49 protein-coding genes and 2 riboswitches (1 of these 51 running past the window's edge) are annotated in these 57,671 nt (G+C 44.3%); of the genes, 5 read left to right on the forward strand and 44 right to left on the reverse strand.

Going from position 1 to position 57,671, the window contains the following annotated elements:
- Nucleotides 1-731: 731 nt before the first annotated feature.
- The 9 genes from B0H99_RS02305 to B0H99_RS02345 form a co-directional block, all read right to left on the reverse strand.
- On the reverse strand, nt 732-2,069 hold the full coding sequence (locus B0H99_RS02305) for an NCS2 family permease (RefSeq protein ID WP_106532023.1): 1,338 nt from the start codon (nt 2,067-2,069) through the stop codon (nt 732-734).
- A gap of 120 nt (nt 2,070-2,189) precedes the next feature.
- A riboswitch (purine riboswitch) is annotated at nt 2,190-2,291 on the reverse strand.
- A 173-nt stretch (nt 2,292-2,464) separates the two neighbouring features.
- Nucleotides 2,465-4,018: a glutamine-hydrolyzing GMP synthase gene (gene guaA, locus B0H99_RS02310; RefSeq protein WP_106532024.1), complete on the reverse strand. Its 1,554-nt coding sequence runs from the start codon at nt 4,016-4,018 to the stop codon at nt 2,465-2,467.
- A gap of 111 nt (nt 4,019-4,129) precedes the next feature.
- A riboswitch (purine riboswitch) is annotated at nt 4,130-4,231 on the reverse strand.
- Nucleotides 4,232-4,263: 32 nt separating this feature from the next.
- Nucleotides 4,264-6,450 carry a transglutaminase TgpA family protein gene (locus tag B0H99_RS02315; RefSeq protein WP_106532025.1) on the reverse strand — a complete coding sequence of 729 codons (2,187 nt, stop codon included), beginning with the start codon at nt 6,448-6,450 and terminating at the stop codon, nt 4,264-4,266.
- The gene (locus B0H99_RS02320; protein WP_106532026.1) at nt 6,447-7,661 is read right to left on the reverse strand and encodes a DUF58 domain-containing protein; all 1,215 of its coding nucleotides are present in this window, start codon (nt 7,659-7,661) and stop codon (nt 6,447-6,449) included. Before B0H99_RS02320 ends, B0H99_RS02315 begins: the two co-directional genes overlap by 4 nt.
- Nucleotides 7,658-8,608: an AAA family ATPase gene (locus B0H99_RS02325; protein ID WP_106532027.1), complete on the reverse strand. Its 951-nt coding sequence runs from the start codon at nt 8,606-8,608 to the stop codon at nt 7,658-7,660. Before B0H99_RS02325 ends, B0H99_RS02320 begins: the two co-directional genes overlap by 4 nt.
- A gap of 160 nt (nt 8,609-8,768) precedes the next feature.
- Complete coding sequence (gene nadE / locus B0H99_RS02330; protein WP_106532028.1) at nt 8,769-9,596, reverse strand: ammonia-dependent NAD(+) synthetase; 828 nt, start codon at nt 9,594-9,596, stop codon at nt 8,769-8,771.
- Between the two features lie 14 nt (nt 9,597-9,610).
- On the reverse strand, nt 9,611-11,080 hold the full coding sequence (locus tag B0H99_RS02335) for a nicotinate phosphoribosyltransferase (protein ID WP_106532029.1): 1,470 nt from the start codon (nt 11,078-11,080) through the stop codon (nt 9,611-9,613).
- A 466-nt stretch (nt 11,081-11,546) separates the two neighbouring features.
- Nucleotides 11,547-13,229: a dihydroxy-acid dehydratase gene (gene ilvD, locus B0H99_RS02340; protein WP_106532030.1), complete on the reverse strand. Its 1,683-nt coding sequence runs from the start codon at nt 13,227-13,229 to the stop codon at nt 11,547-11,549.
- 151 nt (nt 13,230-13,380) lie between these two features.
- Nucleotides 13,381-14,271: an acetamidase/formamidase family protein gene (locus tag B0H99_RS02345; RefSeq protein WP_106532031.1), complete on the reverse strand. Its 891-nt coding sequence runs from the start codon at nt 14,269-14,271 to the stop codon at nt 13,381-13,383.
- A 96-nt stretch (nt 14,272-14,367) separates the two neighbouring features.
- Here B0H99_RS02345 and B0H99_RS02350 point away from each other — a divergent pair, with 96 nt between their 5' ends.
- Nucleotides 14,368-14,901 carry a GNAT family N-acetyltransferase gene (locus B0H99_RS02350; protein ID WP_245894353.1) on the forward strand — a complete coding sequence of 178 codons (534 nt, stop codon included), beginning with the start codon at nt 14,368-14,370 and terminating at the stop codon, nt 14,899-14,901.
- Between the two features lie 41 nt (nt 14,902-14,942).
- Here the strand turns inward: B0H99_RS02350 and B0H99_RS02355 are convergent, their stop codons facing one another.
- From B0H99_RS02355 to B0H99_RS02435, 18 genes are all read right to left on the reverse strand, one after another.
- On the reverse strand, nt 14,943-15,611 hold the full coding sequence (locus B0H99_RS02355; RefSeq protein ID WP_106532032.1) for a GNAT family N-acetyltransferase: 669 nt from the start codon (nt 15,609-15,611) through the stop codon (nt 14,943-14,945).
- Between the two features lie 203 nt (nt 15,612-15,814).
- The gene (locus tag B0H99_RS17730) at nt 15,815-15,979 is read right to left on the reverse strand and encodes a hypothetical protein (RefSeq protein WP_181313548.1); all 165 of its coding nucleotides are present in this window, start codon (nt 15,977-15,979) and stop codon (nt 15,815-15,817) included.
- On the reverse strand, nt 15,976-17,214 hold the full coding sequence (locus B0H99_RS02360) for a helix-turn-helix domain-containing protein (protein WP_245894355.1): 1,239 nt from the start codon (nt 17,212-17,214) through the stop codon (nt 15,976-15,978). Before B0H99_RS02360 ends, B0H99_RS17730 begins: the two co-directional genes overlap by 4 nt.
- An 82-nt stretch (nt 17,215-17,296) precedes the next feature.
- Nucleotides 17,297-18,568: a S8 family peptidase gene (locus B0H99_RS02365; protein WP_106532034.1), complete on the reverse strand. Its 1,272-nt coding sequence runs from the start codon at nt 18,566-18,568 to the stop codon at nt 17,297-17,299.
- A gap of 309 nt (nt 18,569-18,877) precedes the next feature.
- Nucleotides 18,878-20,608 carry a M28 family metallopeptidase gene (locus B0H99_RS02370; protein WP_106532035.1) on the reverse strand — a complete coding sequence of 577 codons (1,731 nt, stop codon included), beginning with the start codon at nt 20,606-20,608 and terminating at the stop codon, nt 18,878-18,880.
- Between the two features lie 54 nt (nt 20,609-20,662).
- Nucleotides 20,663-21,931: a hypothetical protein gene (locus B0H99_RS02375; protein WP_106532036.1), complete on the reverse strand. Its 1,269-nt coding sequence runs from the start codon at nt 21,929-21,931 to the stop codon at nt 20,663-20,665.
- A 4-nt stretch (nt 21,932-21,935) separates the two neighbouring features.
- Nucleotides 21,936-22,661 (reverse strand): creatininase family protein, encoded by a 726-nt coding sequence (locus B0H99_RS02380; protein WP_106532037.1) that lies wholly within the window; start codon nt 22,659-22,661, stop codon nt 21,936-21,938.
- A gap of 23 nt (nt 22,662-22,684) precedes the next feature.
- Complete coding sequence (locus B0H99_RS02385; protein ID WP_181313549.1) at nt 22,685-24,082, reverse strand: amidase; 1,398 nt, start codon at nt 24,080-24,082, stop codon at nt 22,685-22,687.
- 4 nt (nt 24,083-24,086) lie between these two features.
- Nucleotides 24,087-25,037: a M14 family metallopeptidase gene (locus tag B0H99_RS02390; protein ID WP_106532039.1), complete on the reverse strand. Its 951-nt coding sequence runs from the start codon at nt 25,035-25,037 to the stop codon at nt 24,087-24,089.
- A gap of 115 nt (nt 25,038-25,152) precedes the next feature.
- Nucleotides 25,153-26,778, reverse strand: a complete 1,626-nt coding sequence (locus B0H99_RS02395) for an ABC transporter substrate-binding protein (protein WP_106532040.1) — start codon at nt 26,776-26,778, stop codon at nt 25,153-25,155.
- Nucleotides 26,779-26,867: 89 nt separating this feature from the next.
- Nucleotides 26,868-27,695 carry a nickel transporter permease gene (nikC, locus tag B0H99_RS02400; RefSeq protein WP_245894356.1) on the reverse strand — a complete coding sequence of 276 codons (828 nt, stop codon included), beginning with the start codon at nt 27,693-27,695 and terminating at the stop codon, nt 26,868-26,870.
- A gap of 4 nt (nt 27,696-27,699) precedes the next feature.
- Complete coding sequence (locus B0H99_RS02405; protein ID WP_106532042.1) at nt 27,700-28,713, reverse strand: ABC transporter permease; 1,014 nt, start codon at nt 28,711-28,713, stop codon at nt 27,700-27,702.
- Nucleotides 28,714-28,740: 27 nt separating this feature from the next.
- Complete coding sequence (locus B0H99_RS02410; protein WP_106532043.1) at nt 28,741-29,697, reverse strand: ABC transporter ATP-binding protein; 957 nt, start codon at nt 29,695-29,697, stop codon at nt 28,741-28,743.
- Entirely contained in the window at nt 29,651-30,667 is a 1,017-nt protein-coding gene (locus B0H99_RS02415; RefSeq protein ID WP_342750484.1) for an ABC transporter ATP-binding protein, read from the reverse strand. Before B0H99_RS02415 ends, B0H99_RS02410 begins: the two co-directional genes overlap by 47 nt.
- A 19-nt stretch (nt 30,668-30,686) precedes the next feature.
- On the reverse strand, nt 30,687-31,337 hold the full coding sequence (locus tag B0H99_RS02420; RefSeq protein WP_181313550.1) for a GntR family transcriptional regulator: 651 nt from the start codon (nt 31,335-31,337) through the stop codon (nt 30,687-30,689).
- 19 nt (nt 31,338-31,356) lie between these two features.
- The gene (locus B0H99_RS02425; RefSeq protein ID WP_106532046.1) at nt 31,357-32,403 is read right to left on the reverse strand and encodes a ketopantoate reductase family protein; all 1,047 of its coding nucleotides are present in this window, start codon (nt 32,401-32,403) and stop codon (nt 31,357-31,359) included.
- 11 nt (nt 32,404-32,414) lie between these two features.
- Nucleotides 32,415-33,230, reverse strand: coding sequence for an SDR family NAD(P)-dependent oxidoreductase (locus B0H99_RS02430; protein WP_106532047.1), 816 nt, complete (start codon nt 33,228-33,230; stop codon nt 32,415-32,417).
- Between the two features lie 171 nt (nt 33,231-33,401).
- Entirely contained in the window at nt 33,402-34,280 is an 879-nt protein-coding gene (locus tag B0H99_RS02435) for an ROK family protein (protein ID WP_106532048.1), read from the reverse strand.
- 312 nt (nt 34,281-34,592) lie between these two features.
- Here B0H99_RS02435 and B0H99_RS02440 point away from each other — a divergent pair, with 312 nt between their 5' ends.
- A complete protein-coding gene (locus tag B0H99_RS02440) occupies nt 34,593-35,309 on the forward strand; it encodes an NAD-dependent deacylase (protein ID WP_106532049.1) in 717 nt (238 codons plus the stop codon).
- 200 nt (nt 35,310-35,509) lie between these two features.
- Here the strand turns inward: B0H99_RS02440 and B0H99_RS02445 are convergent, their stop codons facing one another.
- From B0H99_RS02445 to B0H99_RS02455, 3 genes are all read right to left on the reverse strand, one after another.
- On the reverse strand, nt 35,510-36,337 hold the full coding sequence (locus B0H99_RS02445; protein WP_106532050.1) for an undecaprenyl-diphosphate phosphatase: 828 nt from the start codon (nt 36,335-36,337) through the stop codon (nt 35,510-35,512).
- A 696-nt stretch (nt 36,338-37,033) separates the two neighbouring features.
- On the reverse strand, nt 37,034-39,043 hold the full coding sequence (locus B0H99_RS02450) for a penicillin-binding transpeptidase domain-containing protein (protein WP_106532051.1): 2,010 nt from the start codon (nt 39,041-39,043) through the stop codon (nt 37,034-37,036).
- Between the two features lie 132 nt (nt 39,044-39,175).
- Nucleotides 39,176-41,542 (reverse strand): M14 family zinc carboxypeptidase, encoded by a 2,367-nt coding sequence (locus B0H99_RS02455; RefSeq protein ID WP_106532052.1) that lies wholly within the window; start codon nt 41,540-41,542, stop codon nt 39,176-39,178.
- Between the two features lie 312 nt (nt 41,543-41,854).
- Between B0H99_RS02455 and B0H99_RS02460 the strand changes: the two genes are divergently transcribed.
- Nucleotides 41,855-42,436, forward strand: a complete 582-nt coding sequence (locus B0H99_RS02460; RefSeq protein WP_106532053.1) for a biotin transporter BioY — start codon at nt 41,855-41,857, stop codon at nt 42,434-42,436.
- Nucleotides 42,437-42,549: 113 nt separating this feature from the next.
- A complete protein-coding gene (locus B0H99_RS02465) occupies nt 42,550-43,482 on the forward strand; it encodes a PhzF family phenazine biosynthesis protein (protein WP_106532054.1) in 933 nt (310 codons plus the stop codon).
- 54 nt (nt 43,483-43,536) lie between these two features.
- Here B0H99_RS02465 and B0H99_RS02470 read toward each other — a convergent pair whose 3' ends face one another.
- The 13 genes from B0H99_RS02470 to B0H99_RS02535 all read right to left on the reverse strand — a co-directional run bounded on the left by B0H99_RS02470 (nt 43,537) and on the right by B0H99_RS02535 (nt 55,978).
- Entirely contained in the window at nt 43,537-43,980 is a 444-nt protein-coding gene (locus B0H99_RS02470; protein WP_106532055.1) for a HEAT repeat domain-containing protein, read from the reverse strand.
- Between the two features lie 229 nt (nt 43,981-44,209).
- Entirely contained in the window at nt 44,210-44,440 is a 231-nt protein-coding gene (locus tag B0H99_RS02475; protein ID WP_106532056.1) for a hypothetical protein, read from the reverse strand.
- A gap of 9 nt (nt 44,441-44,449) precedes the next feature.
- Nucleotides 44,450-45,682: a cysteine desulfurase-like protein gene (locus B0H99_RS02480; protein ID WP_106532057.1), complete on the reverse strand. Its 1,233-nt coding sequence runs from the start codon at nt 45,680-45,682 to the stop codon at nt 44,450-44,452.
- Between the two features lie 129 nt (nt 45,683-45,811).
- A complete protein-coding gene (locus tag B0H99_RS02490; RefSeq protein WP_106532059.1) occupies nt 45,812-46,573 on the reverse strand; it encodes a gamma-glutamyl-gamma-aminobutyrate hydrolase family protein in 762 nt (253 codons plus the stop codon).
- 89 nt (nt 46,574-46,662) lie between these two features.
- On the reverse strand, nt 46,663-48,450 hold the full coding sequence (locus B0H99_RS02495) for an alpha/beta fold hydrolase (RefSeq protein WP_106532060.1): 1,788 nt from the start codon (nt 48,448-48,450) through the stop codon (nt 46,663-46,665).
- Between the two features lie 48 nt (nt 48,451-48,498).
- Nucleotides 48,499-48,876, reverse strand: coding sequence for a DUF3899 domain-containing protein (locus tag B0H99_RS02500; protein ID WP_106532061.1), 378 nt, complete (start codon nt 48,874-48,876; stop codon nt 48,499-48,501).
- Between the two features lie 115 nt (nt 48,877-48,991).
- Nucleotides 48,992-50,626: a peptide ABC transporter substrate-binding protein gene (locus B0H99_RS02505; RefSeq protein WP_106532062.1), complete on the reverse strand. Its 1,635-nt coding sequence runs from the start codon at nt 50,624-50,626 to the stop codon at nt 48,992-48,994.
- A 25-nt stretch (nt 50,627-50,651) separates the two neighbouring features.
- Nucleotides 50,652-51,638 (reverse strand): ABC transporter ATP-binding protein, encoded by a 987-nt coding sequence (locus tag B0H99_RS02510; RefSeq protein WP_106532063.1) that lies wholly within the window; start codon nt 51,636-51,638, stop codon nt 50,652-50,654.
- Nucleotides 51,638-52,678, reverse strand: a complete 1,041-nt coding sequence (locus B0H99_RS02515; RefSeq protein WP_106532064.1) for an ABC transporter ATP-binding protein — start codon at nt 52,676-52,678, stop codon at nt 51,638-51,640. The genes B0H99_RS02510 and B0H99_RS02515 overlap by 1 nt, the downstream gene beginning before the upstream one ends.
- A gap of 12 nt (nt 52,679-52,690) precedes the next feature.
- A complete protein-coding gene (locus B0H99_RS02520; protein WP_106532065.1) occupies nt 52,691-53,632 on the reverse strand; it encodes an ABC transporter permease in 942 nt (313 codons plus the stop codon).
- A 3-nt stretch (nt 53,633-53,635) separates the two neighbouring features.
- Nucleotides 53,636-54,562, reverse strand: coding sequence for an ABC transporter permease (locus B0H99_RS02525; protein ID WP_106532066.1), 927 nt, complete (start codon nt 54,560-54,562; stop codon nt 53,636-53,638).
- Between the two features lie 34 nt (nt 54,563-54,596).
- Nucleotides 54,597-55,445 (reverse strand): M55 family metallopeptidase, encoded by an 849-nt coding sequence (locus tag B0H99_RS02530; protein WP_106532067.1) that lies wholly within the window; start codon nt 55,443-55,445, stop codon nt 54,597-54,599.
- Nucleotides 55,446-55,528: 83 nt separating this feature from the next.
- Nucleotides 55,529-55,978 (reverse strand): Lrp/AsnC family transcriptional regulator, encoded by a 450-nt coding sequence (locus B0H99_RS02535; protein WP_106532068.1) that lies wholly within the window; start codon nt 55,976-55,978, stop codon nt 55,529-55,531.
- A 184-nt stretch (nt 55,979-56,162) separates the two neighbouring features.
- Here B0H99_RS02535 and B0H99_RS02540 point away from each other — a divergent pair, with 184 nt between their 5' ends.
- A complete protein-coding gene (locus tag B0H99_RS02540; RefSeq protein WP_106532069.1) occupies nt 56,163-57,287 on the forward strand; it encodes an amidohydrolase in 1,125 nt (374 codons plus the stop codon).
- Nucleotides 57,288-57,424: 137 nt separating this feature from the next.
- Here B0H99_RS02540 and B0H99_RS02545 read toward each other — a convergent pair whose 3' ends face one another.
- Nucleotides 57,425-57,671 carry the 3' end of a Type 1 glutamine amidotransferase-like domain-containing protein gene (locus B0H99_RS02545; protein WP_106532070.1) on the reverse strand. Its footprint extends 431 nt past the window's final position, so the window shows 247 of its 678 coding nt (coding positions 432-678); its start codon lies off the right edge, out of view; its stop codon occupies nt 57,425-57,427.

Raw genomic sequence — 57,671 nt, forward strand, 5'->3', positions numbered from 1 at the left:
ATCAAACTCTCCATTATAGAAGCTTGATTGCTCATGCTGGCGCTCGCCGCCCCGAAGGACGCGCGAATCGCTTGATCTGCCGAAGCTGATCAGTAGGTTTTGCTCCGACCGCTTGCGCGGCCATCGCAGAAATTTGTTTCGGCGTTCGGAACGCCTCAACAATGTTTGTTGACGTTTTGCTGTTCAGTTTTCAAGGTTCAAGTCTTCCTGTCTAAGCGACAGTTACAATACTATATCATTAATAAATTATAGTGTCAACAATAATTTTAATATGAAAAATCATAATTATTGTCCGCCTATCGACAGCTTTATTAGAATATCTTATCCCAAATAAAAAGTCAATAAAAAATACGTAAATTAAAATTATTTTATTTGGGGACACTTTCTAATATACCAGACTCAATAATAGTTGTCAATTATTTATTAAAAAATAAATAATAAAACATATAATTAATAAATCGTTTACAAAATAAATTATAACAGAAAATTTTGATAAATAAACAACAAAAATATTACAAATTTGAAAGGGAAATTTTTCTTTTCATAAACCCCTTGTCTTTATCAACAAATGTATCATTTTAACTTTAAATCTTAATCGGTCACCTGTATCCGAGTAATTCATATCTGAAGATATAGCTGTAATCTAAAGTTAAGAAGTTATGAATGTTCCTTCTATATATAGGAGATTTCTTACCATATAAAAACCCGCCATAAATTGGCGGGTTGGATTATTACACTAAAAAGATGAAATATAGAACAAAAATAAGGAACAAACCGTACATGATAGGATGAACCTGCTTCCCTTTCCCAGCAGCTATCATTGTAATTGGGTAAAAGATAAAGCCGATAGCGATTCCAGTTGCAATGCTATAGCCAAGCGGCATAGCGATCATCGTTAAGAAAGCCGGAACTGCAATTTCAAACTTCGTCCAATCAATTCTCCCAATAGCAGAAACCATAAGAACACCAACAATGATCAAAGCTGGAGCAGTTACCGCACTAGTAATGACCTCTAACAGTGGATAGAACAAAATAGATACTAAGAACAAAATACCTGTAACAACGGCAGCGAATCCAGAGCGGGCCCCAGCTGCTACACCGGCAGTCGATTCGATATAAGATGTAGTAGTCGACGTACCAAAGATCGCTCCGCTTACCGTTGCAACTGCATCAGCCATCAATGCTTTGCCAGCTCTCGGTAATTTGTCATCTTTCATCAAGCGCGCTTGGTTCGCTACTGCCACTAAAGTTCCAGCAGTATCAAAGAAATCAACAAACAGGAAAGTCAATACGATTACCAGAAATTCAATTGTTATTAATGAACCTGGATCATGCAGGATTGGATCTAAAGCAACGCCAAAAGTTGGAGCCATGCTTGGAACATTAAAGTCAATAATTGCACTTGGTAAGTTAACAATGCCAAAAATCATTCCGGCAACAGCAGCAAGAATCATTCCGAAGAAGATTCCTCCTTTGATTCGGCGAACCATTAAAATGACCGTTACAATTAATCCGAAGATAGCCAATAATGTTGAACCGTTCGATAAGTTTCCTAAGCCTACCATTGTTGCAGGGTCAGCAACAATAATTCCCGCATTTTGAAAACCAATAAATGTGATATATAATCCAATACCCGCTCCAACAGCTAATTTTAAATCGGTTGGAATAGCGTTGATAATAGTTTCACGAATCCCTGATAAAGAAAGCACGATAAATATAAGTCCAGAAAAGAGAACACCGGTCAGTGCAGTTTGCCATGGAATGCCGTATGTCAAAATAACTGTATAGGCAAAAAATGCATTTAAACCCATTCCAGGAGCCAAAGCAATCGGGTACTTCGCCAAAATTCCCATAATCAAACATCCGATAGCAGCAGCTAATGCAGTAGCCATGAATACAGCGCCATAATCCATTCGCAACGACGCATCAAGATCCGGCACTGAATCCAGCGTTAAGGTCAGTGGGTTAACCACTAAGATATAAGCCATTGCCAGGAACGTTGTTAATCCGCCGATGATTTCACGGCGATAGTTCGTTCCCAGTTCTTCAAACAAAAAATACTTCTTCATGTTCTTCCTCCGTGTGTTGTCGCACACATGTTAAAAACGAAAAAACGCACACAGCGGTTTGCCGTATGCGTTCGATTTCCCCCTTCATCATCTTCAATATGAAAGGTACCCAACTCTATGAAAAGAGCGGATGAAAATCGTAGTCGAGTCATTTACGGTAACTCGGTAGAAACTTTCGGGCCATATTCCCGACATTATACGACAACGTTATTTAATTTCTTTTGTAGAATAACATCTTTTAATCCAATAAACAACACAAAAACACGAACAATATAAAAAAATTCACGTGCAAAGTTCGTGAATTTTCAATAAATATCGAAGCCGTCAATTTAAAATAGAAAAATCCCCTTCCAGAGGTGCAAAGATGCATTTTGGAAGGGGATTTCCCTAATTTTCTATTCCCACTCAATAGTTGCTGGTGGCTTGCTCGTAATATCGTAAAGAACACGGTTGATATGTTCAACTTCGTTAACAAGGCGGACACTAATTTTTTCTAAAACATCCCAAGGAATGCGCGCCCAATCAGAAGTCATGCCATCAATAGAAGTGACTGCACGGATGCCGATTGCATAATCGTAAGTACGGGCATCGCCCATTACACCAACGCTGCGGATGTCAGGCAGTACAGTGAAGTATTGCCAGATGTCACGGTCTAATCCAGCTTTTTTGATTTCATCCCGTAAAATCCAGTCTGACTCACGGACAATGTTCAACTTCTCTTCAGTGACTGCACCCATGATGCGGATACCAAGGCCCGGTCCTGGGAACGGCTGGCGCCAAACGATTTCATCCGGCATGCCCAGTTCAGTTCCAAGGGCACGGACTTCATCTTTGAATAACGTATTTAATGGCTCAATTAACTTGAACTGCATGTCTTCCGGCAATCCGCCCACATTGTGATGGGATTTTATCGTCTGGGCAGTTGTTGTGCCACTTTCGATAATATCTGTATACAAAGTTCCTTGCGCCAAGAAGTCCATGCCTTCTAGTTTAGATGCTTCATCATCAAATACATAAATAAATTCGTTTCCGATGATTTTGCGTTTTGTTTCTGGATCGGATACTCCCTCCAGCTTTTTCATAAAGCGTTCACGTGCGTCGATTTTGATGACGTTCATATGGAAGCCGTCAGCAAAAGTTTTCATAACGCTCTCTGCTTCACCTTTCCGCAAAAGTCCATGGTCGACAAACATACATGTTAATTGATCGCCGATCGCTCTATGAATCAGGACAGCAACTACCGAAGAGTCTACGCCGCCACTCAATGCACAAAGAACTTTCTTGTCCCCTACTTCTTCACGGATTTTTTCAATTTCAAGTTCGATGAAGTTTTCCATAGACCAATCAGCGGCCATGCCGCAAACATCGAAGACGAACTGGCGCAGCAATTCATTTCCGTAAATCGAATGGCGCACTTCCGGATGGAATTGAACACCATAAAAGCCGCGGCTTTCGTTTGCCATCGAAGCAATCGGACAACCTGCACTTGTACCGATTACATCAAATCCCGGGGGAGCTGCCGTCACCAAATCTCCATGACTCATCCAAACGATTTGCTCTTCAGGCAACCCTTTGAACAACTTCGTTTCTTGTGTCAATTTAAGTTCTGCTTTGCCGTATTCACGGTTTTGCGCTTTTTCAACTTTGCCGTCCAGGTGCAGCGCCATTAATTGCATGCCATAGCAAATACCTAAAATCGGAAGACCCATTTCAAAGATGGCATCATCAACTGAAAATGCATTTTCATCATAAACAGAGTTTGGTCCACCAGAGAAAATAATGCCTGTAGCGTTCATTTCTTTGATTTCTTCCGCTGTTACAGTATGTGGATGCAACTCGCTATAAACACCGATTTCACGAATACGTCGCGTGATCAATTGGTTATACTGGCTGCCGAAATCTAAGACGACGATTTTCTTTTGCTCTTTTAACATTGGACTAACTGGCATTCTTCTACACCTCTTCTATTAAATTAAGCTCCCAAAATAACAAAAGAACGCGAAAATAGTTCTCGCGTTCTCCTGCTCTACATTAAAAAAGTGAATGCGCATACCAAAAAGGCATGCGGCATCCACCTTCATAGTCAAGTCATTTCCGGGGACTTGGTAGAGACATCCGAACCATATTATCGGACATATACGAGGGCACTTGTAATTTATAATTTTCTCAATTGTACAAGCTAGTCCGCTCAAAATCAACCGCTTGTGCGATTGATTAAATTTTCCCAACTTTCCTTCAGTTCATGCCACTCAACTGAATTGCTGTTTCCACCATAAACCGACTGCTCATAAGCAGACGTTAAACGTGACATTTCATGCGTACCAAAAAACGAATCGATGTATGCAGCGTAAGAACGCAACGTCTGGCCGTCTCGCCGTTTGATGCCATAAAGATCAAGTTGTTTCAGTAACCTTAAATAAGCTTTTTCAAACGTTTGGGCACTGCCATTGCGTGACCGGTAATACGGAATCAAAACTTTCGGCATCCATTTGCTGCGCATTTTATATAATAGCGCCCCTAATAAAGCCGACCCGATAATGGTCCATACGATTTTCGCTTTGTTTTCAGTAAAGAACTGATTCAAGCGTGCCCGAATTGTCGGCCCGGCAATTTCTGCCGCTGCTGCATCCACTTCCGGCTCTTCTGGCTGGAGCGGATCCGGACGATCCGGCATTTCCACATCTTCCGGAGTTGTTTCCCCCGTTTCCAGATCAAAATTCACATCTGCCGCACCGGTAAAACCGATAGTCGGCTCAAAAAGCATCCACCCTACACCCGGCATATAGGCCTCTACCCAAGAGTGAGCATTATTGTTTGTAATTTCGTAAATATCGGGACCATCAGATGCCCGGATCAGTTCCCCTTCATTGAACCCCTTCACCCACCGTGCCGGAATATCCAGCGATCGCAGAAGGACGACCATCGAAGTGGAGAAGTTGTCACAATACCCGCGTTTTGTTTCAAATAAAAATTGGTCTACGTAATCTTGGCCTTCTTCCGGAACCGGAATATCTTGCTGGCTATATTCAAAGTTATTGTTGCTGAAATAACGTTCAATCGCTCGTGTTTTATCGTAAACGTTATCAGATCCTTCAGTTATTTCCACCGCTAAATCTCTAACCCGCTGCGGCAACTCCTCCGGTAATTGGACAAAGCGGTCAAACTCTGAAGGCAGTTCTTCCAAGTCTTCAACCGATGTTTCTCGCAAAGCAGTCAAACTGAACGAAGGCTCAGAAAATTTCACTTCGTAAAGTTCCGGTTCAAAAACATCGCCTTCAAAAAAGGTATCAAATCGCTGATCAGCAGTATCATACTCATAATCCGGCGTTTCATGCATCAAAAACGATTTAGTGCCATACGGATAAAGGACAAACGGAAAATCTTGCTCCATCGATAAAAGAGCGGTCGCTTCTTGCTCCGGATCTCCTGGAGTAAAGTCTGTATCGACTTGTTCCTCATTGTTATAAACAAACTTGTCGCCGACATTTCTCGTTACCCGCCATCCTTTAGTCGTATAGAAATCTTTCGATTCCACTTTCCAATATTGCCCGTCTTCCACTTCTGCCCGGAACACGGGAGTATCGTCACCAATAAATGAGCCGCCGAGCTGTGAATCGTCAACACCATAACCGATTCTGCCAATTGTTCCCGGGCCACTGCCTGCTTCTCCTGAAAAAGAAGTAATATAAGGTACTGGATCTGGCCAGATCGGACCCGATTTGGGCAAATACAACGCTATGGCAGTTGAAGCAGCCACCATAAGAAACAATGGAATAACGTATGCCGCAATTTTATCGATTTTGGCCGGAATACGATGTGTTTCTATCCATCTCGCTAAGTGCAAAAGCCCGGCAAGCATCAAGCCGATGACCATAATCCGTATAATGGCGGTGTCCCCTGTGTAAGGGCTAAACGTATCTAAAACCGCAATGAATACTACAGTCAGCAAGTAAAACAAAAAGATGCTCAACCTGAAACTTACCCAGTAATGAATCAAATAGACAGCCATCCACAACAAGGCGAAAAACAGAACGGTTCTAAATACATCCGTCGTTTCTGCCCAGTTCTGTGAAGTCAGTGCGATAAAATTTGCTGTAAAGTCTGACCATAGAAAAACAATCGAACTGTTCGAAAAGAACGCCTGTCCGGTATAGACGTAAACGATAAACCATAGAACATATAGCACCTTGACCGGACCTGAAATCCACCATGGAACTTTCGCCAATGCCATTACTAAACCAAGTCCGATGAATATAAGAAAAAGTGATTTATGGGCTGTATCCGTCAAAGACATTACCGGAGTTAGCCATTCGGCTAACAGCAAGAACACCAGCACATACAAAACCGCCATAAACACTTTGTTTTTTCGAATGTTTATCAATTTCGGCTCACCTCCGTAAACACCGATGAAAAATTCTCTGGGCCAACTTTTTTGACAACAATGCCTTTAGACCGGGCGAATTGATGTATCACTTCATCTTCTGGAGAGATTCTTTCGCCCTTGGTTGCTACTACTAAGCACATACATGTATTCAAGTGCTTTACGTTCCGTTGGATACTGGAAACCATATCCATCGTCAACCGGCTTGTAACATACAATAAACTGGAAGCTTTCACCTGCATCAAATCTTGGGTGGCCACTTCTTCGACCGGCTTTTCCAAATCGGCTTGCACTTTCGTTAAATAGTACATTGCCCGCTGCAGATGTTCTTCTGTTTGAATGACTGGAAAATAATCATGCGTTTTGCCTATAGATAAATAAGCAACGTTCGAATGGGAGCGGACAATCGCTTGAAGAATCGAAGCCACTAACTCAACCTGAGTTTCAAATCGCTCGGAAGGTAAACGATCATCAAGCAAAAAGAGATCCTGGGATTGCCGGTCTTCGAACTCTTTTGTCCGCATAGTTTGTGTACGGGCAAACGACTTCCAGTGAATCCACGATACCCGGTCACCGGGATGGTAATCTCTTATGCCGGCAGAGGTGGTCGTATCTTTGATAAGTGTAAAAGGCGCAGCCATTGCCCCTTGGTCATAACGGGACTCCATCGGGCGGTACGCTAATTCCACAGTATTTGGATATACAAGGACAGTTTGCCTCAACGGCAATACCCTCTTTTTTTTAACCCAGCCGAAAAAATCCCCGATCTCTATTTGAACGCCTTCTAAAACATGTTCACCGCGCGGCATATTATCAATTTCATAAGTCCAAGAGTAGGATTTCCGGAATCCAGGCACCAACATGTTTTTCTTTTCATCTTCTATGCGTTCTTTCAAAAGAGTTGAATGTGTTTTTTCGCTAAGGACGGTATACAGCAAAGGGAAAGGAAAAGAGCGTCGAATGTCAATCGTAGCAGAAAAGTTGCTGCCTTTTCGTATTTGGGCAGTGTGAATTTTACGAGATATCCGGATATCCTGCAGTGGATAAAAGGTCAGCAATAAGGAGTAAAGTGCAAAAGGAAGAGCCATATAAAAAATAAACCAGCTGACAAAGCCGCCTTGGAACATGGCAAACGAAAAAGTGAGTATAAGGATGACCAGTACAAAGACCAGCCTCCCCCACAAATCAAAAAAGTTTTTCAATTGATTCATTGCCCCACATACCTTTGAACCGGTACACGCGTCTTCGCTAAAATCCGGTCTACAATTTCTTCTGCAGTCACGCCGTCATAGCGCGCTTCAGAGCGCAGCATGATTCGATGGCTGAAAACAAATTTCGCTAAATGCTGTACATCATCCGGCGTTACATAATCGCGGCCTTTCAACATAGCATACGCTTGAGACGATTTCATCAAAGCGATCGATCCTCGGGGGCTGACCCCCAAGTAAACATAAGGCTCTGTCCGTGTATGGCGTGACAGTTCCACAATATATGCGCGTATCGTATCATCAACTTTAATCAATTTCACTTCTTCTTGGAGCTTGATCAATTCTTCAAGTGTGATGACCGATTGCAGATTTTCGATAGGAGCAGAAATTTGGGAGCGGCTCAACACTTCCATTTCTTCTTTCGAAGAAGGATACCCCATTTTTATCTTTAAAAGAAAACGGTCAAGCTGGGCTTCCGGAAGCGGATAAGTTCCTTCGTATTCAATCGGATTCTGGGTGGCCATAACAAAGAAAGGTTTTGGTATTTGCATCGTTACGCCATCAATCGTTACAGATGCTTCTTCCATCGCTTCAAGAAGAGAGGACTGCGTTTTTGGAGAGGTCCGGTTGATCTCGTCAGCTAAAACGATATTCCCCATAATCGGTCCAGGGCGGAAGTGAAATTCCATATCTTTCGGATTATATATAGAAACGCCGATAACATCGGAAGGCAGGAGATCCGGCGTGAATTGAATGCGCTTAAAATCCGCACCCACTGATTTTGCCAGAGCCCTCACTAACATTGTTTTTCCGACTCCCGGTACATCTTCAAGCAGAACATGGCCGTGTGACAACATCGCTACGATGCTCAATTCGGCAATATTCCGTTTTCCGATTATCACCTTTTCTATGTTATCAATCACTTGCTCTAACCGTTCTTGTGCCTTCATCCTAGATTCCCCCAATGAGTAGCTATAGCTGTTTGAATATTGTCACATTATTATCATCTAGCATACCGAATTCCGGGATAGAACTCAACTGTCGCAACCTCAACACGCGTTTTTCCAAAATAAAAACAGAGCTCTGCAAAAGCAGCTCTGTTTCATCTGTTTATTTCCAGAAATCATCAAAAACCGTAATCGGCAAATGACGTTTATGCTGGGTTTTCAAATAATAGCCTTCCAGCTTTTCCCGTGCATCTTCTGGTATTTTTTTGCCTTCTAAATAGTCATCGATCATCTCATACGTCAAACCTAAAGCCACTTCATCCGGAATTGCCGGTTTATCTTCTTCTAAATCCGCTGTTGGAATCTTCATATATAAATGTTCAGGACTGCCCAGTTCTTTCAATATAGAACGTCCTTGCCGTTTGTTTAAGCGGAATAGCGGTGTTAAATCTGCTGCTCCGTCGCCAAACTTCGTGTAAAATCCGGTAATCGCTTCCGCAGCATGATCAGTGCCGAGTACAACCGCACTATGATAAGCTGCAATTGAAAATTGAGCCTTCATCCGTTCACGGGCTTTTTCGTTGCCTTTAGCAAAATCACTCAAATCTATTCCAGCTGCATTCAACGCACGGTCGCTGGCATCCACCGCTTCTTTAATATTGACGGTATAGACTTTTGTCGGCTGGATGAACTCAATTGCATCTTGCGCATCGTGTTCATCAAACTGTTCACCATAAGGCAAACGGACTGCGTAGAATCCGTATTTTTCTTCTCCCGCTTCTTCATTCAATTCATTGACGGCAAGCTGAGCTAGTTTCCCCATCAAAGTCGAATCCTGCCCTCCCGAAATGCCAAGCACAAATCCTTTTATAAAAGAATGTTTTTGAGCATAGCTTTTCAGAAACGAAATCGTCCGTTCTATTTCTTCTTTCGGATTGATGGAAGGTTGTACTTTCAGTTCTTCAATAATTTGCTGCTGCAATGTCGGCATTGGTATTCCCCCTTCTATTTTCTCGAATAGTGTTGGATCACATCTCTGACTTCTTGAATATTGCGCATCTTGTTGTCCCAGCACTTCTGGCTTAAATCGACCGGGTACTCCTCCGGATTCAGAGAGCGTTTGTATTCATCCCATAGAAGACTTAAGCTGTTTCGCGCATGCTCCTGCATTTCTTCCAACGGTGGATTTTCATAGACAACTTCTCCGTCTTTAACTACTTGCTGATGAATATCGACCGCTTCAAAATTCGTTACAAATTTCGATACATAGGTATGGACAGGATGGAACATCTTCAAGCGTTTTTCCGATGCCGGATCTTCATCATGCATCGCAATATAATCGCCTTCTGATTTTCCGTTTTCCCTATCTATAATACGATAAACTTTTTTTAATCCAGGCGTTGTGACCTTTTCTGCATTGCCGGAAATTTTGATGGTATCTTCCATTTCGCCATGGTCATTTTCAATTGCCACCAATTTATAGACCGCCCCAAGTGCTGGCTGATCATAAGCTGTAATCAACTTTGTGCCAATTCCCCAGGAATCCACACGTGCTCCTTGCGCTTTCAAGTTCAGGATCGTGTATTCATCCAAATCGTTGGACACTACGATTTTAGTATTTGGGAATCCCGCTTCATCCAACATCTTACGCGCTTCTTTCGAAAGGAAGGCAATATCTCCACTGTCCAAACGAATTCCTTCAAAGTTGATTTTGTCCCCTAACTCTTTGGCCACTTGGATGGCAATCGGCAGACCCGATTTTAACGTGTCATATGTATCCACTAAAAACACACAATTTTTATGGCGTTTCGCATAGGAATGGAATGCTTCGTATTCGTTTTTATAGGCTTGAACAAGTGAATGGGCGTGTGTGCCAGCAACAGGAATGCCAAATTTCTTTCCGGCGCGGACATTGCTTGTCGCTTCAAGTCCTCCGATAAAAGCGGCTCTTGTGCCCCAGACTGCAGCATCCATTTCTTGCGCGCGTCTCGTCCCGAATTCCATTACGCGTTCATCTTTGACAATTTGCTTGATCCGGCTAGCTTTTGTTGCAATCAGCGTCTGGTAATTCACAATATTGAGAAGCGCCGTTTCAATCAATTGACCCTCCACCAAAGGTGCCTCTATGCGAAGGAGCGGTTCATTCTGAAAAACCACTTCACCTTCAACAACCGAATACACATTACCGGTAAACCGGACAGTCTTCAAATACTCGATGTAATCTTCCCGGTACCCAACCTCTTCCCGCAAATACTCCAGGTCGCTATCGGAAAAGCAAAAATTCCTCAAATAATCCAGCACCCGTTCAAGCCCGGCAAAAATCGCATAGCCATTTCCAAACGGCAATTTCCGGAAAAACAGTTCAAACACCGCTTTTCTTTCATGCATGCCGTCTGCCCAGTAGGCTTCCGCCATGTTGATTTGATACAAATCGGTATGTAAAACTAAACTATCATCCGCATAATGTTTTTGCATAAAACTCTCACCTTCCAGCTTCAGTAATAAAGCCAATTATACACTAGTAGAGGCATTTCAATAAACGAAAGTCCTATACTCCTCTTTAATCAGCTTATCTCCTTAATACCCAATATTGCTCTTTGACATTCCATTTAATACATGGTATATTTATTTAGTTAACATCGAGGTAGCAAACAGATACTTTTGATATTCTGGCATTCTACGTAAAGTTTTTGAGAATACTTATTCACACTGGCGCGATTTGAGGATCGCAAGGACGTAAAAGAAGGTAGGGTTTACGTTGCTTAAGTTAGAAAGCCACCAGTGGAAAAATGACCGCGGCACTGAAAGATAAATCTTTCTATGGAAATTATCCCCGTTAAAATGGGTTGAAAAATTGAGTCAAAACTATTTTATGTTACCTTCTAAATCAAAGGGCTATCCTCATATCGAGGATAGCCCTTTTCCAATTTCGTTTTATTGATCAGCGGTTCAAGTAGTCGGTAACTGCGCCTCTTGAAGAACAAGAAACGTTGTGTGCATATTTTCCAAGGACGCCTTTTCGGTGAAGCGGCGGAGCCACCCACTGCTTTCGGCGTTCCTCCAGTTCTTCTTCTGAAACCTCCATGGAGATTTCCTGAAGATCGGAGTCGATAGTAACCATATCGCCTTCTTTCAACAAAGCGATTGGGCCTCCTGATTGGGCTTCAGGCGCGATGTGTCCGACGACCAACCCATGAGTTCCGCCGGAGAAGCGGCCATCCGTCAATAAAGCCACGCTTTCACCCATGCCTTTGCCGACGAGAATAGCTGAAATCGACAGCATTTCAGGCATTCCCGGACCGCCTTTTGGACCGACATAACGAATCACCAGTACATCGCCTTCGTTTATTTCATTGGCCATAACGGCTGCCGTTGCAGCTGGTTCGTTATCAAAGACACGGGCCGGGCCCGTGTGGCGTTTGACTTTAACGCCGGACACTTTTGCTACCGCGCCGTTTGGCGACAAATTGCCTTTTAGGACGATTAACGGACCGTCTTTCCGCTTCGGATTGTCGAACGGCATAATTACTTGCTGCCCTTCAGCAAGACTAGGTGCATCTTGCAGGTTTTCTGCTACTGTTTTTCCAGTGACCGTCATGCAATCTCCGTGAATATACCCTGCTTCAAGCAACATCTTCATAACAGCCTGAACTCCGCCGACACGGTGAAGGTCCTGCATAACATATTTGCCGCTCGGTTTTAAATCTGCTAGATGCGGAACTGTTTTTTGCAAGCGATTGAAATCGTCAATTGTCACATCCACTTCTGCCGCATGCGCAATCGCCAACAGATGCAAAACAGCATTAGTTGATCCGCCTAGGGCCATAACTACAGTGATGGCATTTTCAAAAGCTTCTTTTGTCATAATGTCTTTCGGATAAACGCCAAGTTCAAGCAAATTATGGACAGCCGCCCCTGCTTTTTCACAGTCTGCCAGCTTTTCTTGAGATACTGCCGGATTGGAAGAACTGCCCGGCAAGCTCATGCCCATCGCTTCTGCAGCAGAAGCCATCGTGTTCGCTGTATACATGCCTCCGCAAGCCCCGGCTCCCGGACAAGCTCCACATTCGACTTTACGCAAAGTCTCGTCGTTGATGTCGCCATTGTTATGTTGCCCGACTCCTTCAAAAACAGAAACGATGTCAATGTCCTGGCCGTTATGCCGCCCAGGTGCAATTGTCCCCCCGTAAACAAAAACAGCTGGCACTTCCGAATTTGCTATCGCGATCAAACACCCAGGAATATTTTTGTCGCAGCCGCCAATTGCCACTAGTCCATCCAAACTTTCAGCTCCAACAACCGTTTCAATAGAATCCGCAATCACATCCCGGCTCGAAAGCGAATACTTCATGCCTTCGGTTCCCATTGAAATACCGTCTGATACGGTAATAGTATTAAAAATAAATGGCACGCCGCCTGCTTCTTTTGCACCGTTCTTAGCGCTGGCTGCCAAATCGTCGATATGTATATTACACGGCGTCACTTCACTCCACGTACTTGCAATGCCGATCATCGGCTTTTTAAAATCCTCATCCGTCAATCCTACTGCCCGCAACATTGCCCGGTTCGGCGCTTTCATCGCTCCATCAAATACTTTACTGTTGATCCGCAAATCTTTTGTCATGCTGCATCTATCCTTTCTTTTTTATTATTATAGAGAAGTTCTTACACAATTCAATGAATTTTTAATTTTTTCAACTTTTTAAATTATTGCAAGCGCTTTTAAAATGCGTAAAATTCTCTCCCATTGCCTCAGACTCTTTTCACTCTGATTTTTAGATGGTAGTCACTCCAACTAAAATTGTTTTGGGGACTCTTACTCTCACCGTTAGCAGTTTGTTGACAATTTGGCTAATTTTCAAATCACAGGCAAGGCTTAATAAACGATGGCAGTCTTCAAAAGATAAGCCACTTTGCTGTTGAAGGCAGCTGACCGCATCCCTTAAAGCGGTATCGACCGCTTCTTCGTATGTACTTGCGGAAGCGAGAAAGTAAAACGCCTCACTGTCTTCTACTACCGGATTTTGAAGCCGGGACTTGAATTTCGAGAACTTCAGCTTAACTTCACCGCTTGTTTCAACTCCAGTGCCGCTCAATTCTCCATCCCCCATGGCTGCATGTAAATCCCCTAATGCAACGAGCGCTCCATCAACTGAGACAGGCAAATAAATTTTATTGCCGGGTTTCACGTCTTTTGTATCCAAATTTCCTCCATGGCTGCCGGGAACTGCTGTTTGTATCTCTCCATTACTTGGTGCTACACCAATTACTCCGATCATTGGCGCGAAAGGAACGGCTATGCTTTCATTGAATTTAACCTGCCCATTTTTGATTTCCAGAATTCGGGTGGAAGGTGCTGCAATATCACTGCCAAGTATCCCGATTCCTGGAGAAGCCACCATAAATCCGTAATCAGCAGTCTGGATATCGATGACGTCAATACATAACGTATCTCCACTTTTTACAGCCTCTATATAGATGGGTCCAGTCGCCAAGTTCACTTTGGTAATATCTATTTGAGGGCGCAAGTCGTTTTCGGTTACGATTTGGCCGGCATAGCAATCATAAGTTTCAACAATGACTGTCTCGCCTAATTCCACCCTGTATTTCGGTTCATTTATCGCCGAAAAAAATTTGATGGTATGTTCTTTGGACAATCGTTTCATATTTGCATTCTCCTCCATTTCGTGCCTTTTGTTAGATATACTATAAGCGAAAAGCTGCACTCTGTAACTTATAGTTAAGAAAAGGCCCATCCAATCTTGTATAATGAATTTAAAAAGGAGGCGATCCCTCTGTTAATTAGAAAAGTCGAATCTACTGAATATGAAACAGTCCGCCAACAACGGCTCACTTCTTATGAGCAATATAAAAACCGCATCCCTTTAAAGCATTGGGAGGTATTGCAAGGAACGTTATCGAAACAAAGCGATAAACATCCAGGTGTCAATTTGTTCGTTGCTGAAATAGGCGGCCAGATTGCCGGGAGCGTCGTGTTGTTTCCTTCAAAAGCTAAAGCATATGAATGGGATTCTGAAACTTTGGAGCATCCCGAAATCCGTATGCTTGCTGTGGATGCTAACTATAGAGGATTAGGTGTTGGAAAAGCACTCGTCCAACACTGCATCAAAGTTTCGAAAGAACTGGGAGAAAACCAGATTGGGCTCCATACCGGCAGTTTTATGGAAGGTGCCAAGAAGTTGTATGAAAACCTCGGCTTTAAACGAATGCCTCTGTCTGATTTCGAACCGTTAGATGATGGCATCGTCGTTCAAGCTTACCAACTTACAATTTAAAGAAAAAAAGAAGGCCCTCTAGTAATTTTGGGGCCTTCTTTTTAATCTTGCCAAAAAGGATTTTTCCATTCCATCAGTAGTGCGTAATTATGGGATTCTTTATCTTCCAAATAATTCGGCACTAGACAGACAGGCATTCGGCCGCAACGCAGCAGAAAGGTGACGACAGGATCACGCAATTCGCCTTCTACTACTTTTTGAGTATATTGTTCGGGCGATAATTTGTCTGAGTGCCGATGATACCCCGGTATCCTCCCCCCGCCGAGCACCCGATCCAATTTATCCTGGACCACTAGCTCATACGCAGATTGCATAAGCAACTTTCCCAAGTCCAATTGGCGAAATGATGGCTTAACGCAGATATCAACTATATATAAAGTTTTGCCATCAGGATTATGCGAACTGATAGAGCCGTCTGCCGTCACTTCTTCCCAATTATGCTCGGGACGGTGAGGGTCGAAATCTGTTAACAGCGCCGTCATGGAACCGACAATTTCACCGTTTACTTCTACACAGAATGCGCCTTTTGGATAATGGTTAATATGGCTCATCAATTGCTCTGTTTTCCACCACAAATCAGACGGGAACGGTGGAGGAAAACTTTCCTGCTGAACCGCTATCAGCGCTTCAAAGTCCTCTTCCCCGTAATTTCTGACCTTTGCTAGGATTGGCTTATCTTGCTGGAAAACAAAGCACTCTTTTTGATACACATTAATCACTCCTTTTCCACAGGATTGACTTCTTTCTTTAGACTATACCGTTTCAATCTTTCTTTTGCACAGCATATTGCCAGAGAATAATAAAAACCCTTCTACCAGTAAACTGCACCAAACCGTTAGACGTTAATCCAACAGCAGAGGCCTAGTTCACTAGGAAGGGTTTAAAAAGTTAATATTATAGATTCATTAAATTGTTAAAATGGCGGTAAAACATGCGGACCTCTTTCAGGAGGTGAAATTGCTTGAATTTCCACTGCCGCAGCCAAAGTTGCTGTTTGAAGAGCTGGCGAAGTAACAAGCAATGCTCCAATAAACCCGGTATAAAGTGCCACGGTCCAAATTGTTTTTTTCAGCGTCATGTGAATTCACCACCATTCTGTTCTTGGTAAGCACTATAAAAATGCGCTTTTTCCCATTCTCTCTTTTGCTGATAGTAAAGAGCAAGCTGGGTAGAAACTTTTTTCGCTTCCTTTATATAACCATTTTTTCTGAAAAATGGGAACATTTTTTCTTCATAATAGTTCAAAAGGTCCTCTTGGGAAAAAAATCGTTTTTCGAAATAAGTAGCGTGAATTTCAAAGTATTCGTTGTTCTTTCCGCTATTTGCTTGTTTAAGTTCGTTAATAAATTCCTCTGTTTGCTGTCCTGTTTCACTTGCTGCTTCCAGCAGGCTAACAAGAACTGCCTTATAAAAATATGAATCCTTAGGAAGTTTATCTTTTATTTCCAGAAGCTGCTCAACCGCTTGCCGGTTCTCCGCTTTTTCTTTAAGGAGCTCTGCATAATTGTATATCGTTTGGTGATATAGATCGGTCTGACCGGTGATTTGTGAATTGCGTTTTAGTACTCCGTACAGCTCGACCGCTTGCACAAACAAGTTTCTTCTTGTGTAATTGATGGCCAGCAGCATCTGCGCATGGAGCAGGCGTATGTAATTGTAGTGCAGCTGATAGTGCCGGACAGCCAATTCCGCGTAATAAGCTGAACGTTCATAGCGGTCTTGGAGAATCAACAGCCGGGCTTTTTGATAGTAATATTCTCCTTCAAATTTTTGAGGAATGCTTCGAATTCCTTCTTCCAGATTTTCCAATAACTTCAGCGAAAGTTCTATTTGTCCGATCATGGTGTAATATATTGAAAGGAAAAATTGGTAAAGCCACTTTTCAGGTGCAGAAAAAGAACCTTTAAGGCGTTCAAGCAAATTTTTTTGTTTTTCAGCCCGTTGGTGGTCATTATTGAACGTATAAAAACGGAATTTATAAAGTTCATACTGATTTACAAGTTCTGTTGATTGAATATACTCATTTTCCTTTTCCAGAATTTTGTATTGATGACGCATACTTTCGAGATCAAAATAAATCGAGCAATCGATGAACTCCACCAGCTCATGCTCTAGCCGTTTTTGCTTGTCCACCTCTTTTTTCCACTGTACCCCCATTTTTGCGAGCAGCGCTTGCGTAGTGGTTTCATGAGGTATATAAGAATTCGATTCGATCTTGCTTAAATGCGATATTGAACAAATGCCATCTGCTAATTGCTGTTGTGTAAGCCCGTGCTTTGAACGGTAATATTTGATGACAGAACCAACGTTCATAGCCTCACCCTTTTTGTCTGAATACTGAAATAATACCATAAAAAAACAGTTCCAGCATAACGCTGGAACTGTTTAGCTTATCTTATTGCACACGTGCAAATCCAAAACCAGATGCATAGTCGTCCCCTACTCCAGCTCCAGAGCCAGAACGAATGTCATATAATTTTGCACGTCTTTGCAATTCGCCGCGGATTGCTGTGTGGGAAGCAGTCGGGTTTGCCGCCCATACTTTTGCAGCCAGTCCAGCAGCGTGTGGCGATGCCATTGACGTACCGCTGATTGTAGCATAACCACCATTATACCAAGTTGAGTAAACAGCTGCTCCAGGAGCTGAAATTTCAACATCACCCTTTTGGATAACAAAATCTCCTGCTGTTCTTCTATAGCCGCGGGAAGAGAAGTCAGCAACGCGGTGAGATCCGTTTTGGATTACGTTCTCAAGAGCTGCTACAGCCACTGCGTTTTGTAAAGCTCCGGGATAGCCGATTGATCCTTCATAAGGGCCCGAGTTTCCTGCAGCCGCGATAATCAATACGCCTTTAGAATATGCATAGTTGACGGCATTCGTAATTAAGCTGCTTTCAACCGAAGAGCCAAGTGACATATTGATGACCACTTTCGTGTTTAAAGCAGTAGCTTGGTCAGCTACATGGCGAATTGCGTATGCGATATCATCTGAAGCGCCAGAACCGTTATCGCCTAATACTTTATATGCCCATAGATCCGAGGCAGGTGCTACTCCGTAAACTCCTGTGCCTGTTGATCCGCCATTAGCCAAAGCCGATCCAGCTACATGTGTTCCATGCCCTTGGCGGTCGACACATGAACCATTCACAATACTGGATACGGTGGTGAAATCTTTGCACTGCTCAACATTATTCGCTAAATCCGGGTGAGCAGTATTAACTCCGGTATCAAGCACCGCGATATTAATGCCCGCTCCTCCTGATGTTGTTGTCAACGTACTATTATTGTAGATGGCTTTGATGCCCCACGGAGTCGACTGGGCAGCAGCCATAGTACTAAAAGCCGCTTCCGGTTTTGAAGAAGTTTCTTCTATTGTATATTCAGGCACTTTTTCCACAGTCAAATTTTTGTTTTTCTGCAAAGCTTTAAACTGGTTTTCATTCATCTCAGTTGTAAAACCCTCTTCAGCGAAATCCCATCTGACCCCATAACGCCCTTTTAACGTATCTTTTTCTTTTTTGCTATTCGCGTCGATCAGTACACGGAACTTCTCGTTGCCGTTTGTTTGTGAAGCTGTTCCTTCTCCGTTTGCGCTAGCGGCCATTCCTGGCACTAGCAGACTTGCTGTCAAAATGGCTGTAGTCAAAAATTTTCCCGATCTCTTCATCGTTCAATCTCCTTTTCCATTTCTGATTTTGGCGAAAAAGCGAAGCCCGGCGTCCCGTGTTTGCTTTCCCCACTTTTTATATCGAAGGGGGCCACAACTAAAAGTTACCAGAAAAAACACTAACATGTAATTGGGAAAATTTTGTTGTAGTTTTATAGAAATGGATGATTTAGTAAATTAAACTTATGCCTATGGGCCTATCTTCTACTATTCATGCCATTCTAAAAACCATCCTCTTTATAAAAGGATGGTTTTTGGGTTCCTTGAGATGGTTAACCTCTAACTTGAGTAATATCCGAATAAAGATTTTTAATACCGGATTAACGTTTCAGTTGTCCGGATAGCTTGCAGCAACTGGTATTCCACTTTATTTAGACGCCGCTTTAAATGGGTTTGCCATTCTTTTTCTTCGTCACTTCCAGGAGGGGCGGCCGCAAGTGCTGAAATTTCTTTTAATAACGGCAGAGGTGGTTGATTCATCGCTAGATCATGGTCATGGATGTCTCCATTCACATAATTTAATGGAATCAAATAATGGGACAATTCAAGCAAACGACTATTAATTTCTTTCGCCTGCGGTTCTGTCCATTCTTGTTCCACTATAATTTTCTCGACCTTGTCGGCCATCTCTTCCAGCCGATTGATTCGTTCGAGAGCCACGTTTAAATCCAACCGATCCCCTGCAAGTTCTGCATATCCCGTTAAGGCCTGTTTTAATTCTCTAATCCCAGCTGTTTGGTTCAGCGGCAAAATTTTTCTTGTGCAGGCATCGTATAGCACAGCTGCGTAAATTTGGCAGTCCCGTTTCAAGTTGTCCTTATCCAGTTTATCCAGTGTATCCTCTGTAGTATGCCACCACCAGCCAAAGCCGCCCGATTTGATCCCGCCAAATAATTTCACTAAGGTTTTAGAAGCTAAACTATCATCAAGGGGCTGTTCAGACAACCCCATGAAAAGCGCTGGCACTCCGGGTCCCCAAAAAGACTGGTCTCCTCCCCGTCCAAATCTTTTGCCAATAAATTTTTCGCCCGTCAACGCCTCGACAAACGAGCCGCCGAAGTCTTTTGTTTCAGCCATGCAATTGCTTTCGCCTAGTATTGTGGCCCCTTTGCCTCCAACCGAGTCGATATAAACGTGAAGCGTGCAATTTTCGTGCAAGTCTTCCCAATGAGTATCACAATAATAAGTGGAACCCGCATAACGTCCGTGCGAGTGCCCGGACCAGAAAGCGATGCGCAAGCTTCTGCTTAAAGGGATTTCCTGTTCTTGGATAACTCGTGCAACTTCGAGCATAGTGGCATTTGCTCCTCCATTGTCCATCGCCCCGTAATGCCAGGAGTCAATATGGCCGCTGAACAAGACAAACTTTTCGGGTTCATTTAAGCCTTTTATTTCAGCGACTAATGTGGGGATTTTTCGCCAGCCGGTATCCACTATTGTCTTAAGCCAGACAAAAAGGCTGTCACTTTGTTCAAGCCTCTCCTTAATCAGGCCTCCTTCTTTTTGTGCAATTGATAAAACCGGGATAAAGGGAAATTGTTTTTTCTTCTCAGGTGTCGGATTTCCCCACACCCGCGATACCGTCATTTCGTGTGTTAAAGCTCCGTTGATAAAAATCGCACCGATCGCTCCGGCATTTTCCATCTGTTGCACCGCACTCGGCGTCGCAATGCCTTCAGTCAAGACGATTTTCCCATTCACATCCAATGGCCCATCCAGCTCTTTTATGTAAACCAGTTGTCCTTCTACTCCCGCCTCCCCGGTAGAAACCGACATGGAATGCGTAATACAGGAAAAGCGTTCTCCAGCTATTTCCAAGTCCGCTTCCACCGGCAAACTGATGAAACCGTCATGAAAGTTTAATGTTGTTTCTAAACCTAATCTATCCAATACATCTTTAGCATATTTAAATGCCCGCAATTCTTCCTTGGATCCGGATAGCCGGACTTCTTTCGTAAGTTGCGCAGTAAATTCCATCAACTGGTCTGCGGAAACCGCATCAATCAATTGCCCGTGTTCATGGTTTAATTCGGCATTCACGTTAACCGCTCCTTTCTCTAAAAAACGGCCTTTTTAGGAAGGCCGTTTTTCTTACTACAATACAAAATCTTCTTTTGCTTTTTTCTCCTGGTCAAACGGCCGGAATGGAGTTCCTGTCATTTTGCTGATGGCATCTATGAAAGTATTGGTTGTATGCGGCGTGTCGTAGAGCTGTTCGAAAAAGTCGGCCCGTTTTTCCTTGGCAATGGCATCATAGCCTTTGCCAACCATCCAGCGGCCATAATAATAAGCCGGATAGTATGTTTTTTGGATAGGATCCGAGAAAAAGCGATAGCAATTGTTTGCTTCGACATCACCCAAATTGCCTTCTTTCTTCATGTACTCGACCGCTTCCGCTTTGTCGATCTCACCATCGTTGAACAAGAAACACGCATTAGTCTGCGCCATCCTTTGCATATCGATGAAATCGCGGGCAAGCTTGTATTGCTGTTTAGCACTGGAGAGAATGCCTTCCGTTTCTTCTTCGTCACGGTCCCATCCCAAAAAATGCAACGCGCTTTCAGGACCGCCTTCAAACAAAGCGTTTGTAGGACTGTTGATTAAATAGTAAGAAGCTTCTATTGGCAACTTCCCTTGCTGATACAAATAATCCCAACGGCAATAGAACGCCTGATGCCCTGGATAAGCTTCATGGGTCATAATTTGGGCCAGTACCGGTTCTGTCCACGGCCGGTCGATATTGAATGTTAAATTGCCTCGGTATTCTCCTGTGTATTTTGAATAGCCGCTCCAAAATACGCCCGTAATCGGTTTGATCCAATCAATACCGTCTTCTTCCGGTAATAAGATAACACGCTTTAATGTGCCTTCCTTACTTTTTTCCCTCATGGATTCTGCTACTGCAATAACCTGTTCTGGAGAGATTAACGTGTCTTCATGCCACTTGTCTGCTTTTTCTTTTAGCGATCCTTTATAACCTAAATTGGTGAGCCCTTCTTCGACTACATGCTTTTGTTTTCTCATCGTTTCTTCTGTAATCAAGGGTGTCGGCAATTCCTGGATGTTTTGGATGTATTCCGAATATGGCAACGCATCTCCTTGGAGGCTGCGGCAAAAATAGCGATAGGCGTTAACCATTGACCTCAAATAGCGACCCGGATGGCCTTCTAATCCTTGAATCTGGCGCTCTACTTCCTCAATTTTCCGCCCTATGTGATCCAAACTCGAAAGAGACGGTTTAATGTGGCTATAGCTTGCTGTAGCCACCTCCTGTCTATGCAGCTTCTGCGCTTGTTCGTTCAAACTAAGCACGATATCAACAATCGCATCTCCAATTGGTTCAGAAGTCCAACGCAATACCATCTGTTCATCCCCCTTGTTTTCGCTCAAGTTCCCACAACTTCTTAATATCTTGGACAATCAATTTCATCATCATTTCGTATAATTGTTCGCCTTTTTGGGCGGTAGCAGCTTCTGCATTGCCAGAGAACGCTTCCGGGTAAAGCGTCTTGCCCCCGTTTTTAAAGCGAAACCGCTTCGGCAATGGAATCGTATGGCTGCCTACACCCTTTGTATAGGCATAGTTTTCATTGATAGCTAAGACTAAAGCAGTTTCGTCTTCTCCTGCATGGCCCGGATCCGGCGTAATCTGTTTAATGTCTTCCCGGTAATCCAAATACCAATTGATGGTCAGTGTCCGAACGTTCAAATCCGCCAGTTTTTCCGTCACGATGTCCAAACTTGAAATATTTCCCCCGTGTCCATTGAACAAAATGATATTAGTAAAGCCATTATTTGAAAATCCTCTGCAAATATCCATAACATAGTTGGAGAAAGCCTCTGCAGATACATCAATTGTCCCCGCAAAGGCCGCAAGCCCCCAGGAATGGCCATATGTTACTTCCGGTGCCATCAGAATTTTATCGCCGAGCGCCTCTTCCAGCCGCCGGACAAATTCCCGGGGAATAAGCACGTCGGTGCCGAGCGCGCAATGCGGACCATGAGCTTCGATCATGCCAATCGGCACCAGCACGGTATTGGAAGTTTCTTGAAACTCCTTAAACTGACTCAAGTTCATCGTCATCATATCCATACTGTTTGCATTCTCCTCCTGTGCTACTCGTTCTGTTCCTGCAATCCAACAAGAATGAGCGGCAATGTTTTCTCTTGCATCTTTTCCAGCTGATATGCGGTCTGCAAGAGTTCCATATCACCAAAATGCGGACCGACCAACTGCATACCGACCGGCAAACCGTCACGGGTAAAGCCCATATTCAATGAGACAGCGGGATGGCCAGAAATATTGAATGGTCCAGTAAACATCATTTCATCCATTTCTTCACTGCCGATTTCCGGGTCTTCCGCCGGCGCTGGAAAAGCGACGGTCGGAGTTAGAATCACATCGACTTCTTCAAATAAAGTCGAGACGGCATCGGTATATCGCCGTAAATCTTTTAAACCTTCCAGGTAGTCGACCGCTTTTTGCTTCATGCCTGCTTCTATTTGCCGGTACGTCATTTCTGCATAATCGTCTTTTCGATGGATCCATTTCCGGTGTATGTGCGCCGCTTCCGGCAATAGGACCTTTAAAACGATTTCTTCCGTTCGGTTCCAATCCTGCACTTCAAACTCCACGAGCTCCCAACCAAGCGACCGCATAGCGTTTAAAGTCTGCTCATAAACCTTCTGGACATCCGGCTCAAGGCTTGTCAGTCGATTGTCCGGCAATACGCCGACCCGCTTTGGCTGACTTTGTTCGAAACGGTCCATGTCGAAAGCAGTAATGTTGCCAGACTTTGAATGGGGATCTTTCGAGTCGTATCCAGCAATCGTATCTAGCACAATTGCTGCATCTTTCACGTTCCGTGTAATCGGGCCTGCATGATCAAGCGACCATGACAATGGAAAAACACCATAGGTGCTGACTAAGCCGCGTGTCGGCTTTAAGCCGACAGCTCCGCAATAAGAGGCCGGAATACGGATTGAACCGCCAGTATCGCTTCCGAGTGAAAAGTAACCAATACCGCTCGCAACGGCTGCAACTGAACCACTCGAAGAACCGCCGGATGTTTTGGTAATATCCCACGGATTGTTTGTTTGGCCGTAGTCCGGATGCACAACTCCGTATGCAAATTCCAACATATTGTTTTTCCCGATTAAAATGGCCCCATTATGGAAAAGTTTGCTCAGCACGGTTGCCGAATAACCCGGCATAAAATCTTTCATAATCCGAGATGCACAGGTAGTCAACGAATCTTTTTTATAAAACAAATCCTTGGCCGCATAAGGAATGCCTTCTAGTAAGTGAAGAGATTCATTTTGCAAAAACCGCTTTTCCGATTGACGTGCCCGTGATAAAGCTGCTTCTTCCATGATCGTAATAAACGCGTTAAGCTGTGGCTCCAATTTCTGAAGCCGCTCAAAAGTTTTTGTCGCCACTTCCACTGGGGAAGCTTCTTTTTTTCTATAAAGAGCTGCAACTTCCAAAAGTGATAAATCCAGCAAAGAAACCATTGCCTTATGCCCCCACTGCAAGTAACGGATCGTTATCATTTATGGCAAGCGAACTGACCAAAAAGAGAACTACGCCTTCCGTATCGGAGACGATTTCTTTTACCGTTTCGCCAAACTCATTTGTCAGTTTCCCCAAAATCTGCCCTTTTTTCACCGCATCTCCAATCAATACAGCCGGATACCACAGTCCTTTAAAATCCGACCGGTACCAATCAAACACAGAAATATAATTTGAATCGCTCCTTCTCACTTCTCCTTCTAAAACGCCCAGCGAGACCAAAATATTTTTCACTCCGTTTTGCAGAAGCACCGAGTCCTCTTCACTTAAAATCCCTTGTTGGCCAGCTTCAGCGATTATGGCCGGAATGCCTTGTTCCGCCGCACACCCATATGTAGAACCAGGCACTTGCCCACTGCTGCCTATAACGTACTCAATATCAAATAGCGAAGCCATTTCTTTAGATGCTGCTAAAATTTTTTCATTTTTAGTGACATGGTAAATGGAAAAAGGCACGAGCGCTTCAATCATATCCCCGCCATGCAAATCAACGATATAATCCACTTTCTTGAAAACAAGCTCATTGAGCCAATAAGCAAGCCGTTCTGCATCGGTTCCGTCTTGATTTCCCGGAAACATACGATTCAGATTTTTGTTGTCCCTCGGGTGCACATAAATGCTTCGCGCATAAAAAGAGGCTGGATTGGCTATCGGCAAAACAATAACTTTTCCTTTCACGTAAGCAGGCTCAAGTGAAGTCCCTACTTTCTGTGCAGCGTCGATCGATGTATATTCACAGCCATGGATTCCGCCTAACACCAGCACTCTCGGTCCTTCTTCCGAACCGTTGATCATAAAAGCCGGCAATTTTTCTTCTATTGACGGAAGTGTTAAATAACCCTTTATTTTTTCGCCAGAGGCAGCCCCTAAAGATCCGATTTCCCATCTAGTGTTCATCCGTTTCACCCCTTCATCTCTCTTGCCTTTGGGAAGTATTGCCGGTATTCCGCAAAACCGTTTCCTCTTTCCCCTTAAAAAGGGGCGCGGCTGTTAAAACAGCCGCTCCCACACATTATTGTTCTTTTGTAATTTTGTGGAATGGCACGTACCAAACATTCATTGGATTCAGCTCATACCCTTTTACCCATGTTCTTGAAGCAGCCTGCAAGTTAGGCTGAGCTACAAAAATATATGGCACGTCTTCTGCCATGATGTTTTGAATTTCCCGATAGTTGTTTTCACGCAAACTTTCATCTGTACTAGTTCTTGCTTCTTCCAACAACCCATCCACTTCGCTGTTTTCGTAGAAAGCCAAGTTGAATCCAGGCCCTTTGCTCGAAGAATGGGCAAAATACCACAAGTTGTAGTCTGGATCTGGATAATCCGGCGTCCAGGAAACCAAACCGAAGTCATGCTTTCCACTTGTCACCAGATCCAGAAATGTCGGCCATGCATACGTCTTGATATTCAGTGTTACGCCTACTTTTTCCAAATCTGATTGCAGCAGCAAAGCTGTATTGCTTCGGACTTCATCATTTTCAGAAATGGCTATTTCTAATGTCAGGCCTTCCGCTTGTCCGGCTTCTTCCAATAGAGCTTTTGCTTTGTCCAAATCGTATTCGTATAGTTTCGCATCTGGATTGAAGCCGAACATTCCTTTAGGAACCGCACCGACAATACGTTCCGCCTGGCCAAGGTAAACACTTTCAAGTAATGCGTCATAGTTGATGCTGTGGGCAATTGCCTGGCGAACTTTAACGTCGGACAACGGACCGCTTTCGATATTCATCGGCATATAATCAATTTGATAGCCTGAAGCATTTACAATTTCCACTCCATCGGTCCCTTCCATTTGGCTAAGGACTTCCGGTGAAATCATGGAATTGTCGATCAAATCGATTTCGCCTTTTTCAAGCATAAGGCGTGCTGTTGAAGCTTCAGAAACAAAGTTGATGTTCACCGTCTCCATTGTAGGTGCCTCGCCCCAATAATCGGGATTGGCTTTCATGACCAGTTTTTCTCCACGATCCCAGCTTTCAAGTGTGTATGGACCAGAACCAACTTCTGCTTCCGCAAGAAAGCTTTCACCAAAATCGTCGCCGTGATTTTCTTCCAAATTCGGATTTAGAATGTTCGCATATGCAGTTCCCAATGTGCTGATGAACGGCGCAAATGGCTGCTTTAATGTAATTTTGATCGTATGGTCGTCAATAATCTCAAAGCTGTTTTCATCAATGACTTTGCTGAAAATACCTGCTGCTGATTTTCCGACATCCATAGCACGAGTAAAGGAATATTGGACAGCTTCGGCAGTCACAGGCGAGCCATCATGGAATGTAGCATTTTCTACTAAATAGAAAGTATATTCTGTTCCATCCTCAGAAACTTCCCATCTTTCTGCCAGCATCGGCTGTGGTTCTGTTGAAGTGCCATCGTATGTTACCAATCGGTCATATAACATATAAGTTACACGAAAAGTTGTATTTGCTGCTGAACCGTGCGGATCAAGCTGCGGTATATCCTGGTTAGTCGCAAAGTTGAACACTTTATCATCAAAATTCTCATTTGTTGCCGGAGCTTGATCATCTGGAGACTGCGCGCCTTCCCCTTCTTCGCTGTAATTTTGGCACCCTACAAGAACAAATGCCACCATGATCAAAAAGGCCATTAGCTTAAACCATTGAGCTTTAATTTCCATTCTATTTCCCCCTTATTTTTGAGTGAATATGTTGAAAACTTAAAGTGAGCCGCTGCAGCAATCCTCCTTTCAATAGGCTCATCAGAAGATCAGCGTTGTTTTGGATCAAGCAGATCATTCAATCCATCTCCAAGCAAATTGAATCCCAATACGGTCAACAAAATCGCCAGCCCCGGGAAAGTGGCTGCCCACCAGGCTTCCCGCAATATCTCACGGCTATTGGACAACATCGCTCCCCATTCCGGAGAAGGCGGCTGGGCGCCAAGGCCGATAAAACTAAGGCCTGCTGCCGCTAAAATAACAAATCCCAAATCAAGTGATGCTTGAATCGTTGCAGGGGCCATGGCGTTCGGCACAATTTCCTTGAATAGGATCCGGAACGGATTTGCGCCAAGTGCCCGGTTCGCTTCAATGTATTCCGAATGCTTGATCGATAAAACAGACGATCTGACAATCCGCGTATACCATGGCCACCATGTAGCAGCAAGCGCCAGCATGACGTTTTCGATCGACGGCCCAAGTGCCGCCGCAATCGACATTGCCAAGATGATTCCTGGAAACGATAAGAAGATATCTGTGATTCGCATAATGACTTGGTCCACCCGGCCGCCGATATAACCGGCTATCGCTCCTAAGATTGTTCCAATCGGAAATGAAATTGCAACCACTAATAAACCAATGCGCAGCGAAATTCTGGTGCCATAAACAATCCGGCTAAAAATATCCCTGCCCACTTCATCCGTTCCAAAATAATGCTCGGCGCTTGGCGCTTCCAATTTACTGACCAGATCCACTTCTGTCGGGCTGTGGGTGGCAATGACTGGAGCAAATGCTGCGGTTATCAGAATGATCAGCACAATGACGAGCCCAAGCACAGTCAATGGGCTGCTTGTTATTCTCCGTACCAAGTCAACCACTCCCTTAATTGTGTTTTAAGCGTGGATCTATGAAGAAATAAAGCGTATCAACAATCAGATTGACCAGAATGAAAATAACCGCAATAAGCAGCGTTACACCCATAACCGCCGGGAAGTCCAAGTAATTTATGGCATTTACTGCATACTGCCCAAGACCCGGCCAGGAAAAGACCGCCTCTACCAGGACACTTCCGCCAAGGGCGTGGCCAAATGCCATACCGAGCAATGTAATGACCGGCATGACGCCGTTTCGTAAAGCATGGCCATATAGCACGCGGTTTTCCGGCGCCCCTTTTGCGTAAGCTGTGCGGATATAGTCGCTTTTTAATACCGATAACATGCTCGACCTCGTCATTCTTGTGATCATGCCGATGGTCACCGCTGCAAGCGTAAGCCCCGGCAAGATCAAATGCATGATTGCCGCATAGAGTACTGGCCAATTCCCTGTCAATAAAGCATCTACTGTATACATTCCAGTTATATAATCGGGCGGCGCCATGCCGCCATCCAACCGGCCGGATCCTGGGAGAACACCCAGTTTTAAATAGAAGAAAAGCAATAACAGCAGCCCTAGCCAGAAGGCAGGCATTGCAACCCCCAGCAGAGCGAAAATCCTCGTAAACTGATCCGCAAGCTTATCTTTCCTGCTCGCGCTTATAATGCCGAACGGGATTCCAACCACTAACGTGACAACCATCGCAAACATTGTCAGTTCAAAAGTGGCCGGGGAATATCTTAGCAAATCATTTAGGACCGGACGCTGGGAATAAGTGCTTTGTCCAAGATCCCCTTGAGCAATCCCTCCCATATACCGTCCATATTGGACATAGAGTGGATCATTCAATCCCATATCCTCGCGGAGCGCCTCTAATCCTTCCGGCGTCGCTTTTGGTCCCAATATTAGACGGGCAGGATCACCCGGAATGGTATTGGAAATCGCAAAGGTAAGAATACTAATGCCAATTAAAATTGGAATCATCAACAATAATCGTTTGGCGACAAATTGTAAGGCATGCATCGAGTCGCACTTCCTTCCTTAGCAATTTTAAGTATGGATACAGGCAGCAAAATGGCCAGGCGTTTTCTCTTCCAAAGGCGGTACGATTTCTGCACACTCTTTTGTTGCCATCGGACATCTTGTATGAAACGGGCAGCCGGATGGCGGATTTGACGGACTCGGCAAATCTCCCTGCAAAATGATCCGCTCTTTTTTCTGCGTCGGATCCGGTACTGGCAAAGCCGATAACAGCGCGCGTGTATAAGGATGTTTCGGATCCGAATAGACTTTCTCCACATCGGATATCTCAACAACTTTTCCTAAATACATCACAGCAACTTTGTCTGATATATGTTGGACAACTGATAAGTCATGTGAAATGAACATATAACTCAGATTCATTTCCTGCTGCAGCTCCAGCATCAAATTCAAGACTTGGGACTGCACGGAAACATCCAAAGCAGAAACCGGCTCATCCGCAATGATCAAGCGGGGTTCAAGCATCAACGCTCGGGCAATACCGATCCGTTGGCGTTGCCCACCTGAAAATTCATGCGGATAATTATTCAGCTGGTCTTTTCGCAAGCCGATTTTCTCTACAAGCAGTTCAACTTTTTCCCTTCGTTCTTTGCGGGAGCCGATATTATGGATAGCTAATGGCGCTTCTAAAATCTGCCTTACCGTATTTCTTGGATTTAATGAGGCATATGGATCTTGAAAGACGATTTGCATTTCTTTGCGCAACTCTTTCATCTGTTTTGCGTTCATATCGGTTACTTCTTCACCTTTAAATTTAATGCTGCCTTCTGTGGGTTCTGCCAGGCGCAAAATAGATCTGCCCAGACTGGATTTGCCGCATCCGGATTCACCGACAATGCCTAAAGTTTGTCCTTCTTCGATGAAAAGGCTAACGCCGTCCACCGCTTTTACAGTTGTCTTCTCACCAAGGAAACCTTTTTTAATGATGAAGTGCTGTTTCAAGTTCGTCACTTCTAACAACGCCATCCTGGTCTCCCCCTTTCTCGTCAAAAAGCCAGCAGGCCGATTGATGGCCGTCTTTTATATCGAACATTGGCGGCACCGTCGTCCGGCAAATATCCATCGTATGTCGGCAACGCTCTGCAAATCGGCACCCTGCAGGCATATTTCCGGGAGCCGGCACCGTGCCGGGAATCGAACCCAATTTTTGCTTGCGTTGCCCAAGTTTCGGAATAGAGTCGAGCAATCCGATCGTATAGGGATGGGTCGGATTCTGGAACAATTCCCGTACTGGTCCTTGTTCGACAATTTTTCCTGCGTACATGACAATGACACGGTCACACACTTCCGCCACAACTCCCATATCGTGGGTGATCATGATAATGCCCATTTGGGTTCGCCGTTTAATTTCACCCATCAACTCCAGAATCTGCGCTTGAATCGTAACATCGAGCGCGGTTGTCGGCTCGTCACAAATCAATAGCTGCGGTTCACAAGCCATTGCAATCGCAATCATGACCCGCTGCCTCATTCCGCCTGATAATTGGTGGGGATATTCGTTGACCAGTTCTTCGGCACGAGGAAGGCCGACATCTTTTAATAGCTTCAATACACGGGTTCGCCGTTCTTCTTTTGTCATATTGCGGTGCAGGATCAGCGATTCTTCGATTTGTGTCCCGACAGTTTGCAATGGATTAAGCGATGTCAAAGGGTCTTGGAAAATCATCGACACCTGGTTGCCTCTAATCTTTTCCAGCTTGCGCTTCGAATACTTGGCAATGTTTTCGTCCATCAAATTGATTTCACCGTCCAACCGGGCTTTTTCCGGAAGCAGGCGCATAAGAGACAGCGCAGTCATGCTTTTTCCACAACCAGATTCACCGACAATCCCGACAGTTTCCCCTTTTTCTACTTGGAAAGAGATATGATCCAATATGGTCGCGTATTTTCCATTTTTCTTTAGGGATAGGGACAAGTCTTTTACTTTTAACAGCATGCTCATAACCCCCTTCGCTTTATGATTGAGCTACTTTAGCTAAGTCTTTCAATGCAGCGGTATAGTGGTCTGAAAAAGTTTTCTGGATTTTTTGGCAGTCTTTTGTGCGCAGAGCATCCAACAACACTTGGTGGTTATAGACGACTTGTTCCACCCGCAGAGGAACTTGATTGGCTATTGTCAAAAACATAGCCCCTACCTGGGTATCCATGTGCTTGTGGATGCTGATCAATCGGTTATGTTTGGATGCACTAACGATGGTTCCGTGGAAAAGAATATCGCATTGTGCTTGTTTTTCTAAATCCTGCTCCACCATTGCCTGATGGAACTTCTCCAACAATCGTTCTAATTTCTTAAGATCCTTTTCGGTTAAATGTTCTATCGCCAGCTGAGCTGCTTCACCTTCCAATAATGCGCGAAGCGTATAAATTTCAAAGGCGTCCTGTTGCGAGAGTGTAGCAACAAAAGTTCCTTTGTTGGTTTCGTGTTTGATCAAGCCTTCATTCTGGAGGAGCTTTAATGCTTCCCGTACCGGCCCTCTGGAAATTTGGAGTTTTTCCGCCAAACGGGCTTGGTTTATACGTTCTCCTGCGTTCAGTTCTCCGTTCAAAATCATTTTTCTGATTATCTTAGCGACGTCATCTGAAAGTGTCCGGTGATCGAGAATCATTGCCTTTCCCCCTCCTATCTCAACTGGCCTTTTCCGGCAAAGACTCGTAAATTTCCTTAAGTTCATACAAGTTGTCCCAGCTCATTTGCCGTTTGCCTATTTCAATTTCTTTAATAGCGGAAACCAACGCTGAAAGCAAAGGCGTTTGGATTCCGTGGCTTTCGGCAATCTCTAAAATCGGCACTAATTGGGCGTCCACTTCCGTCTTTCGTTTCCGAACCGCCAAGTCCCGCCAAATGCCGCTTTTTGTCTTTTTATTAGAAGCCATCCGCTCAGCAAGCTTATCGAGCTGGGCATCCAGTTTTTCTTGAGGGCGCAGTGCTCGCGGATAGACGAGAGAGGGGTCCCAATCGTCAAAGCCAAGCGGGGACACCCCTTCTTTATCAGCAGTCTCTAAAATCTCTGAGCATAACTCCATCAATGCTCCCCGCAACTCCTTTTTCCTGACAACAGCAGCCATCGTTTCATCAACTAGCGCAGTCGCGTATAAAAGTCCTGCATAAGATAATTTCCCCCACAAATATCCCCAAATATTATCCGTAACTTTCGCCGGCCCCCAACTTTGCAAAGTTGCTCGTAAGCGGAGGATGCGAGCAGAAATCGTTCCGTCCAGCTCTCCAAGATATAAAGAAGCAACCCCTCCGTAAAGGATGCGGCCGGGTTCCAAGTAGTCGGCCGAAAAATTGACAAAGCAGCCGATTGTCCGTTCAGCACCGACCATTTTTGAAATTTGGCGTTCACATAAGCCATTCTGCAATGAAACCACCTGAGTAGCACTAGTCAGTAACGGAAAAAACGGTTTTAATGCGGTTTCGGTATGATGAGCTTTTACGCATAAAAAGATAAGGCCAAGCGGTTCATTTTTTTCTATCAATTGCTGAGGGGTATAGGCTTTCGCTTGAACTGTAAACGTTTCTTCCGGCCCTTCGATCGTCAGGCCATCTTTATTTATTTTATCGACATGGTCTACAGCAATGTCGCAAAAAGCCACTTCTTCGCCTGCACGAACCAAGTAAGCTCCTAAGACCCCACCGATTGCACCAGATCCGATAATTGTAATCGCCATATTGCCGCCTCCTAAAAAAGTTGTAATCCGCCATCCGCGGAAATTACTTGTCCGCTGACATACTGGGCGAAATCTGATGCAAAAAACAATACCGGGTAGGCAATATCTTCCGGCGTGCCCAACCGATTGATCGAAATAGCTTCTATCAAATTTGCTTGGGCCTCTTCTGTCATGGCGTCCCACTGTTTTTGTGTGGACGGATTGGATAATACAAATCCCGGAGCTATATTGTTGACCGTGATCCCAAATGGCCCGAGTTCCCGTGCCATTTGCCTGGTCAATCCAATTTGGCCGGCTTTGGCGCTCGTATAAGCTTGAATGCCAGTCAAACTGCTGCTTCTTCCTGCTCCGCTGGAAATATTAACGATTCTTCCATAGCCGTTCTTCTTCATATACGGAGTTGCGGCACGTATCATGTAAAAAGCCGATGTCAAGTTAATATCAAGTACTTTCGCCCACTCTTCGTCCGTCACTTTTTCAATTGGCTGATGCACTTGTCCAGCTACGCCTCCTGCAACGTTGATCAAAATATCAATCTGTTTAAAGTCGGCCGCTACTCGTTCAAGCAGAGAGCTTACTTCAGCCGAATTGGTTACGTCACAGCGATAAATCTTAATTTTCCCCTTTGTGTCCGCAGCTTCAATAGCTGCTTCCACTTCAAGTTTTGAGTGTTCAAGCGGCTCGTTCAATATATCGGTTGCTGCAACGTGCGCGCCGCGGCTCGCAAACTCTTTGCAAATCGCCCTTCCGATGCCATGGGCTGCTCCGGTCACGACCACTGTTCGATTTTCAAAAGTTAACTGTAAACTGTTAACACTTTGCCCCACATGAACGGCCCCATTTCGCAATTTTTTATTATTATATGCGTCATTTTTTTGAAAAGCAATAACTTATTTAAATATTCAGTAAATTTATTTCAGTCTTTATTGCTGCATTGGATTAATAAACACCAAATAAAAAAGCAAGCCCATGAATAGGCTTGCAGATCTGTTTAACTTTTATTTGTTTTCATCCAACACCAGCAAAGCGGCGCCAAGAATGCCTGCTTCGTTTTCAAATTGCGCGACTTTGACTTCCACTGGATTTAATAAAAGCGGTTCCAAATGTCGGTTTAGTTGGTCCCACCAAAATTCCGCCGACTCTGATACCCCTCCGCCGATCACTACGATGTCCATATCAAAAGCCGCTTGCAAAGAACTGATGACAAGTGCCAAATCTTTCGTAAATCCGTCCACCACTTTTTGCGCCTCCGGATTGGTGCTGGCTGTTGTAAAAAGTTCCTGTGGAGTAATCTGCAAACCTGCTTCTTTTATTCGACGCACGAGTGCAGTTCCAGAGACGTATTGTTCAGAACAGCCTTCACGGCCGCATGTGCAAAGCACTCCGTTTGGATACAAAATCATGTGTCCCAATTCCGCTGCCCCGCCGTGCTTGCCTCCGCTAAGCAGATTGCCATCCCAAATAACGCCTCCGCCCAAGCCGGTGCCAAGCGTTAAACAAACAGTCCGGCTGTAGCCTTTTGCCGCTCCGAACTTTGCTTCTGCAAGTGCAGCAGCATTAGCATCGTTTTCAACTTCAACGCGTTTGCCAGTCGCCCGCTCTAATTGTTCTTTGACAAGTGTGCCTGTCCAACCGGGCAAGGTTTCGGTTGCGTAAATCACTTTTCCTTGTGTTGGATCGACAAAACCATGCGTACCGATTCCAATTGCTTCAATCTCAGGATCCAGCTCTAAAAAACGCAAAACTTGTTCTTCCAAATACGGATAAAGCGGAAACTGTGTAGGCAGTTTCTCGTCCAACGTGATAGCCCCTGCATCGTCTACAACGCTCATCCGCACTTTTGTTCCACCAATGTCGACACCCAATACTTTAACCATGAATACCCTCTTTTCATTGTTTGCATTTTGATAGATCAACCTTTAATTCGGTTCTATTAACAATATACCCTATATGGATGCTGCTTGCTTTTGTAATTTTTCGGATTATAACCAATCCTGATTTGCACTCCATCAGTTAGATGATAAGGTTTGCTTGCAACGACATCTTGCCGCCCCCTCTACCAAAACCTTCCATTGCCATATCTTTTGATTAAATTCGCTTTTTTGGCGGAAAGTCCTTTCTTCTTCATGAACATTAAAGTCTCTTGAACCGGGTATAAATACTCCATATAACTCTAAGGAGGGTGGCGCATGATCAAGAATTGGTTGCAAGATTCTTCCTATACTGTGGTGTTTACAGGGGCGGGCATGTCGACAGAAAGCGGTTTGCCCGATTTCCGATCAGCAAATCAAGGATTGTGGGAACAAAAAAACTTCGCAAAAATTGCAAGCATTCAGTCGTTGTATCAAAACCCGGAAGAATTCACCGAATTTTATCGGAGCAGAATGGTGGGGTTGCAGGAGTATGGTCCGCATAAAGGCCACTATTTTTTGGCAGAGTGGGAAAAAAGGGGATCTGTAAAATCGATCATTACACAGAACGTCGACGGTTTTCATCAATTAGCTGGCAGCAGCCGCGTTGCTGAATTGCATGGAACGCTGCAGACCGTCTATTGCCAGGAATGCAGCAACACCTACAGCAGTGACGAATATTTGGGTGGAACCAGCAAGTGTGCGGTTTGCGGCGGCGCCCTGCGCCCTTCGATTGTGCTCTTTGGTGAAATGCTGCCGGAAACCCCATTTGAAATGGCACTGCAAGAAGCAAACCGGGCTGATTTGTTTATCGTTTTAGGCTCTTCTTTAAGTGTTTCACCTGCCAACCAATTTCCGCTCATTGCAAAAGAAGGCGGCGCACGTGTCGTAATCGTCAATCGCGAACCGACTCAATTTGACCATTATGCCGATGAAGTCCTGCATGACCGCAATATTGGAGATGTACTGGAAGAATGGGATGGTTACTTAAAATAGTAGATAGAAATGGATGATCTATCTATAGAAAGGTCCGTTTGTTGCGATAAACTGCGATTGTCCATGTAGTAACCTAAAATGTTCATATGAGAGGATAATACTTCATGTAGAAAAATATGGAACCTCCTTTTTTTGAGAAATAAAAGAGGTGCTCCTTTGCCTGCTGCTCGCAGACTTAAGGAAGCACCTCTTCTGTTTTGTTACATAAAGACAATAAAAGCAAGAACTGCCGCCAAAGCAAGACGGTAAATTGCGAAAGGCATAAGTTTGATGCGCGAAATCAGCGTCAAGAAGAAACGGATCGAAATTAAGGCAAAGATAAATGCACTGATAAAGCCGACCACGTAAAATGACAAATAATCCATCGACAGCTGATCTAGATTTTTCAACACAGATACCAGGCTTGCCCCGAACATGATTGGTACCGCCATGATAAACGTGAAGTCTGCTGCCGTCCGGTGATTCAAACCGAACAAGACACCGCCCGATATAGTTGCGCCGGAACGCGAGAACCCTGGCCACAGTGACAAACACTGCACAAGGCCGACCGTAAACGCTTGCCGGTATGTAATTTCATCCAGCGAGTTCACAGTTGGATTTTTCGGACCAAATTTATCCGCAACAATCATCAGGATTGCTCCAACCACAAGCGCATAAATTACCGTTTCGACGCCAAACAAATGGTCATCGATAAAATCTTTGAAAGCAAAACCAAGAATAACTGCCGGCAGCATGCCGACAATGACGTGCAGCAAATTAAAACGGCCGCTCTGCTTTTGTCCGTCTATTTTATATAAGCCGACTAAGCTGAAAAGGCGTTTCCAGAATACGACAACAACTGCTAAAATCGAACCCAATTGGATGACAATTTTAAATGTATTCGCCGGGTATTTCCCTAGAAATTCCTGTGATTTGAGCCACATGTCATCAACAATGATCAAATGTCCGGTTGAAGATACCGGAGCGAACTCGGTCAGGCCTTCTACAAGCCCCAAAATCAGTGCTTTTAATAAATCGAATAATTCCATCTGCCTTTTTTCCCTCTTTCTGCGGAAGCGGATTTTTCGTCGCCGCTAATCCTTATTATTACACAAACAAGTGCTTAATTGGCTAGACTTTTTTAGCCTGAGAACATTTTTTTATCCTCAAATTCTTGGCATCACAAGCCTCTTTTAAAAGACGATACAACTGCTGGTTAGGATACATCTTTCTTTGCACTTTTGTATAAAAAATCCGCTTCTAGTTAAGAGATTGAGACTTTCCAGACTGTCTAGAAAGTTGGCAAGCTGTTCATTCCACTCCAGCCGGACGCGTTCCGCGGGCGAGCGTTGAGCCGCTTCAGCGCTTTCGCGCCTCCAGGGTCTCAACTCGCTCGCTTTCCCGCTGGAGTCGCCGGCCTCCGCTCCATTCAAACTGATGAATCACTTAGCGAATAAAGAAACGACAGAAGACCAAAACAGGCCGGAACTTGCTGCTTTTTTCTTCTTTACCCATGCACTATGCACCTTTAGCTATGGAGCTAAACAGCGGAGACGCCATCGGGATAGCGAAGTGCCGAAATCCACTTGGGCGTCAGACCTGAGTTAGTTCGGCGCGAGCCTGAGGCAAGCGGAGCTGTTTGACGGAATAGCAAGCGTGATCTCAATTTCCAATCTAATATCGAATAGAATTTCTTCGGCAATTTTAAAACCCGCTTCCTGTAAAGGAAGCGGGTTTCTGAGGTTTTATTCCTTGAAAACTTTTGCGACAAAGCCAGCCACATAGTCGCTGCCTCCATTGTCTTCTACACCTTCGATCATCATGGCAATGATAAACTCCGGATTTTCGGAATTGTAAGCGACGAAAAAGCCGTTTTGTGCGCCTTCTTCATCTTTGCTGGCTTTTAGTTCGGCTGTACCGGTTTTGCCGGCCAGCGGAACCGACTTCAGATTGGCCGATTTTGCATATCCGTCAACCACTACATTGCGCATGCCTTGGCGGATGATTTTCGCATTTTCTGCGCTCACTAAACCGTCTTTCCATACTTGTTTGTCTTCTTCATCCAAAAATAAAGTCGGTTTATACATCGTACCATCGTTCACTAATGGCTCGTAAATCGAAGCAAGGTGCAAGATATTCGTCAGCATTTGGCCTTGTCCAAATGACGTATCCGATAATTGCCCTTCAGAACCGATCGTTCCTTCGTTCGAGATTTGAGGTTTTTTCATGCCGTAAGAATAAGGCATTTCTTCCTCGAAACCAAATTGCTTCAATCCATCAGCAAACGTATCTTTGCCCATATCGAGCGCTTGGCGTGCAAAATAAATATTGTCTGAATAGACAAGCGCTTTGTTTAAATCAATCGGATTTGGTGCTTCGGGGTGAAGGCGGGTGATGCGGTAATCTCCCCACGATTCGTCTTTTTGCCACGTTTTACCATTGATTTCCAATCCTTCTGAAGGGTCGAGCGTACCGGCTTCCATGCCGATTGCCGCAGTTACCGGCTTGATCGTCGATCCCGGCGCATAACCTGCAGTAAATCGGTTGAACATCGGGTTCCGCGGATCTTCCTGAAGTTCTTTATAGCGGTCACCGCTGATGCCGAGCATGAACTCATTCGGATCAAATCCCGGGGAGCTGACAAGCGCTAATGTTTGACCGGTTTTTGGATCCACTGCGGCACTCGTTCCCGGCTCGCCTTCCATGGCCTCGTAAGTTGTTTTTTGCAACTCGGCATCGATGGTCAATTTCACCGTTTCGCCGTCGACTGCAGGCTGTTCGGCTACTGTAATCGGCTCCGCGCCTTCGGCAGGCTTTTCAATATAAATTTTCAAGCCATCCCTGCCGCGCAGACGGTCTTCCAATAGTGCTTCGAGGCCCTGACGGCCAATAAAATCATTGGCCGTATAGCCGTCAGCTTTCCGCTCTTCAAGCTGCTCTGCTGTAATAGCGCCAATATAGCCGGATAAATGGGACAAAGCTTGGCCGTACGGATATTCCCGCATGTCGGTTCCTTGATGGGCAACTCCTGGAATTTCATCGGTTTTTTCCAATACTTCTTTTTCCGTTTTTGCAGCCTTTGCAATCGGCACGAAGTAATGTGGCTGAACCCAGCTCTGCGCCAATTGTTTATCGATAAAATCAGTTGTAATGCCGAGCAAATCGGCCAATTCTTCTTTCTTCGACTCATCTGTAAATGACTCCGGGACGATGCCGATATCAAATCCGCTGCCATTTACAGCAATTCCATTGTTGTTGCGGTCCACAATTTCCCCGCGTGCAGCTTCTGTGCGGGAAATGCGGATATTGTCTCCTGCTTCCAGCTGCGGAAAAATGAAGGATGGGTCCCATTCAACAAACCAGCCCTCTTCTTCTTCCTGCGTCTCATGGAGCAAAGTCAACGTTTTCTCAAATTCAACAGGACCGGCAAGCGTCTCCATCTTCACTTGAATCGGAAAGTCTGCCGGTTGTTCCGTATCCCAATCTGTATCTTCAGCCGGCTTGGTATAGCTCACTTCGACATTTTCAATACCGAGATCCGCCTGCAATTTTTCTTGACGTTCAACAAATTCCTCCGTACTATATGCATCTTTCGTTCCTTGGTTTAAGTAAGCACTGTACATCTCAGCGAAGTTCCCGTCATTCCACTGGCCGATGTATTCTTTCAGCCGGTCCTCTGGTGTCGCTTGCTGCTGGCAAGCCCCGAGGAGAAAAAGACATAACAGGGAAAAGACCCCGAGCAATCGTTTATTCATTTAATGACCTCCATTTCCTTCCTTTATTTTACCAGTTTATGCTCCATTACAACACCATAATATTGGTGTTCCTGTGCCAATATAGAGGACGCAAAAAGAGAGACCGATTTCGGTCTCTCTTTTTGCTGTTGATTATTTTGTATAAAGTGCATTTGAAACCAAGCGGAACAAGTAGTCCGTGTGGTCACGGAAAGCCGGCTCCAAGCCGATCAAAGTTACGTCCTTATCGCTTTCGCGAATGATGACAGGCTGGCCTGCTGCATTTTCGTTGCCCTTCCAATGCCCTGCAAGGAAGAAATCACTTTCGTCGTAAGTCGCCATCACTTCGCTTTCCTCTACCCCCGTATACCAAGCAGGACGGTAAACAAAGCCGATATCGTCTTGTCCATATCCTGCCGTGATGCCGGTGCCGTCATAATCGACGCTGACGATTCCGTTGCTGTTCGATGTTCCGACCTTAACAGCGGCGTCAGTCAAGCCAAGTGTTTTCGCTGCATTTGAAGCTCCTGCTCCTGCTGCAATAAACTTGCCGCCTTCTTTTACAAAGTTCGTGACGTTTTCCTTGAACGCTGCAAACTGCCCAGCATTCTGCAAACCGAATTCAAGATTCGCCGCACTTAATCTTGTTGAAATCAGACTTTCTGTACCGTTGTAGATAAACGCGTCGTACGACTGCAAGCCTGATTCCGCTACTTCTACCGGCGATAGTTCAGTTACATCAAAACCAAGGCGCTCTAAAGCCAAGTTCATACCTGCATGAGTTTGCTGTTTGTTCATGCCGCCGTCTTCAAGAAGCGCAACTTTCAATTTCGTTAACTTCTCTGCACCAACTGGTGTTACGCCGCTTTCAATATGCAATCCGGACGCTTTTACAGCTGATTGGATTGTTTTTAATGATCCGCTAACATAGAAATTTCCTTCGCTGTCACGTCGTACGTTTATCCCTTGCTGCAGCAGCGTGTTAGCGAGTTCGACCGCTTTCACTGAAGAGTTTGGAATGACAAACGGACCTTTTCCTGAAAGGGTCCCGTGCTCATCAACGCTTTTTACTTTTGCAGTTGGAACAGTAAGTTTTGTCTTTACTGGGTCTGCTTCAAAGCCCCATAGTTCCGGCAAGCTCCAAGCTGAGATATCGTACATTGATGGCGTATCGTTGGTGATGTCTTCACCGTCCCATAGCATCGTATTGGCAAGGCCCGCTTTTACTTGGCTCATGTTGACGATATAAGAACCTTTTGCATATTCTACGCCTTCTACTGTAAAGTTCTTCGTTGCACGGACTACATCAATATCGTTATAGATCAAATGGTTGACCGCTTTTTCTGTAACTGTCGGATCTTTTTCATCTACCGGCAGAACATACGCTTCCGGGAAGAAACCTTCTTCATGGTACGGATGGTCAAAATTAAGGCCGCGTTTGAAAATTTCAATCTGATCGTTCAGCATTTCCTGCTTGTTGGTTGTCGCATATTGCAATGCGCCCATGATAGCATCATACATCCACTTCACGCCGTCTTCATCGTTAGTCGGCGCTTCTAGCGTGTGGCCGTAGGCTCCGTGATACATCGCGTACATCGGTGTGAAGATTGGCGGATAATCATCCCAGCCCGCCGCATCATCTCGCTGTGGAACGTAAGTGCCTGTCATATTCTTATACAGAGCGCCTTCGTATTCGTCTTTGTTTTTCATAATGGAGCTTTCCATTGCTTCCGCTTGTCCATATGCCCATTTGTTGTACAAGTCATACTCGTAGTTCGGGTTGTGCGGCGGCGTACATGGCTCGATCAGACCTTGCTTGTTCGGCGCGTAATTTTTCACGTAACCGTGCGTATCCAAAAACACCATTGGATTCCACTCTGTAATCAAATCAACTGTCTGGCGTGTTTCGGGCTGTGACTGTGTAATAAAATCGCGGTTCAAGTCAATGCCTTCACTGTTAAAGCGGGTAGCATCTACACGGCCGTCCGGATTTGCTACAACATTAAAAATAAGGATGTTGTTATCAAGGATCGTTTTTGTTTCTTCGTCATTGCCTGTAGCGAAACGTTCGATCAACTGGATTACTGCGTCACTGCCGATAAATTCTGTACCGTGGATGGAGCCGTTGATCATGATCGGCACTTTGAAATCGGTGTTCTTTTTGATCCACTCTTGCGCTTTTTCCGGATTTTTAATCATTTGTTCGCGGAGTGCTTTGTTCTCATTTACTTTTCCTTGCGAATTGGAGTCGGAGATTGTTACAACGTATAACGGGAAGCCATCAGCTGATTCTCCCGTCACTTCGACTTTCACTCGTTTAGAAGACTTCGCGATTTTTTGAAGTTTGGGGCCAATTTCCGAAAATTTCATAAAATCATAGTTCTCACTATTGAATTTACTGCCGTCTTTTTCTTCAACTGGATTTACATATGTAGTATTTGGGGAAATGGCTAAAGCAGAAGACCAAGGAGCCGATACAAGTAAACTCATTGCCAATAAACCGCTAACTGTTTTTTTCATTAAGGCGTTCCTCCAACATTCTAATTTTTGTATAAATATTTACCATTAATAATATTAATTTAAAAATCTGTGAAATGCTATAATTCCTTTAGGCTATTATTTATAAGACTTCCTAGGCGAAAAGGGTTTATTTTATTAGTTCTTCTCATATACTTTTATGCAAGTAGTAAAATATTCTCAAAAGTTAAATTAAAAGAACTTATAGTGGCTTCAATTTCCTTCAAGTTTTGTGTTAACTCTTTTCATAATTTAGTTGACTCAAAATAATCAGTTGTTTATACTTTTCTTATATTGGAACTTGGAGGAAACCTTATGACCACTTCAGCTACAAGATCGGCAAATCATTCACGCACATTGCAGCTTGTGCAAATAGCCATGTTCGCGTCTCTGATGGCAATCGGAGCAAATATTTCTTCGTTTCTAGTAATCGGCGGGGTTCCGATTACACTCCAAACTTTCTTTGCCATTTTGGCTGGCATTCTTCTCGGCAGCCGTCTCGGAGCCGTGGCGATGCTCGTTTACGCGTTGATTGGTTTGGCTGGCCTGCCAGTATTTGCAGGTTTTTCAGGCGGTATGGATACGTTGATTTCACCGACTTTCGGTTTTATTGTGTCATTTGTATTCGTCGCTTTTGCCACTGGCGCTATTGTTGAACGCTTTCCTTCCCGTAAAGGATTTATCGGGGCTGCGTTGGTCGGTACAGCTGTCAATTACTTTATCGGAACGAATTGGATGTATGCCGCATACAAATTGTGGTTTTCCGCACCAGCAGGCTTCAGTTACAAAATGGCTTGGGCGTGGATGGTCGTTCCCTTACCGAAGGATTTGATTCTTGCGGTTCTGGCCGGAATATTCGGCTTCCGCTTGAAGCCGCTTATCCAGAAATATAAATAATCGATTAAACCCTTCCGCAGCTATTGCGGAAGGGTTTTTATTAAATCTGCAATGGACTTTTTTTGCCCTTCCTGCTACAAAAGAGAAGAAGGAAAAGTCAAAGGAGGAACACGATGAAGATATTAAATTATTCATTGCTTGATGTATTTACTAATGTGCCGTTTGGAGGCAATCAATTGGCCGTTTTTCACGAAGGCGATTCGCTAACTACTGACATGATGCAGAAAATTGCCAGGGAGCTTAATTTATCGGAAACCGTGTTCCTCTCTTCCGCCATCAACCCGGATAATCAAAAAAAGCTGCGTATTTTCACACCGCAAATGGAGTTGCCGATGGCTGGCCATCCGACCATTGGGGCTGCCTTTTTATTGGCTGACCAAGATTTGATTCAAACTAAAGAAGGTGTGAGCGATTGGATATTAGAAGAAGCAGTCGGCGATATTCCCGTAACCGTCTATAAAGAAGAGGGGCTTATTACAAAAGTGGAAATGATCCAGCCACTGCCCTCTTTCGGCAAACGTTTTCCGAAAGTCGAACAAGTTGCAGAGTTGCTGTCATTAACACCGGAAGATTTGAATACGGAACTTCCACTCCAAACCGTGTCCACCGGTGTACCGTTTTTATTTGTTCCGGTCCGGTCACTTGCCGCTATCAATAAAATCAATTTCCGCTCGGATGTTTGGGAACAACACTTCAGTTTGAATGAAGCAACGCGACATATTTTCGTCTTCACCCTAGAAACCGAACATCCTGCATCTACCGTCCACAGCCGGATGTTTGCACCGGCAATGGGCATCCCCGAAGATCCCGCGACCGGCGCGGCAAGTGGGCCGCTTGGCGCTTATTTGGTCGAGCATGCCGTTATTCCTGAAGCGGAAAACGGTATCTATTCGATTCGCAGTGAACAAGGGCTGGAAATGGGCCGGCCAAGTTTTGTTGATATTACGATTGTTAAAACCGGGCATGACTTCCGGCAAGTAAAAATCGGCGGAATTTCTGTCACTGTTGGAAAAGGCCAACTTTATCTTGAAGACACTACATTTTAATCCAAATCAAAAAAGCCGACAACAGCCCATTTCTGGACCGTTGTCGGCTTTCCTTTATTTGCTTGGCATAGACTTCCATTGATCTTCCAACCATTGGTCAAAGTCAGCACCTTTATCGCCTTTATACGTATCATAAATATCAACGCGCGTTTTTTGCAGCTTCGTTTTAAATTCTTCATAAGTATGGTCGGCCGGTAAACTCTTTTTGATTCGCAGCAAGACTTTTGAAGTGTCTTTTATCAAATCACGCGTTTTGCGTTCTGGCATATGCACATTCTCGCCAAAATTTTTCAATGCATCATAAGCGGCTTCTTGAACTTGATACACAGGATCATGTTCCATGCGGTGTGTCAAAATATCAATTGTCTGCTCGCTTTTCCATTTTCCAAGTTCCTCGACCGCAGCCAGGCGCTCTTTCCAGTTGGCTGTACGATTGGCAGCCTTTTTTAAATCGTCGTAGTTCGGTGGTAAGTTGTTTTTCTTGTTTTGTTGAGCCAAAATTTTCTTCTCCTTTTTCAAATTCCTTTTCGGAAAATGAATCGATCTATTCCGTTCACGGAATTCGCTCTTTGTATTGTACCACCATCGGGATGAAAATGGGCTTAAGCAGAATTATAAAATTGCTGAACCAATTTTATTTTGGATCTTTATTCCAAAGTGCCAGATTGTTCAAGCCTAATTGGTTTCACACAGCCGGCCGAATAAAGCTAAGCAAAAAGGGCAAAAGCTAACGAATCAGCTTTTGCCCTTTTTTGATTCTTCTGTTGATCCGTTCGATCCTTCTGTTTCTCAACCATCCATAGGCGGCGAGGACGGTGAAGAAGACGCAGAGAACGCCAAGTGCAATTCCGGCTTTCTCGTTGCCGATTGCATAGTTTTCGTACGCGCGTATACCGATGGAAAGAGCGCTTATTCCTAGAGCCAAAAGGATCAACGGATGAATTTTAACGTTCTCCATAAGGCGCTCTTATAAAGCGGCGACCGCTTGTACGAGCCGGTCTACTTCTTCTTCTGTGTTATATGGAGCTAACCCTGCACGGATCCAGCCGCCGCTTTTGTTTATGTCGAGACGCTCTGCCAATGTCGAAGCATAGAAATGGCCCGAGGCGATAAAGATACTGTGTTCTTCCGCCATAATTTTGCAGACTTCCTCCGGTGCCACACCGGCCACTTGGAAAGCGATGGTCGGCGTCTTTGGAACAGCATCTTCCGCTTCAAACAACTTAACCCCATCAATTTCCTTCAACCCTTCCCGCAACCGGGTGGCCAAACTGTTTTCATGCAGTTCGATTCGCTCGATGCCTGACTGGATGCGTTCTCTTCTTGTTGAACCTTCCCCGAAGCTCGCGAAAAATTCGATTGCTGGTGCAATACCCGCAATTCCTTCATGGTTTTGTGTACCTGTCTCTAAGTTATCCGGATAATAGCTCGGCGCAGGCACTAACTTATAAGGTTCAAGTTCTTTGAAAAGTTCTTCCTTGATAGCTGCAATGCCGATGTGCGGTCCAAAAAATTTATAGGCGGAGCATAACAGGATGTCGATTCCTTGCCGGTCCCGGTCAATCGCAATATGGGGCGCCGCATGGACAGCATCGGCAGCAACCAAAGCTCCGACCTCTTTCGCCCGTTTCACAATCGGTTCAAAGTCCACAATGGTTCCGACCGCATTGGAAGCCATTCCAATTGCAACCAAGCGCGTGTTTTCATTGATGACTCTATCCAGATCTGATAAATCAAGCGTCAGAGTTTCAGTGTTTACTTTGATCCATCTGACTTTCAAACCTCGATCTTCAGCCATCAAAAGCCACGGATCAACATTGGCACGGTGGTCCATCTCGGTTACCACAATTTCATCGCCTGCTCCCCATTCTTTCCCGAGAGCCCGCGATATGGCGAGCGTTAATGTTGTCATATTCGCACCGAATGCCACTTCATTCATTTGTACGCCCAGAAAATCGGAGACGGCAAGTTTCGCTTCCTCGATTATTGCTTCTGTTTCCCAACTGGACGGAAAACAGCCATGCAGATTTGCTCCGCCATTCTCCATATATTCCGCAATGGCTTGAATAGCGGATTTTACGACTTGTGAACCCCCAGGACCGTCAAAATATGCCACACTTTTTCCTTTGTACGTTCGCTGCAAGGCAGGGAACTGTTCTCGTACTTCACTGATCGGAAATGCCGTTTTTGCTGTTTTCATCAAATTGGCTCCTTTTATCTATGGAATGGAAAATATATGTGGAAATTAAATCTTTATCATTGTCATTATAGATAGAAGACAGAAGCTTTTCAATAATCCAAGGAATTTTGCCGATTCCCACTGTCGGAGTTAAACCATATGGGCCTTTGCGCATTCTTTGACGAATGCGGTAAATAATGGCATCACTTCCGGCACTTTATCTATCATCATTTCAGGATGCCATTGGACAGCACAAACAAAACGGTCACCTTTCCATTCCATGCCTTCGATCAAGCCATCCGGCGAAAAAGCGTTCGCCACAAAGTCGATGCCCAGTTCTCTTACTGCTTGATGATGAAAGCTATTTACCGCTAGCGTATCCGATTGATAGATTTCACGAAGCTTCGAATCATAATCTATGGCAACATCATGTACCGGATGATGCATCGGCGCTCCCACAACCGAATGATTAAAACAATCCGGCTGTTGCTTCTTCAAGTCCTGGAAAAGTGAACCTTCCGCCGCGACGTTCATCAGCTGCATTCCCCGGCAAATTCCCAGGACCGGTATATTGCTTTGGAACAGCGCTTTTTTAGCCAATGAAATTTCGTGCAAATCACGTTTCGGTTCGATTGGACCTAATTCGTAACTTGGATATTCCCCGTATAATTGCGAGTCAACGTCAGAACCGCCGCTAAATAAAATGCCATCCAATTTACTGAGCATCAATTCTGCTGTCTCGACATTTTCTGTCACCGGTAAGATAACCGGAATTCCCCCTGCCCGTTCAATGGAAGTAACATAGTCAGCCGACAGCAACTGCCATTCCTGACCCATTGCCCCTAATCCGCTCACGATGCCTGGGGCGCTGTCAGTCGAGTAATTGGCGCATATTCCGATTAATGGTTTCATATTTCCCCTCCTGTTCCAGGCGAAATTTTCAGCCTTTTGTAGGTTTTCAGCTTAAATTATAGAAAGCACAAGATAACAAGGCCATGCGTTTATAAGAACTTCTGCATAAACTCAATAATCCGCGTATTCATATAAATATGATTTTCAATTTTTTCAGTTTGGTGGCCTTCATCTTCAAAAATGACCAAGTCGACTTGTTTGCCTTGCCGCTTCAAGTCTGCCGTCAACTGTTCCGCTTCACTCACTGGCACGCGGGTATCATTTCTTCCGTGGAACACCAGCAGCGGAGCCGTAATATTGGCCGTATGGTTCAGTGGTGCAATTTCTTCGAAAAAGTCTATATCCTCTTTCAGGGAACCGTATTCAAATTCGCGAAGGGCACGGCGCCATGAGCCCGTATTTTCCAAAAAGGATTTAAAGTGAGAGATGCCGACAATATCCACTCCTGCTGCCCAGACTTCCGGATAGTGGGTCAATGCAGCCAGTACCATAAATCCTCCGTAACTGCGCCCCATTATCCCGATTCTTGCACGGTCGACGCCATGGTTCACAACCAAGTCATCTGCAAGTTCTTTCAAATCCGCCACTGAATCCATTCGCTTCCGGACGTCATCCAATTTTACATAGGTCCGGCCATACCCCATACTGCCCCTAACATTCGGTGCAGCTACCGCAAAACCGTTGGCTGCTAAAAACTGGATGACTGGATTGAATTCAGCTTTGATTTGGTACTCCGGCCCACCATGAACATAAATGACTACCGGTTGGGCATGCTCTTTCTTGCCATATAAGAAATAAGGGACTTTCAAGCCATCAAATGAAGAAAAGTGGCACAGTTCAGGCTGCATCCACAAATGCTCAACATCTTCGGCTTCCCCGACAAATGTCAGCCGCTCTACTGTTCTGCCAGCTAATGATACTTTCCAGATGTCCCCTGGATGCACTGCACTTTTAATGCCTATCACCAATTCATCTTCGTTCAACCAAGAGACTGATTCAAAAACACCTTTTGGCATCTTCTCTATTATAAAGTTACCGCCCCCCTTCAATTCACAAATGCCCAGTTGGGATATCCCTCCTTCGTTAACCGTATAGGCGAGCTTAGAATTCTCCGGAGAGAGTTTAACTTCTTCAATATCCCAATTCTCTATAGCCAAAAATTCCTTCAGTTCGGCTGGTTTACTGAATGCAAACTGCTGGATGCCCAATGTTTCACGGCCGATGTCCGAAACTAAAAAGCCGCCTTCTCCGCTGACTTCCAATTGAATTGAATTATGCCTAGCCAGCGTATTTTCTTTTCCGATTTTTGTTACCGCTTTTGAAGTTATATCAAATAGGTAATAAGATTGATCAATGTTGGTGTCCGGCATGTTTAAGATTAACTTTTTTCCGTCTTTTGTCCAACCAGCTGGCGTGCAATTTCCATCCACCTGAAATACAACTTGCTCTTCCCGTTTTTCAAGATCCAATATGTACACATCAAAAAAACCGGGATGGCGTCGATTGCTTGAATAAGCAATTTTCTGTTCATCAGGTGACCATCCTCCAAACTGGTGGAAGTGTTCCGGGGAAATAACAAGTTCGTCAGCCACGCTATTGTTTTCATTTAATATATACAATTGCTGTTTTTCATTACCTTTATGGTCCATGCCGACAATGGTTTTTTTGCCGGAAGGCGAATGGTGGACCTCCAACACCCGGTCAGGCAAATCGATTATTTGCTCGATAGAACCGGTGCCGCTCCATTTCCATACTTGAGGAAGGCCGGTCTTTTTGGATAAAAACGTGAATTCTTGCCGCCCTGGTAATGCACTTGGCTGAGAAGCCCCCGTAACATTCAAATACGCAAACAATTGTTGTTTAGCAGAAGTTGCCATGTTTCAATCACCTTTCAAATTCTTTTTTATCTTAAAAGACTACTCATTTTAATATAAAACGAGTAGTCCAATTAGTGATATAAGTATGGAGGAAGTAGATAAACTCGACATGAACAGCAAGAGCCCTGTAGCTATGGAGTGCTTGAAGCGCTGCAAGCCTTCATCTTCAGCCAGCTGCTGATTTGTACGTTCAAGCGATCTGGATTTGGCCATAGGCATGAAAAAAGGACCCATTTGCTGGAAACCGCTCACGAACAAATCCAAAAACTTTGTTTGCCAAATTTTAATGCATGCCGTAATAATAGCGGCACTTAAGCCGAACAGAAAGGCGTAATTGATCCAATCGACGAGCGACCAGTCCAATACCATTTTACAGGCAACCCATATGGCTATTAGACAGCTATTCAATACGATAAATCTTTTCATCTTCTCACCTCATAAAAAATACAGCAGTGCCCAATCTTCACAGCCATCCGTTAAATCGGTTGGCTGGAGACGGGACACTGCCGGTTCACCCTTAATTCCCATCAGGAATTCTTGTTTATTTGGTTTTCTCTGCCCATTTCAAGAATGGATAGCGGTTCACGTAATAAGCGATGTTTTCGTAATCTTGAGATACCATATACGTGTTTTTGTAGAAGTAAACTGGCATGAACGGCATATCTGTCATCAGAATTTCTTCCGCTTTATGCAGCATTTCGAATCGCTTGTCCGCATCCTGCTCTACTTTAGCGGCTGCCATAGTTGAATCAAATTCTTCATTAACCCAGCCTGTACGGTTATTTGGGCTATCGCCAAGGTAGTAATCCAAGTTTACAACAGGATCGACAAAGATTCCGATCCATCCCATCCGTGCCATTTGGAAGTTTCCTTGCTTAGTTGTTTCCAAATAAGTTCCCCACTCTTGGTTTGCCAATTTAACTTGAACATCCAAGTTAGCAGATAGCATCTCTTGTACAGCCTCTGCCATTTTTTTATTACTTTCTAATGTGTTGTACATCAATGTTACCTGTGGAAGTTCATCCCAGCCTTCTTCAGCCATACCTTCTGCAAGAAGTTTTTTTGCTTCTTCTGTATTCTCTTCAAAGTAGTTGCCGCCCGCTTCGCGGAAGTCGCCTTCAGCTGTTTCGGCTCCAGTCGGTACCATTGCATAAGCTGGAGTTTCTCCTGCTTGTGTCACGTTGTCCACCAATGCTTGGCGATCTACAGCCATCGCAAAGGCTTTACGGACTTTCGCATTTGTAAATGGCTCTTTTTCAACATTAAACATGTACATATACGTTCCGTAATAAGGAACTTCCATATATTCCGGGTTTTCTTTTTCAGTCGCGATAACATCAGTCGGCAACGTCATGACCAAATCCAATTCGCCTGTTTTAAACATCTGATAATAAGTTGAAGCTTCGTTTACTAATTCAAACGTAACTTTTTCCATCTTCACTTCATCTTTAGCATAGTAATCGTCGTTTTTCTCGATGACTACGTTGCTGTCGTGTTTCCATTCTGTCATTTCGAACGGTCCGTTACTTACAAAAGTATCCGCTTCTGCCGCCCAGTTTTTATTTTCTTCAACAGTTTTTTGCTGAACCGGGTAGAATGTCCATAGCGTCAAAAGACTATCAAAGTAGCCTAGTGGAGCATTCAATTCCACTTCAAACGTTGTATCATCTACCGCTTTGATCCCTACATCTTCCACATTGCCTTCGCCTTTGTTATAAGCTTCAGCGCCTTTGATATAGTAGAAGTAAAAAGCGAATGCGCTTCCTGTTTCCGGATTCAATACGCGTTTCCACGCATATTCAAAATCTCCCGCTGTTACTTGAGAACCGTCTGACCATTTTGCGTCTTCACGCAATTTAAAGGTATACGTTTTGCCGTCTTCAGATACCGAAACATCAGATGCCGCCCCTAAAACCGGATTACCATCTTTATCACGTGTATACAATCCTTCAAAAATGTGATCCAACACCCAACCGGATGTTGTATCTGTTGCAAGTGCCGGATCGATTGCAGGCGGCTCAGATAAAGCATTGACTACCATTTCTTGTTTGATGTCTGTGCTTGGGCCTCCTTCACTCGATGTGGAAGTTTCTCCACCTCCACCTCCGCCATAACAACCAGCTAGCGCTGTGGATGTTGCAAGCAACACACTCATTGGCAATAACCATTTTTTCATTTTGTTCTCCCCTTACTGTAATTTATTAGTATAAATGACAAGCAACCCAATGCTCGTCTTCTACTTCTTTCCATTGTGGTTCTTGTAATGCACAAATTTCCATAGCATGCGGGCATCTCGTCCGGAAACGGCACCCGCTAGGAGGAGCTGTCGGACTCGGTGGATCTCCCTGAAGAACGATGCGCTCTCTTTTAACAGCTCGCGGATTTGCTTTTGGAATGGCCGATAGTAATGCCTGTGTATATGGATGCAACGGATTTCTGAACATATCATCGCTATTGCTGAGTTCCATCATTTTGCCCAGATACATGACGCCGATCCGGTCACTGATATGTTTCACCATACCAAGGTCATGGGCGATAAAAAGGTACGTCAACCCTTCGGACTCTTTCAGTTCTTCCATCAAATTGATGACTTGGGCTTGTATGGATACATCGAGTGCAGAGATCGGTTCATCGGCCACAATGAATTTCGGCTCGACTGCCAACGCCCGGGCAATTCCGATTCGCTGCCGCTGCCCGCCGCTGAATTCGTGCGGAAACCGTTTGGCATGTTCAGGGCGTAGGCCAACCTGTGCCAATAATTCATAAATCCGGTTTGTCCGATCTTTCCCTTTGAAAAGTTTGTAAGCATCGATTCCTTCTGCAATGATGTCCCCCACCCGCATTCTTGGGTTGAGCGATGCATGCGGGTCTTGGAAAATAATTTGCATTTCTTTATTGACGTTCCGTTGGGTCTCTTTATCGAGCTGTAAGACGTTTTGCCCATTATAGATAATTTCTCCGGAAGTCGGCGCTTGCAGCCCTACTACGGTCTTTCCTAATGTAGACTTGCCGCTTCCGCTTTCGCCCACCAATCCGAATGTTTCGCCTTTTCTGATAGAGATAGAGATGTCATCTACTGATTTGACTGTAACGTCCTTTTTGATATTGAAGTATTTCTTTAAGGAATGGATTTCGACAAGATTTTCTGTTGTATGGGCTTTTCCAGTTTCTTCGATTCTTTCAACCATTACTTTTCACTCCCTGCTGCAATGGCTTTTTCTTCTTCTCGTGCAAAGACCTGCTCTACTTTCGGGGCACGGGAATCGTTCAACCAGCACTTAGCAAGGTGGCCTTCTCCGATTTCAAAATTCCCAGGCATTTCCTCAACGCAAATATCCATGGCAAATTTACAGCGAGGGGCGAATGGACAGCCTTTCGGCGGTGAGAAAAGATCTGGCGGAGACCCTTCAATTGGAATCAGTTTCTTTTTCTCCGGTCCCTCCACATCCGGAATGGAGTTCAACAGCCCCCAAGTATAGGGATGCCGCGGATTTTCAAACAACTCGTAAACCGTTCCGCTTTCAACCATCATCCCGCCGTACATGACAATCACCCGCTGAGCGGTTTCAGCTACAACACCCAAATCATGGGTAATCAAGATAATGGCCGTATCTGTTTTTTTCTGAATGTCTTTCATCAATTCCAGCACCTGCGCCTGGATGGTTACATCGAGTGCGGTGGTCGGCTCATCTGCAATCAGCAATTCCGGGTTGCACGCAAGCGCGATGGCGATCATCGCGCGCTGACGCATCCCGCCGCTGAATTCATGAGGGTATTGATTGTAGCGCTCTTCTGCATTCGGTATCCCAACCAGTTTCAGCATTTCAATTGCTTTGATTTTTGCTTCTTTTTTCGACAGTTTCTGATGAGCAATGACGCCTTCAGCAATTTGCTTGCCGACAATCATTGTGGGATTTAAAGAAGTCATTGGATCCTGGAAAATCATTCCGATCTTAGATCCTTTCACTTTGCGCAATTCCCTTTTTGAAACCCCTAATATTTCTTTTCCTTGAAACTTGATGCTACCGCCTTTGATAATGCCAGGCGGCATTGGAATCAAGCCCATAATGGTCTGGACAGTCACACTTTTCCCGCTTCCGCTCTCACCGACGATGGCGACAACTTCTCCTTTATCCACATGGAAGGAAACGTCGCGGACAGCTTTCACTTCGCCGCCGTATGTTTTGAAATTCACTTTTAAATTGTTTACATCCAATAACCGACTCATCGTTTTTACCTCCTACTTGCGGGCTCGCGGATCAAGAGCATCCTGTATCCCGTCACCAAATGCGTTAAATGCAAACATTGTCATCGCAATCATGAATGCCGGGAAAAATAATCTCCACCATTGCCCGCTTAAAATGACGCCAAGTGCATCATTTGTCATCGTTCCCCAACTTGCAAAAGGCGCCTGTACCCCAAGGCCTAAGAAACTTAAGAAAGCTTCTGCGAAAATCGCGGTTGGAATGGTGAATGTTAAATTGATAATAATAATGCCCATTGTATTCGGCAGTAAATGGCGCGTGATGATTTTCGGGTGCGAGGTTCCAAGTTTCTCTGCAGCCAATACATACTCCTGCGATTTCAACTGCAGTATTTGGCCTCGAATGATTCTCGCCATCCCTACCCAACCGGTGATGGACAATGCAATGATGATGGTTGTAATTCCTGGTTCCATAATGACCATCAAAAGAATAACTACTAAAAGATAAGGGATTCCGTATAGGACTTCGACAATTCGCATCAAAACATTATCGACACGATCCCCTAATTTGCCTCGGCCGGCCATATAACCAGACACCCCGCCGACAATTACACCAAGTATCAAATCGACGAATGCGGCGACAAAACCGATTGTCAAGGAAACACGTGCACCTTGCCAAGTCCGGCTCCACATATCCCTGCCTAAATCATCTGTGCCAAACCAATGCTCAGCGGAAGGCGGCTGATTGGTATTGGTCAGGCTTTGTTGAGAAGCGCTATAAGGCACCATTGCTGGCCCCAATAAAGCTAAAAAGATGATTGCCAGCAATAAAACAAGTCCTAAAACTGCAAGTTTATTTTTTATGACACTTAAAAATGTTTCTTTCCATATGCCTAAGCTCGGACGTTCAATAACATCTGTCTGCTGTTTGGCCGGATCTAGTGGCCGAAACAATTGATCGTTCGCTGTTTTTACCACCCGTCAATCCCCCTTACTCGTCAGTTTGATTCTCGGGTCAATAAATCGATAAGAAATATCGATCAAGAACAACGTGACAACCAAAATGGTGCTGAAGAACACTGTTGTACCCATAATGACCGGATAATCCCGATTAAATATGCTATCCACAAAATATTTTCCAATTCCTGGAATTGCAAATATTTTTTCAATGACAAATGTACCTGTGATTAATGCGACAAAAAGTGGACCGATAAATGATACAACTGGCAAGATGGCATTTCGGATACCATGGCTCACGACAATTTTGAAAGAAGACAACCCTTTTGCATCGGCGGTTTTAATGTAGTTTTGATTCATGACTTCAAGCATGCTTGACCTCATGAACCTTGCTACAACTGCAAGTGGAGTAACCGCAAGCGCTAAAGTTGGCAGGACTGAATGTTGAAATGATCCCCAAGAAGCAACTGGCAGAATGCCCCACTTCACTGCGAAAAAGTTGATTAGCAATGGCGCAAGGATAAAACTTGGTACTGAGATGCCGACTATCGCAAAAACCATCGACGCATAATCAAGAAACTTGTTATGGTTTAAAGCTGCAATAATTCCAAGAAGTAATCCAAAAATCAATGCTACGATAATTGCTTGAATTCCTAGCGTCGCAGAAGCAGGAAATCCCGCTGCTAACAGATCATTCACCGTTCTTGTTTCTGATTGAATCGATGGCCCCAAATCCAGCATTGCTAAGTTTTTCAAATACAGCACATATTGGACAGGGATAGGCTCATCCAGATTATATTTCGCTCGCATGTTCTCCACCACTTCTTCCGGAAGAACATCTGCGTCTGAGGCGAATGGATCGCCCGGAATCAGTTTCATGATCAAGAACGTTAACGACGCAATTACCCAGATGGTAACAAGCATTGTTATAAATCGCTTTACAATATACATCCCTTCAACACCTCAATCTAAGTTGGTTTAGTGGTCAAGCATTTACACTGCCCAGCACGCCGTTAGTGGCAGTCATTGCAATAATCACGCAACCCCACATATGTTTATAGGCAGTAATCATGTCATCGCATGTGAAACGGATTGATTTTGGTCCAATCAGTTCGACGCTTGGAATGGTTGTCGTCATTTTAGCTTGCTGCGACCCTTTAAACTGAATTTCAAACGTAATCGGCCCGTCCAACGCTATCACTTGCTGGTTTTTAGCATTTTTCACTGCGCTTTCCGCTTTTTTGCGGATAATAGCCTGCGCTGCTTCTGGATGGATCAATTCAGCCGCAAACCGGTCAACTGCACGTTTGGTTATGGCTGCTTCAACATTCGGCAACGTTTCCTGGACTTCCTGGACATAGGCATCGTCTCCGCTGATAAATAAAGGCGGAACCCCAAAAGCTCCTGCTACATATGTATTCATCTCGGTTTCACCTACTATCTGCCCGTTAATTTTCATCTCATTAACACAGATCCCAGCTAAGGTATGGCTGATGACCGCAACATCTGATCCGCCTTCCCGTCCATGATGGCCGACAAACAAAATTCCATCGAAAGTTTCGTCCAATCCTTCAAGCTGGCACATCACCCGATTGTTTCCGGAAACCAGCCGAGCCCGTTTATCAAGTTCTTCGATAATAATATTGGACATATTGCCGTGGCCGTCCGCTACTACAATCTCTTCTGCCCCTCCATTAAATGCCCCTTCAATTGCGGCATTCACATCTGCCGTCATTAATTTTCTAAAGCGTTGATATTCAGATGGTGTTTTTAATTGCTGATTAGTAGCTACTCCGGATATTCCTTCCATATCTGCTGAAATGAAAAACTTCATCGTCTCATTACATCCTTTGCTTTTGATTTTCGATTGTAAAAAAAATTTACACTACTGAATATTCTGATTTTTTAGGGCGGATTTTAATGTATGTATTCAAATGTATTTTTGTGCACATCCAATTGGATGATAGTATTTACATCCGTCACCGCTTCTATTTCATCTATGGCATATAAAACTTCCGTAATCTTTTCTTGGTCTTTTACAGTGATTTGAACCAAAAGCGGAAACTCCCCAGAAGTCACCGTAATATAGCGGATGGGCGGAATTTTCTTCAATTCTTCAATAGCAGTTTGCAGAGACCGGGACTTCACCTTCATCTGGATAATGGCACCGGCTTTTAGACCCACCGCAATAGGATTTACAATTCCCACTACATTTAGAATTTCTTTATCGATCAAGTTTTTATAACGCAAGCGAATTGTTTTTTCTGTGACATGCAGGCACTTCGACAATTCGGCGAATGATACACGTCCGTCTTCTGATAACCGTTTGATGATTCCGTGATCAAGTTCATCAAGTTCGTAAATCATGAAACACCTTCTTTCTTCCTTGATGCTTCTGTACTACCGGATTCTGGTCTTTTTTTCTGTTTTAGTAACGCTTTACAATATTCTAAATATATTCTATTATCTAAAAAAGGAATATTAATGCTTAGTTTATAATATGTATTTTTATAAATCAATCCTTTTTTTTATTAAATCTGGAGGTTTTTTTATGTTAGCGATTTCAAATGCCAAAATTTTTAACGGCATTGGCGAAGTGCTGGACGACCATGTTATCTACGTGAAAGACGGAAAGTTTCAAGCGATTGAACCTGCAGGAAATATTCCAGAGAACTATCAAATCATTGATGCTTCCGGAAAAATCGTTACTCCTGGACTGATTGATGTCCATACGCATTTAGGCATTTCAGAAGAAGGGGTCGGCAAAGAAGGCGCCGATTTTAACGAGACAAGTTCTGCTATCACACCTCAAATCCGTGCAATTGATGGCATTAATCCAATGGAACCAGGTTTTGAAGATGCCCGCCGTGCTGGCGTCACTACAGTACAAGTCATGCCTGGAAGTGCAAATGTCATTGGTGGAGAAATGCTTGTTTTGAAAACAGCCGGCCATATTGTAGATGAAATGATTTTACGATCCCCTTCCGGCATGAAAGCGGCTACTGGAGAGAACCCTAAAAAATATCACGGTGATAGAGGAAGAATGCCGGTAACCCGGATGGGCGTTGCAGCATTGATACGTGAAAAGTTAATTGAAGCACAAAACTACATAGACGGAGAGAAAAAAGAACGGAAGCTGGATATGGAGAACTTAGCTAAAGTGCTTAATAAAGAAATACCACTGCGTGTCCATGCCCACCGGGCAGATGATATCCTTACTGTTCTTCGCATCAAGCGCGAGTTTGACATTAATGTTACGATTGAACATTGCACCGAAGGCCACCATATTGCTGACTATATCTCGCAACATGATGTGCGCGTTTCAGTTGGACCAACATTATCAACCCGCTCAAAAGTAGAGCTGAAAGACAAAAATTGGACGACGATTAAAACACTGATAGACGCAGGTGTCCCTTGTTCGTTGACGACCGACCACCCTGTAGTCGGCATTGAATATTTAGTCACAAGTGCCATCCATGCAATCAACCATGGAGTTACCGAGCAACAAGCACTTACTGCTTTGACTTCTAATGCCGCCAAGCATCTCGGCGTAGAAGAGCGAGTTGGTTCAATTGAACCATCGAAAGATGCGGACTTTGTCATTTGGAGCGGCAATCCATTCGAACTTTCAAGCCGGGCCGAAAGTGTCTATATCAACGGTGCAATGGTCAACTAAAACTAACAAAAAAGCAGCCTCTAAATAAGAGGCTGCTTTTTTATTTAGTATATTCTATTACTTATAAGTTCGTCGTATTTGATTGCTTAATGTCTTTTAAAAAAGAGATTTTTCCATCCCTAATTTTTTAGATTCCATCAGCCATTTCTCTTTTTTCCATTCCACTGCCCATCTTCGTATTTAAAAGTATAGACATCGCCGCCGTCGATGGCTGTCAGTTTTTCGTCTTCAAAATACAATCCGGCTTCATCGTCGATTCCATAACCAATGGAAACTCCTGTTTTGGTAATGGCTGCCTTCAAGTTTTCTTCTTCTTCCCAAAATGTATAGTGGACGCTTACTACACGATCTTTTAAGAGCCCCAAACCTTCCAGAAAGAGGTGT

The organism is Planomicrobium soli (assembly GCF_003014655.1).
Classification (GTDB): domain Bacteria; phylum Bacillota; class Bacilli; order Bacillales_A; family Planococcaceae; genus Planococcus; species Planococcus soli_B.

What these genes read in the sequence shown, in the direction of transcription:
- B0H99_RS02525 (WP_106532066.1), bottom strand. Translation starts at nt 54,562, where the DNA reads ATGTATATTGTAAAGCGATTTATAACAATGCTTGTTACCATCTGGGTA.
- B0H99_RS02385 (WP_181313549.1), bottom strand. Translation starts at nt 24,082, where the DNA reads ATGGTTTCTTTGCTGGATTTATCACTTTTGGAAGTTGCAGCTCTTTAT.
- B0H99_RS02320 (WP_106532026.1), bottom strand. Translation starts at nt 7,661, where the DNA reads ATGAATCAATTGAAAAACTTTTTTGATTTGTGGGGGAGGCTGGTCTTT.
- B0H99_RS02375 (WP_106532036.1), bottom strand. Translation starts at nt 21,931, where the DNA reads ATGGTATTGCGTTGGACTTCTGAACCAATTGGAGATGCGATTGTTGAT.
- B0H99_RS02535 (WP_106532068.1), bottom strand. Translation starts at nt 55,978, where the DNA reads ATGATTTACGAACTTGATGAACTTGATCACGGAATCATCAAACGGTTA.
- B0H99_RS02450 (WP_106532051.1), bottom strand. Translation starts at nt 39,043, where the DNA reads ATGAATAAACGATTGCTCGGGGTCTTTTCCCTGTTATGTCTTTTTCTC.
- B0H99_RS02475 (WP_106532056.1), bottom strand. Translation starts at nt 44,440, where the DNA reads ATGGAGAACGTTAAAATTCATCCGTTGATCCTTTTGGCTCTAGGAATA.
- B0H99_RS02415 (WP_342750484.1), bottom strand. Translation starts at nt 30,667, where the DNA reads ATGCTGTTAAAAGTAAAAGACTTGTCCCTATCCCTAAAGAAAAATGGA.
- B0H99_RS02455 (WP_106532052.1), bottom strand. Translation starts at nt 41,542, where the DNA reads ATGAAAAAAACAGTTAGCGGTTTATTGGCAATGAGTTTACTTGTATCG.
- B0H99_RS17730 (WP_181313548.1), bottom strand. Translation starts at nt 15,979, where the DNA reads ATGACGCTGAAAAAAACAATTTGGACCGTGGCACTTTATACCGGGTTT.
- B0H99_RS02420 (WP_181313550.1), bottom strand. Translation starts at nt 31,337, where the DNA reads ATGATTCTCGATCACCGGACACTTTCAGATGACGTCGCTAAGATAATC.
- B0H99_RS02410 (WP_106532043.1), bottom strand. Translation starts at nt 29,697, where the DNA reads ATGGCGTTGTTAGAAGTGACGAACTTGAAACAGCACTTCATCATTAAA.
- B0H99_RS02540 (WP_106532069.1), top strand. Translation starts at nt 56,163, where the DNA reads ATGTTAGCGATTTCAAATGCCAAAATTTTTAACGGCATTGGCGAAGTG.
- B0H99_RS02495 (WP_106532060.1), bottom strand. Translation starts at nt 48,450, where the DNA reads ATGGCAACTTCTGCTAAACAACAATTGTTTGCGTATTTGAATGTTACG.
- B0H99_RS02435 (WP_106532048.1), bottom strand. Translation starts at nt 34,280, where the DNA reads ATGGTTAAAGTATTGGGTGTCGACATTGGTGGAACAAAAGTGCGGATG.
- guaA (WP_106532024.1), bottom strand. Translation starts at nt 4,018, where the DNA reads ATGCCAGTTAGTCCAATGTTAAAAGAGCAAAAGAAAATCGTCGTCTTA.
- B0H99_RS02365 (WP_106532034.1), bottom strand. Translation starts at nt 18,568, where the DNA reads ATGAAGAGATCGGGAAAATTTTTGACTACAGCCATTTTGACAGCAAGT.
- B0H99_RS02335 (WP_106532029.1), bottom strand. Translation starts at nt 11,080, where the DNA reads ATGCAAAAACATTATGCGGATGATAGTTTAGTTTTACATACCGATTTG.
- ilvD (WP_106532030.1), bottom strand. Translation starts at nt 13,229, where the DNA reads ATGACAAAAGATTTGCGGATCAACAGTAAAGTATTTGATGGAGCGATG.
- B0H99_RS02460 (WP_106532053.1), top strand. Translation starts at nt 41,855, where the DNA reads ATGACCACTTCAGCTACAAGATCGGCAAATCATTCACGCACATTGCAG.
- B0H99_RS02500 (WP_106532061.1), bottom strand. Translation starts at nt 48,876, where the DNA reads ATGAAAAGATTTATCGTATTGAATAGCTGTCTAATAGCCATATGGGTT.
- B0H99_RS02510 (WP_106532063.1), bottom strand. Translation starts at nt 51,638, where the DNA reads ATGGTTGAAAGAATCGAAGAAACTGGAAAAGCCCATACAACAGAAAAT.
- B0H99_RS02425 (WP_106532046.1), bottom strand. Translation starts at nt 32,403, where the DNA reads ATGGCGATTACAATTATCGGATCTGGTGCAATCGGTGGGGTCTTAGGA.
- B0H99_RS02380 (WP_106532037.1), bottom strand. Translation starts at nt 22,661, where the DNA reads ATGGATATGATGACGATGAACTTGAGTCAGTTTAAGGAGTTTCAAGAA.
- B0H99_RS02530 (WP_106532067.1), bottom strand. Translation starts at nt 55,445, where the DNA reads ATGAAGTTTTTCATTTCAGCAGATATGGAAGGAATATCCGGAGTAGCT.
- B0H99_RS02445 (WP_106532050.1), bottom strand. Translation starts at nt 36,337, where the DNA reads ATGGAATTATTCGATTTATTAAAAGCACTGATTTTGGGGCTTGTAGAA.
- B0H99_RS02405 (WP_106532042.1), bottom strand. Translation starts at nt 28,713, where the DNA reads ATGCATGCCTTACAATTTGTCGCCAAACGATTATTGTTGATGATTCCA.
- nadE (WP_106532028.1), bottom strand. Translation starts at nt 9,596, where the DNA reads ATGCCGACATTGCAGCAGCAAATTATTGAAGAACTGAAAGTACAACCT.
- B0H99_RS02480 (WP_106532057.1), bottom strand. Translation starts at nt 45,682, where the DNA reads ATGAAAACAGCAAAAACGGCATTTCCGATCAGTGAAGTACGAGAACAG.
- B0H99_RS02390 (WP_106532039.1), bottom strand. Translation starts at nt 25,037, where the DNA reads ATGAACACTAGATGGGAAATCGGATCTTTAGGGGCTGCCTCTGGCGAA.
- B0H99_RS02515 (WP_106532064.1), bottom strand. Translation starts at nt 52,678, where the DNA reads ATGAGTCGGTTATTGGATGTAAACAATTTAAAAGTGAATTTCAAAACA.
- B0H99_RS02325 (WP_106532027.1), bottom strand. Translation starts at nt 8,608, where the DNA reads ATGAAGGCACAAGAACGGTTAGAGCAAGTGATTGATAACATAGAAAAG.
- B0H99_RS02490 (WP_106532059.1), bottom strand. Translation starts at nt 46,573, where the DNA reads ATGAAACCATTAATCGGAATATGCGCCAATTACTCGACTGACAGCGCC.
- B0H99_RS02305 (WP_106532023.1), bottom strand. Translation starts at nt 2,069, where the DNA reads ATGAAGAAGTATTTTTTGTTTGAAGAACTGGGAACGAACTATCGCCGT.
- B0H99_RS02345 (WP_106532031.1), bottom strand. Translation starts at nt 14,271, where the DNA reads ATGAAACGATTGTCCAAAGAACATACCATCAAATTTTTTTCGGCGATA.
- B0H99_RS02505 (WP_106532062.1), bottom strand. Translation starts at nt 50,626, where the DNA reads ATGAAAAAATGGTTATTGCCAATGAGTGTGTTGCTTGCAACATCCACA.
- B0H99_RS02465 (WP_106532054.1), top strand. Translation starts at nt 42,550, where the DNA reads ATGAAGATATTAAATTATTCATTGCTTGATGTATTTACTAATGTGCCG.
- B0H99_RS02395 (WP_106532040.1), bottom strand. Translation starts at nt 26,778, where the DNA reads ATGGAAATTAAAGCTCAATGGTTTAAGCTAATGGCCTTTTTGATCATG.
- B0H99_RS02440 (WP_106532049.1), top strand. Translation starts at nt 34,593, where the DNA reads ATGATCAAGAATTGGTTGCAAGATTCTTCCTATACTGTGGTGTTTACA.
- B0H99_RS02360 (WP_245894355.1), bottom strand. Translation starts at nt 17,214, where the DNA reads ATGAACGTTGGTTCTGTCATCAAATATTACCGTTCAAAGCACGGGCTT.